The 57,671-nt window shown below is 61.4% G+C and carries 44 protein-coding genes (2 of these 44 running past the window's edge); 31 read left to right on the forward strand and 13 right to left on the reverse strand.

Annotated features, from left to right (window positions below):
• From ASB58_RS02190 to ettA, 3 genes are all read right to left on the reverse strand, one after another.
• On the reverse strand, positions 1-14 hold the beginning of the coding sequence (locus ASB58_RS02190; protein WP_118129193.1) for a PilZ domain-containing protein. The gene continues 343 nt to the left of window position 1, outside the view; 14 of the gene's 357 nt are visible here — the first part of the coding sequence; the start codon lies at positions 12-14; the stop codon falls past the left edge of the window.
• A gap of 159 nt (positions 15-173) precedes the next feature.
• Positions 174-1,511: an NADP-specific glutamate dehydrogenase gene (gdhA, locus tag ASB58_RS02195; RefSeq protein ID WP_118129194.1), complete on the reverse strand. Its 1,338-nt coding sequence runs from the start codon at positions 1,509-1,511 to the stop codon at positions 174-176.
• A gap of 161 nt (positions 1,512-1,672) precedes the next feature.
• On the reverse strand, positions 1,673-3,337 hold the full coding sequence (gene ettA, locus ASB58_RS02200) for an energy-dependent translational throttle protein EttA (protein WP_083725369.1): 1,665 nt from the start codon (positions 3,335-3,337) through the stop codon (positions 1,673-1,675).
• Between the two features lie 228 nt (positions 3,338-3,565).
• On the opposite strand from ettA, the gene ASB58_RS02205 reads away from it, so the two are divergent.
• From ASB58_RS02205 to ASB58_RS02225, 5 genes are all read left to right on the forward strand, one after another.
• Positions 3,566-7,369, forward strand: a complete 3,804-nt coding sequence (locus ASB58_RS02205) for an EAL domain-containing protein (protein WP_118129195.1) — start codon at positions 3,566-3,568, stop codon at positions 7,367-7,369.
• 124 nt (positions 7,370-7,493) lie between these two features.
• Positions 7,494-8,747: a serine hydroxymethyltransferase gene (glyA, locus tag ASB58_RS02210; protein WP_083725374.1), complete on the forward strand. Its 1,254-nt coding sequence runs from the start codon at positions 7,494-7,496 to the stop codon at positions 8,745-8,747.
• 134 nt (positions 8,748-8,881) lie between these two features.
• Positions 8,882-9,619: a substrate-binding periplasmic protein gene (locus ASB58_RS02215; protein WP_118129196.1), complete on the forward strand. Its 738-nt coding sequence runs from the start codon at positions 8,882-8,884 to the stop codon at positions 9,617-9,619.
• Between the two features lie 120 nt (positions 9,620-9,739).
• Complete coding sequence (locus ASB58_RS02220) at positions 9,740-11,023, forward strand: YjgN family protein (protein ID WP_181977848.1); 1,284 nt, start codon at positions 9,740-9,742, stop codon at positions 11,021-11,023.
• A complete protein-coding gene (locus ASB58_RS02225) occupies positions 11,001-12,059 on the forward strand; it encodes a M48 family metallopeptidase (protein ID WP_181977849.1) in 1,059 nt (352 codons plus the stop codon). Before ASB58_RS02220 ends, ASB58_RS02225 begins: the two co-directional genes overlap by 23 nt.
• A gap of 41 nt (positions 12,060-12,100) precedes the next feature.
• On the opposite strand, the gene mqo is transcribed toward ASB58_RS02225, so the two are convergent.
• Complete coding sequence (mqo, locus tag ASB58_RS02230) at positions 12,101-13,582, reverse strand: malate dehydrogenase (quinone) (protein WP_118129199.1); 1,482 nt, start codon at positions 13,580-13,582, stop codon at positions 12,101-12,103.
• A gap of 438 nt (positions 13,583-14,020) precedes the next feature.
• Between mqo and thiO the strand changes: the two genes are divergently transcribed.
• Positions 14,021-15,127 (forward strand): glycine oxidase ThiO, encoded by a 1,107-nt coding sequence (thiO, locus tag ASB58_RS02235; RefSeq protein WP_118129200.1) that lies wholly within the window; start codon positions 14,021-14,023, stop codon positions 15,125-15,127.
• A gap of 1 nt (position 15,128) precedes the next feature.
• Here thiO and ASB58_RS02240 read toward each other — a convergent pair whose 3' ends face one another.
• From ASB58_RS02240 to ASB58_RS02250, 3 genes are read right to left on the reverse strand one after another with little or no spacing between them, the layout of a single operon-like run.
• Positions 15,129-16,475 (reverse strand): sigma-54-dependent transcriptional regulator, encoded by a 1,347-nt coding sequence (locus ASB58_RS02240; RefSeq protein ID WP_096003376.1) that lies wholly within the window; start codon positions 16,473-16,475, stop codon positions 15,129-15,131.
• Positions 16,476-16,512: 37 nt separating this feature from the next.
• Positions 16,513-18,105, reverse strand: coding sequence for a two-component system sensor histidine kinase NtrB (locus ASB58_RS02245; protein ID WP_118129201.1), 1,593 nt, complete (start codon positions 18,103-18,105; stop codon positions 16,513-16,515).
• Entirely contained in the window at positions 18,086-18,328 is a 243-nt protein-coding gene (locus tag ASB58_RS02250; protein WP_118129202.1) for a PP0621 family protein, read from the reverse strand. The genes ASB58_RS02245 and ASB58_RS02250 overlap by 20 nt, the downstream gene beginning before the upstream one ends.
• 178 nt (positions 18,329-18,506) lie before the next feature.
• Between ASB58_RS02250 and ASB58_RS02255 the strand changes: the two genes are divergently transcribed.
• The gene (locus ASB58_RS02255) at positions 18,507-20,138 is read left to right on the forward strand and encodes an NAD+ synthase (RefSeq protein WP_118129203.1); all 1,632 of its coding nucleotides are present in this window, start codon (positions 18,507-18,509) and stop codon (positions 20,136-20,138) included.
• Positions 20,139-20,308: 170 nt separating this feature from the next.
• On the opposite strand, the gene ASB58_RS02260 is transcribed toward ASB58_RS02255, so the two are convergent.
• Positions 20,309-21,298: an outer membrane protein assembly factor BamD gene (locus tag ASB58_RS02260; RefSeq protein ID WP_118129204.1), complete on the reverse strand. Its 990-nt coding sequence runs from the start codon at positions 21,296-21,298 to the stop codon at positions 20,309-20,311.
• 180 nt (positions 21,299-21,478) lie between these two features.
• Between ASB58_RS02260 and rluD the strand changes: the two genes are divergently transcribed.
• The 3 genes from rluD (at position 21,479) to clpB (ending at position 25,883) form a co-directional block, all read left to right on the forward strand.
• Entirely contained in the window at positions 21,479-22,438 is a 960-nt protein-coding gene (gene rluD, locus ASB58_RS02265) for a 23S rRNA pseudouridine(1911/1915/1917) synthase RluD (RefSeq protein WP_118129205.1), read from the forward strand.
• Positions 22,435-23,178, forward strand: a complete 744-nt coding sequence (gene pgeF, locus ASB58_RS02270) for a peptidoglycan editing factor PgeF (protein WP_118129206.1) — start codon at positions 22,435-22,437, stop codon at positions 23,176-23,178. The genes rluD and pgeF overlap by 4 nt, the downstream gene beginning before the upstream one ends.
• A gap of 137 nt (positions 23,179-23,315) precedes the next feature.
• Complete coding sequence (gene clpB, locus ASB58_RS02275; protein WP_118129207.1) at positions 23,316-25,883, forward strand: ATP-dependent chaperone ClpB; 2,568 nt, start codon at positions 23,316-23,318, stop codon at positions 25,881-25,883.
• A gap of 264 nt (positions 25,884-26,147) precedes the next feature.
• On the opposite strand, the gene aceF is transcribed toward clpB, so the two are convergent.
• Together aceF and aceE are read right to left on the reverse strand one after the other, a co-directional pair.
• A complete protein-coding gene (aceF, locus tag ASB58_RS02280) occupies positions 26,148-27,785 on the reverse strand; it encodes a dihydrolipoyllysine-residue acetyltransferase (RefSeq protein WP_118129208.1) in 1,638 nt (545 codons plus the stop codon).
• Between the two features lie 10 nt (positions 27,786-27,795).
• Complete coding sequence (aceE, locus tag ASB58_RS02285) at positions 27,796-30,453, reverse strand: pyruvate dehydrogenase (acetyl-transferring), homodimeric type (protein WP_118129209.1); 2,658 nt, start codon at positions 30,451-30,453, stop codon at positions 27,796-27,798.
• 281 nt (positions 30,454-30,734) lie between these two features.
• Between aceE and glnE the strand changes: the two genes are divergently transcribed.
• The 19 genes from glnE (at position 30,735) to pseI (ending at position 52,921) form a co-directional block, all read left to right on the forward strand.
• On the forward strand, positions 30,735-33,689 hold the full coding sequence (gene glnE / locus ASB58_RS02290; protein ID WP_118129210.1) for a bifunctional [glutamate--ammonia ligase]-adenylyl-L-tyrosine phosphorylase/[glutamate--ammonia-ligase] adenylyltransferase: 2,955 nt from the start codon (positions 30,735-30,737) through the stop codon (positions 33,687-33,689).
• Between the two features lie 73 nt (positions 33,690-33,762).
• Positions 33,763-34,686, forward strand: a complete 924-nt coding sequence (locus ASB58_RS02295; RefSeq protein ID WP_096003733.1) for a branched-chain amino acid transaminase — start codon at positions 33,763-33,765, stop codon at positions 34,684-34,686.
• An 82-nt stretch (positions 34,687-34,768) separates the two neighbouring features.
• Entirely contained in the window at positions 34,769-35,815 is a 1,047-nt protein-coding gene (gene waaF, locus ASB58_RS02300; protein WP_118129211.1) for a lipopolysaccharide heptosyltransferase II, read from the forward strand.
• 5 nt (positions 35,816-35,820) lie between these two features.
• Positions 35,821-36,882: a lipopolysaccharide heptosyltransferase I gene (gene waaC, locus ASB58_RS02305; protein WP_096003388.1), complete on the forward strand. Its 1,062-nt coding sequence runs from the start codon at positions 35,821-35,823 to the stop codon at positions 36,880-36,882.
• Positions 36,882-38,003: a glycosyltransferase family 4 protein gene (locus ASB58_RS02310; RefSeq protein ID WP_118129212.1), complete on the forward strand. Its 1,122-nt coding sequence runs from the start codon at positions 36,882-36,884 to the stop codon at positions 38,001-38,003. Before waaC ends, ASB58_RS02310 begins: the two co-directional genes overlap by 1 nt.
• Positions 38,000-38,821 (forward strand): lipopolysaccharide core heptose(I) kinase RfaP, encoded by an 822-nt coding sequence (rfaP, locus tag ASB58_RS02315; RefSeq protein WP_118129213.1) that lies wholly within the window; start codon positions 38,000-38,002, stop codon positions 38,819-38,821. Before ASB58_RS02310 ends, rfaP begins: the two co-directional genes overlap by 4 nt.
• Positions 38,818-39,564 carry a lipopolysaccharide kinase InaA family protein gene (locus ASB58_RS02320; RefSeq protein WP_096003391.1) on the forward strand — a complete coding sequence of 249 codons (747 nt, stop codon included), beginning with the start codon at positions 38,818-38,820 and terminating at the stop codon, positions 39,562-39,564. Before rfaP ends, ASB58_RS02320 begins: the two co-directional genes overlap by 4 nt.
• Positions 39,561-40,337 (forward strand): lipopolysaccharide kinase InaA family protein, encoded by a 777-nt coding sequence (locus ASB58_RS02325; RefSeq protein WP_096003392.1) that lies wholly within the window; start codon positions 39,561-39,563, stop codon positions 40,335-40,337. The genes ASB58_RS02320 and ASB58_RS02325 overlap by 4 nt, the downstream gene beginning before the upstream one ends.
• The gene (locus ASB58_RS02330; RefSeq protein WP_118129214.1) at positions 40,334-41,755 is read left to right on the forward strand and encodes a lipopolysaccharide kinase InaA family protein; all 1,422 of its coding nucleotides are present in this window, start codon (positions 40,334-40,336) and stop codon (positions 41,753-41,755) included. Before ASB58_RS02325 ends, ASB58_RS02330 begins: the two co-directional genes overlap by 4 nt.
• A 35-nt stretch (positions 41,756-41,790) precedes the next feature.
• Positions 41,791-43,539, forward strand: a complete 1,749-nt coding sequence (locus ASB58_RS02335) for a carbamoyltransferase family protein (RefSeq protein ID WP_096003394.1) — start codon at positions 41,791-41,793, stop codon at positions 43,537-43,539.
• Between the two features lie 3 nt (positions 43,540-43,542).
• Positions 43,543-44,643, forward strand: coding sequence for a CDP-glycerol glycerophosphotransferase family protein (locus tag ASB58_RS02340; RefSeq protein ID WP_118129215.1), 1,101 nt, complete (start codon positions 43,543-43,545; stop codon positions 44,641-44,643).
• Positions 44,644-44,654: 11 nt separating this feature from the next.
• The gene (gene pseB / locus ASB58_RS02345; RefSeq protein WP_118129216.1) at positions 44,655-45,653 is read left to right on the forward strand and encodes a UDP-N-acetylglucosamine 4,6-dehydratase (inverting); all 999 of its coding nucleotides are present in this window, start codon (positions 44,655-44,657) and stop codon (positions 45,651-45,653) included.
• A 3-nt stretch (positions 45,654-45,656) separates the two neighbouring features.
• Positions 45,657-46,817 (forward strand): UDP-4-amino-4,6-dideoxy-N-acetyl-beta-L-altrosamine transaminase, encoded by a 1,161-nt coding sequence (pseC, locus tag ASB58_RS02350; protein WP_118129217.1) that lies wholly within the window; start codon positions 45,657-45,659, stop codon positions 46,815-46,817.
• Complete coding sequence (locus ASB58_RS02355; protein WP_118129218.1) at positions 46,810-47,343, forward strand: GNAT family N-acetyltransferase; 534 nt, start codon at positions 46,810-46,812, stop codon at positions 47,341-47,343. The genes pseC and ASB58_RS02355 overlap by 8 nt, the downstream gene beginning before the upstream one ends.
• On the forward strand, positions 47,330-48,217 hold the full coding sequence (locus ASB58_RS02360) for an aldo/keto reductase (RefSeq protein ID WP_118129219.1): 888 nt from the start codon (positions 47,330-47,332) through the stop codon (positions 48,215-48,217). Before ASB58_RS02355 ends, ASB58_RS02360 begins: the two co-directional genes overlap by 14 nt.
• A complete protein-coding gene (locus ASB58_RS02365) occupies positions 48,214-50,241 on the forward strand; it encodes an aminotransferase class III-fold pyridoxal phosphate-dependent enzyme (RefSeq protein WP_118129220.1) in 2,028 nt (675 codons plus the stop codon). The genes ASB58_RS02360 and ASB58_RS02365 overlap by 4 nt, the downstream gene beginning before the upstream one ends.
• Positions 50,211-51,341, forward strand: coding sequence for a UDP-2,4-diacetamido-2,4,6-trideoxy-beta-L-altropyranose hydrolase (pseG, locus tag ASB58_RS02370; protein WP_235827159.1), 1,131 nt, complete (start codon positions 50,211-50,213; stop codon positions 51,339-51,341). Before ASB58_RS02365 ends, pseG begins: the two co-directional genes overlap by 31 nt.
• On the forward strand, positions 51,338-51,853 hold the full coding sequence (gene pseH / locus ASB58_RS02375; protein ID WP_181977850.1) for a UDP-4-amino-4,6-dideoxy-N-acetyl-beta-L-altrosamine N-acetyltransferase: 516 nt from the start codon (positions 51,338-51,340) through the stop codon (positions 51,851-51,853). The genes pseG and pseH overlap by 4 nt, the downstream gene beginning before the upstream one ends.
• Positions 51,854-51,865: 12 nt before the next feature.
• Entirely contained in the window at positions 51,866-52,921 is a 1,056-nt protein-coding gene (gene pseI, locus ASB58_RS02380) for a pseudaminic acid synthase (protein WP_118129222.1), read from the forward strand.
• Between the two features lie 21 nt (positions 52,922-52,942).
• Here the strand turns inward: pseI and ASB58_RS02385 are convergent, their stop codons facing one another.
• A complete protein-coding gene (locus ASB58_RS02385) occupies positions 52,943-53,512 on the reverse strand; it encodes a serine acetyltransferase (RefSeq protein ID WP_147336783.1) in 570 nt (189 codons plus the stop codon).
• Positions 53,513-53,516: 4 nt separating this feature from the next.
• Entirely contained in the window at positions 53,517-54,119 is a 603-nt protein-coding gene (locus tag ASB58_RS02390; protein ID WP_118129223.1) for a BUD32 family EKC/KEOPS complex subunit, read from the reverse strand.
• Positions 54,120-54,229: 110 nt separating this feature from the next.
• Here ASB58_RS02390 and msbA point away from each other — a divergent pair, with 110 nt between their 5' ends.
• Both msbA and hldE read left to right on the forward strand, forming a co-directional pair.
• A complete protein-coding gene (gene msbA / locus ASB58_RS02395) occupies positions 54,230-56,017 on the forward strand; it encodes a lipid A export permease/ATP-binding protein MsbA (RefSeq protein WP_118129224.1) in 1,788 nt (595 codons plus the stop codon).
• Positions 56,018-56,059: 42 nt separating this feature from the next.
• Entirely contained in the window at positions 56,060-57,490 is a 1,431-nt protein-coding gene (gene hldE, locus ASB58_RS02400; protein WP_118129225.1) for a bifunctional D-glycero-beta-D-manno-heptose-7-phosphate kinase/D-glycero-beta-D-manno-heptose 1-phosphate adenylyltransferase HldE, read from the forward strand.
• A gap of 2 nt (positions 57,491-57,492) precedes the next feature.
• Here hldE and ASB58_RS02405 read toward each other — a convergent pair whose 3' ends face one another.
• On the reverse strand, positions 57,493-57,671 hold the final stretch of the coding sequence (locus tag ASB58_RS02405; protein WP_118129226.1) for a metal ABC transporter ATPase. 682 nt of this gene lie beyond the right edge of the window; 179 of the gene's 861 nt are visible here — the last part of the coding sequence; the start codon falls outside the window, past its right edge; the stop codon is at positions 57,493-57,495.

Raw genomic sequence — 57,671 nt, forward strand, 5'->3', positions numbered from 1 at the left:
CGATCATCGTGCATGGTCGGCTCCTGTCACTGGGACGGCTATTCGAAAGCGCGGATCAAGTCCACATGCGACCTGGCGGCCAGGCAGGCCGCGGACGTGTTGTGTTGGCCTGCTTGAGCTCGTCCGGAGGGCGTGCGGAATTGATTTGTGCTTTCCTTACTATAGCTGCTTTTTCAGACCACACCCTGTGCCAGCATGGCGTCGGCCACTTTGACGAAACCGGCAATATTGGCGCCGCGAACGTAATCGATATGGCCGTCCTCGTCCTTGCCGTAGTGCTCGCACGCGGCATGGATCGACTGCATGATGCCGTGCAGCTTCTCGTCTACCTCGCCCGCACTCCAATGCAGGCGCATGGCGTTCTGGCTCATCTCCAGGCCGCTGACCGCGACACCGCCCGCATTGGCTGCCTTGCCCGGCGCAAACAGCACGCGGTGTTCCTGCAGCAGGTCAACGGCTTCCAGTGTGCTGGGCATGTTGGCCCCTTCGGCCACGGCAATGCAGCCGTTGTCGATCAGGCTGCGCGCGTCGTCGGCGTCCAGCTCGTTCTGGGTGGCGCAGGGTAGCGCGATGTCGCAGGGCAGGTGCCAGGGGCGCTGGCCAGCGATAAACTCGCAGCGGTCACCGTGCAGGGCGTCGAGGCGGCCACGCTGCTCGTTCTTCAGAGTCATCAGCGCATCCCATTGCTCCAGCGTCATGCCGTCCGGGTAGTACAGGGTGCCGCCGGAGTCGGACACGGAGATGACCCTGCCGCCGAGTTCCAGCACTTTCTGCGCTGCGTACTGGGCGACATTGCCCGAGCCGGAAATCGCCACACGCTTGCCTTCTATCTGCTGGTCGCGTTGCTTGAGCATTTGCTCGGCAAAATAGACGCAGCCATAGCCGGTGGCTTCCGGGCGGATCAGGCTACCGCCGTAGGCAATGCCTTTGCCGGTCAGCACAGAGGTAAATTCGTTGCGCAGGCGCTTGTATTGGCCATACAGGTAGCCAATTTCACGGGCGCCAACACCGATATCGCCGGCGGGGATATCCAGGTCTGCACCAATATGGCGCGACAATTCGGTCATGAAGGCCTGGCAAAAACGCATGATCTCGCCGTCGCTTTTGCCCTTGGGGTCAAAGTCCGAGCCGCCCTTGCCACCGCCCAGCGGCAGGCTGGTCAGCGCATTCTTGAATACCTGTTCAAAGGCGAGGAACTTGAGGACCCCAAGGTTGACCGACGGGTGGAAGCGCAGGCCGCCCTTGTACGGGCCGATAGCGCTGTTCATCTGTACGCGATAGCCGCGGTTGACCCGGACCACGCCCTGGTCATCGACCCAGCAGACGCGAAACTGGATCACCCGCTCAGGCTCGATCAGGCGCTCGATGATACCGGCACGCAGGTACTTGGGGTTGGCTTCCAGGAAGGGCCACAGGGTGCTCAGCACCTCTTCGGCCGCTTGATGGAATTCTGGCTGGTAGGGATCGCGGAGCTTCAGTTCGGTCAGGCAGGCAGCCAGGGTCGGAGTCATGTCTGGGGTCACTTTTTTATACGTTCAGGGCGGAAAAGTGTAAACCTACCAGAGCACTGCGTGCACAGGAATGGTGCGCGCGGAAAATTATGTTGTGTAATTGTGTTTGTTTTTGGTGCGCCATGTCAGCGGCTCAGGCGAGCCGCTGACACTCAGCAGTCTCAGGCCAGCTTTTTGTAACGCACGCGGTGCGGCTGCGCGGCTGCATCACCCAGGCGCTTCTTGCGGTCCGCCTCGTACTCGGTGTAGTTGCCTTCGAAGAAGGTTACCTGCGAGTCGTCCTCGTACGCGAGGATGTGGGTGGCGATACGGTCGAGGAACCAGCGATCGTGCGAGATCACGATGGCTGCGCCCGGGAAGTCCAGCAGGGCTTCTTCCAGTGCGCGCAGGGTTTCAACGTCCAAGTCGTTGGACGGTTCGTCGAGCAGCAGTACGTTAGCGCCTTGCTTGAGGGTCAGGGCCAGGTGCAGACGGCCGCGCTCACCACCGGACAGGTCCTTGACGAACTTCTGCTGGTCGGAGCCCTTGAAGTTGAAGCGGCCCACGTAGCCACGTGATGGCATCTCGTAGTTGCCGACCTTGATCTGGTCGAAGCCGTCGGATACCTGCTCCCACACGGTCTTGTTGCCGTCCAGGTTGTCGCGGCTCTGGTCGACGCTGGCGATCTGCACGGTTTCACCAATGTCGATGGTGCCGCTGTCGGGTTGCTCTTTGCCGGTGATCATGCGGAACAGGGTCGATTTACCGGCGCCGTTACCACCGATCACGCCGACAATCGCACCCTTGGGTACGGCGAATGACAGGTTGTCGATCAGTACGCGATCGCCAAAGCCCTTGGTCACGCCATTGAACTCGATGACCTTGTCACCCAGACGCGGGCCGGCGGGAATGTAGATTTCGTTGGTCTCGCTGCGCTTCTGGAATTCCTGCGATTGCAGTTCTTCAAAGCGTTGCAGACGGGCCTTGGACTTGGCCTGACGGCCCTTGGCACCCTGGCGTACCCACTCCAGCTCGGCCTTCATGGCCTTGGCGTGGGAGGCTTCCTGCTTGGCTTCGGAGGCCAGACGAGCGGCCTTGGATTCCAGCCACTGGGAGTAGTTGCCTTCGAACGGGATGCCCTGGCCGCGATCCAGCTCGAGAATCCAGCCGGCGACGTTGTCGAGGAAGTAACGGTCGTGGGTAATGGCCACCACGGTGCCGGGGAAGTCGTGCAGGAACTGCTCCAGCCAGGCGACGGAGTCGGCGTCCAGGTGGTTGGTCGGTTCGTCCAGCAGCAGCATGTCGGGGGCCGACAGCAGCAGGCGGCACAGGGCTACACGGCGCTTTTCACCACCGGACAGATGTTCGATCTTGGCATCCCAGGCCGGCAGGCGCAGGGCGTCGGCGGCCACTTCCAGCTGGCGCTCCAGGTTGTGACCGTCGGCGGCTTGCAAAATGGCTTCCAGCTTGCCCTGCTCGGCGGCCAGTGCATCGAAATCAGCATCGGGCTCGGCATAGGCGGCATAGACTTCGTCCAAGCGGGCCTGGGCGTTCTTGATCTCGCTGACGGCTTCTTCAACAATGTCGCGCACGGTCTTGCTGTCGTCCAGCTGCGGCTCCTGCGGCAGGTAACCGACCTTGATGCCGGGCATGGGGCGAGCTTCGCCCTCGATTTCGGTGTCGACACCGGCCATGATGCGCAGCAGGGTGGATTTACCTGCGCCGTTGAGGCCTAGTACGCCGATCTTGGCGCCCGGGAAGAAGGACAATGAAATGTCCTTGAGAATCTGACGCTTCGGGGGGACGACTTTCCCGACCCGGTGCATGCTATAAACGTATTGAGCCATGGTGGCAGAACCTGTTGAATGGGAATGTGCGAAAGGCTTCGCCGGGGCTGGCGAAATGTGGTGGCAAGGCTAGCCTAACTGGCGTTTCAGGGCAAACCCTGAACCCCGCTCAGAGCCTGTCTGCAACGTGCAGCAGGCTGATCGATTGCGACCGGAAAAGTGACTACCTTGGATAACAACAAAAAAAACAGGTTGCCGCCTGCACGGGTAAAGGGCTCTGACGCTGTCATGCCTACCCACCTCGGCGTGGTGATGTTTGCGGTGGCGGCGCTGCTGCTGATGGCGCTGCTGGCCTGGCAGACGCGCACGGACTACCAGGGGCTGCAGCGTCAGCACCAGGTGCTGGTCGAGGAGTCGGTCTGGCTGATTGCCGATCAACTGGCGCTGAACCTGGCGACCAGCTCCAATGCCCTGATCTTTCTCCTTGATGCCCTTGATTCGCGCTCGGCCGATACGCGCCTGCAGGCGGTGCAGCAACTGCTGCCTGGCGTACACGGTGTTCATCTGGTGCATCCGGACCGGCTGCCTCGCGATGTTCGCGAGCCGTGGGTGCAAACCGCCCGCCGCTTGCAGTTGGGTGGCGAGACCTTTGGACTTGACTCCAGCGCCGAGCGTAATCGTCTGTTCTGGACGCTGGCCAGTCAGGAGCCGGGGCGCTTCTGGATCTTGAGCATGGACGAGCGTGTGCTCTCCTCACTGGTGGCCTCGCGTACCGGTCAGGGGTACATCTGGCTGCTCGAAGACACCGGACGAGCCCGGGTGCTGGTGCGCCAGCAACAGGAACGCGCGTCCTATCTGGGTAACACGGCCGTGACCGCTCAGGAGCGCTCGCAGGTGGCCTTCAGCGCGCCGGTCAGTGGCACCTTGTGGCAGGTGCGCGGTCTGGTCGAGCCGGATTATTACGCCCACCTGATGGCGCCCGTGTTGCTGGGCAAGGTCGGGCTGCTGTCGATTTGCCTGCTGGTGCTGATGAGTGCCTTGTGGTTGTTGGGGCGGCAGTCGCGTACCACCCGTCAGCTGCAGGAGCGCCAGGATCAATCGCTGCGCAGCATGCTCGATACCGAGCGGCGTTATCAGGATGTCTTTCAGAATGTGGATATGGCCCTGTGCGTGATCGACCTGGTCGCGCTCAAACAGATGCTGCTGCGCGAGGGCATATTCAATGTCGAACAACTGGATGCCTGGTTGGAAGCCAACCCGCAACGCCATGGGCAGCTGTTGGACGAGGTCCGGGTGGTGGAAGCCAACCAGGTCGCTTTGGATCTGCTGCACTTGCCGAGCATTGATGCGTTGCAGACGCTGCTGCGCGGCCAGAGTCGGTTGCGGCCCGGTGGAGCGCGCTATCAACTGGTGCTGGCGTTGGTCAACGGCGATGAACGCTTCGACGTGGAAACCCCGTTGCGCGCCCCCGACGGCAGTACTGCCTATGTCTGGATGGTCATGCGGCTGCCAGCTGATGTCGATTGCCTGCACGCCGTTACCCTCAGCATTACCGACCTCAGCCAGCGGCGCTCGGCCGAGCTGGTGCTGCGCCAAAGCCGCGAGTTCTGGGCGGGGGTGGTGCGTGCCTTGCCAGACCTTATCTATATTCGTGACACCAAATGGATGGGCACCGGCGACTTTGTCTTCAGCAACCGTACGCTGGCCAGCATGCTGGGCTACAGCAGCGAAGAAGAAGCAAAAATGGGGGCTGACTACCGCAATCTGCTGCTGCATCCGGATGACCGGGAATACATGGCTTTCAATCGTCGCCTGCAGCAGGTGATGGGTGATAGCCAGATGCTGGAGTGGAAGGTGCGCTGGCGCCACCGGGATCTTGGCTGGCGTTGGTTCAGTATCAGCTCCAAGGTGTTCAAGCGCGCGCCTGACGGCCGCGTGCAGCAGGTCATCGGTTTTGTCCGGGATATTCATCAGCAGACGTTGGCCAGTGAGGTCATTCAGCGCTCCGAAGCCCGTTACCGCCTGCTGACGGAAAATATTGCCGATATCGTCTGGTCCACCGACAGCGACTTCAAGCCAGACTATATCAGTCCGTCAGTGAAGCGCCTGCTGGGCTACAGCCCTGCCTTTATGCTCAGTCCGGCGTCCCGCGAGGTGCTGGCCGATGAGCGCTTTGACAACTTCATGGCGTCCATTCGGGCCGAGCTGCGCGAGCAGGTACACGCGCCGGAGCGTATCCAGGTCCTGCGGCGTCAGGGCTATCACCGCCAGATCACCTTTGATTGCATCAAGGCGGACGGCCTGAAGTGCCCGCTGGAGGTGCGTGTGTCGCTGATGTGGAGCGCGCAGGGCCGCTTTTTGGGCTTGCTTGGCCTGGCGCGGGACATCAGCGAGCAGCGGCGTACCGAGAACCGCCTGCGCATGGCGGCAACGGTATTCGAGAACACCACCGGCGCTATCGTTGTGACGGACCCGGCGGGGTACATTGCGCAGGTCAATGAAAACTTTAGCCGAATCACCGGGTACTCGGCGGAACAGGTTATTGATCAGTTGCCTGCGATGCTGGTCGGTCAGCAGCATGAGTCGGCGTTTTACGCCGAGATTCTCCGTACCTTGTACAGCGAGGGTCGCTGGGAAGGGGAGCTCTGGCAGCAACGCAGCAACGGTGAGGGCTTTCCGACCTGGGCGGGTATCTCCGCGGTACATGACAACGACGGTGACCTGGTCAGCTATGTCTGCTTTTTTGTCGACATCAGCGAGCGCAAGGCAACCGAGGCGCGTATTGAAAGCCTGGCTTACTACGACGTGCTGACCGGGCTGGCCAACCGCACCCTGTTTCAGGACCGGCTGCAGGCCGCCTTGCAGCTGGCCGCGCGACGTGACGAGTGGGTGGCAGTGCTGTTTCTGGATCTGGACAGGTTCAAACCGATCAACGACAGTCTCGGCCATGCTGCCGGTGACCAGGTGCTGATCGACGTAGCTCATCGCCTGCGTGGCTGTGTGCGTGAAAGCGACACCGTCGCTCGCATGGGGGGCGATGAATTCACGCTGCTGCTGACCGGTCTGGCGGACCGCGAAGTGGCGCTCTCGGCTGCCATGCATGTGGGCGAAAAGGTCCTGCGAGCATTGGCGCCGGCCTTTGTCCTGCAGGGACGGGACTTCTTTGTCAGTGCCAGTATCGGCATTGCCTTCTATCCGCAAGACGGTGAGCAGAGCAGCATCCTGCTGAAGAATGCAGACACCGCGATGTACCATGCCAAGGCGTCCGGCAAGGACACCTTCCAATTCTACCAGAGCGACATGAACGCCCGCGCGCTGGAGCGGCTGGCGCTGGAAAACGACCTGCGCCGTGCCGTCCAGGAGCAGGCATTCGAGCTGGCGTATCAACCCCAGTTCAGTTGTGCCGATGGCCGGCTGACCGGCGCCGAGGCGTTGCTGCGCTGGCAGCATCCCCAGCGAGGCCGGGTGTCGCCGGCGGAGTTTGTACCCATCGCTGAGGAACTGGGGCTGATTGGTACGCTGGGCGAGTGGGTGTTGGAGGAAGCGGCCCGGCAGACGGCTGCCTGGCAGGCTGAAGGGCTGCACCTGCCGCGTCTGGCGGTCAACCTGTCGTCGATGCAGTTCGATGATGGTGAGCTGGCCAGTCAGATCGTCACCATTCTCGAGCGTCACGGGCTGGCACCGTCGTTACTGGAACTGGAACTGACCGAAAGTATCCTGCTGCGTAACATCGACGCCACCATGCAGACGCTGGAGGCGCTCAAGCGCAAGGGTATGCACATCGCGATCGACGACTTTGGTACCGGCTACTCGGCGCTCAACTATCTGCGCGACTTCCCGATCGACACCTTGAAGATTGACCGCGGCTTTATCCACAGCATGCATCCGGGCAGCCGGGATGCGCGGCTGGCCGAAGCGATTGTTGCCATGGGCCGCAGCCTGGATTTGCGGGTGTTGGCAGAGGGGGTAGAAACCGCTGAACAATTCGCGTTGATCGGCCAGTTTGGCTGTGATGAGGTACAGGGCTACCATCTGGGGCGGCCGGTAAGCCCAGACGAGTTTCGCCAGCGCTGGTTGCAGCAGGCCCGCTGACTGTCTACGCCGCCGGTTGAGCGTAATTTGTTGGCAGCTGAGCGCTTTTCAAGTGCCAGCAGGCGGGGCTTGCGTTAAAATGCCGCCTCTTTTTCATCCGAACGACCTAGCAGGGGGCCGTTACATGTTTAGCCGTTCCAACGATATTGCCACATTCGATGCTGATCTCTGGGCTGCCATGGAGCAGGAAGCCGTGCGTCAGGAAGAGCACATTGAACTGATTGCCTCGGAGAACTACACCAGCCCGGCAGTCATGCAGGCTCAGGGCTCGGTACTGACCAACAAGTACGCCGAGGGCTACCCGGGCAAGCGCTACTACGGTGGCTGCGAGCATGTTGATGTTGTGGAACAGCTGGCCATTGACCGTGCCAAGGAGCTGTTCGGCGCCGACTACGCCAACGTGCAGCCGCATGCCGGTTCGCAAGCCAATGCGGCCGTTTACCTGGCGCTGCTGCAGGCGGGTGACACCATTCTGGGCATGAGCCTGGCGCACGGTGGCCACCTGACCCACGGTGCTTCCGTGTCGTCCTCGGGCAAGCTTTATAACGCTGTGCAGTACGGCATCAACGACCAGGGCCTGATCGACTACGACGAAGTCGAGCGTCTGGCGGTCGAACACAAGCCGAAGATGATCGTTGCCGGTTTCAGTGCCTATTCTCAGGTGCTGGATTTTGCCCGTTTCCGCGCCATTGCTGACAAGGTAGGTGCTTACCTGTTCGTTGACATGGCCCACGTTGCTGGTCTGGTTGCCGCCGGTGTCTACCCGAACCCGGTGCCCTTTGCGGACGTCGTCACCACCACCACCCACAAGACCCTGCGTGGCCCGCGTGGTGGCCTGATCCTGGCGCGCGCCAATGAAGAGATCGAAAAGAAACTGAACTCCGCTGTGTTCCCGGGCGCCCAGGGTGGCCCGCTGGAGCACGTGATTGCGGCCAAGGCGATCTGCTTCAAGGAAGCACTGCAGCCCGAGTTCAAGACCTACCAGCAGCAGGTGGTCAAGAACGCACAGACCATGGCCAAGGTATTTGTCGAACGCGGCTTTGACGTGGTGTCCGGCGGCACTCAGAACCACCTGTTCCTGCTGTCGCTGATCAAGCAGGACATCACCGGTAAGGACGCCGACGCTGCTCTGGGTCGCGCCTACATCACCGTCAACAAGAACAGCGTGCCGAATGACCCGCGCTCTCCGTTCGTGACGTCCGGTCTGCGTATCGGCACCCCTGCGGTAACCACGCGCGGCTTTGTTGAGGCCGACTGCGAAGCGCTGGCGGGCTGGATCTGCGATATTCTCGACAACATGGGCGACGAGTCCGTGGTTGATCGCGTACGTGAGCAGGTCAAGGCCATCTGTGCTCGCCTGCCGGTTTACGGCGCCTGAACCTACACAGGCTCTAGTAAAAACCCACGATCAAGATCGTGGGTTTTTTTATGTCTCAAAATGGGGCATTTGGTTATATGCTGGCAAAACCGCCGTGCGCTGATGGATGCCGGTGTAACAACAAGAGACTGGCCATGAAGTGTCTGGCAATGATGTTTTTGCTTGCGCTGTGCTGGCTGCCGCACGCTTGGGCAGAACCGCACGCGCCCCTGCGTGTGGCTATGCTGCCGTACCCCGACTATGCCGAATACGATGCTGACCAGCGTGCCGACGGCCACGCGGTGCGCGTGATTCGGCGTTTGCTGGAGCGTGCCGGCTATGCCAGCGAGATTCGGCTGCTGCCTGTGGCCCGGGTTCGCCTCGGACTGATGTCCGGCGAGCTGGATCTGTGGCTGGGGCTGAACAACCAGGTGGACCTGGAGGCTTATACGCTGCAGAGTCACTCCAGCTTTGGCGCCTTGCCGATCAATCTTTACTACCGCCCTGATGAGGCGACGCCCAACTGGCCGGAGAGCTTGCGTGGACGCACGCTGATCCTGATCACCAACTACAGCTATAGTCTGCCTGTTTCGCGCACCTTACAGGACCCTCGGCTGGCGCTGCAGACGCGTTCCAGCAGCTCGCATACCGGCGCCATTCGCATGTTGCTGCGTGGGCGCGGAGATTATTTGCTGGATTACCGCGGTCAGGTGGCCGCCGCACTGAACACGCTGGGTATGCAGGCGCTGCCGCATGTCGCGGTTGATCAGCCGGCTATGCGTTTGTTTGTGTCGCGCCAGCGAGCCGATGCCCGGGTACTGCTGAATCGGCTGGATCAAGCCTTCGACGCGCTGGTCGATGAGGGGGTTGATATGGATGTGACGCGGCAATAGTCGACATATAGGCCTCGGTAAGCTTGCGCCTGATCGCGCGGCTTGGTTGAATGGCCGCCCCGTCCGGCCATCGATTGGTGTTACCCGGACAGGATGATTAACGGCAAGGGACGGTCTGCGATGCAAGACACTTTCAAGGTACGTTGCAAGGGCGAGCGGGACTCCGCTATTGACGAACAGCAGCTTCGCGACAATCTGCTGCGCCTGGGGTTTGGCAGCAAGCAACTCGACCGGCTGCTTAACGGCACGCCAGTCACGATCAAATCCGGCCTGTCGCAGGCCATGGCCGAGCGCTACCAGCAACGCCTGGCAGACGCCGGTCTGATTACCGAAGTGTTGCCTGTCGGTGCTACGTCATCAGCGCCGCCGGTACCACCGGCGCCGCCGACGTCGCCAATTCAGCAGCCAGCGTCCGGCATGCCGCAGCGGCGTATGGCGCCATTCCAGTTTACCGGCAATGGCAGCGAGTACTTTGGTATCTGGATCGTCAACATCTTGCTGATGGTGGTGACGCTGGGCTTTTACGCCCCCTGGGCCAAGGTGCGTAACCTGCAGTATTTCTATGGCCACACCGTGCTAGAGAAGCAGAGCTTTCAGTATCTGGCCGACCCCTGGGTGATCTTTCGCGGGCGGCTGGTGGCGGTGGCAGCGTTTATTGTCTGGTCAATTGCCTCCAACTTCTTCCCGATTGCGGCCATGGCGCTGCTGGTGATCTTTATCCCGCTGGTGCCCTGGATCATTACTCGTTCGCTCAAATTTCATGCGATCAACAGCGCCTACCGCAATATTCGCTTCGACTTTGTCGGCACCTACTGGCAGGCGGTCAAGGTGGTTTATCTGTGGCCGCTGGCGGGTCTCCTTACGCTGGGCCTGCTATTGCCGCTGGCCGTGCAGCGCTGGCACCAGTTTCTCACCGATAGCGCTCGTTATGGTCGCAGCGCCTTTGCGCTGAACCTGAGCGTGGGGCAGGTGTATCTGTTCTTTCTCAAGGTGCTGGGCGTGTTTGCCGGCCTGCTGCTTATCGGTGGTGTGCTGTCGCTGGTGTATCAGCCGCTCATGGCGGTCTTTGCGATGGCTGCCTATCTGGCCTTGTTTGGCTACTTTATGGCGGGGCTGACCAACCTGGTGATCGACAGCATCAAGCTGGAGGACCACGGCTTTGCCTCCAGTCTGGGCAAGCGTCGGATAGTCTGGATTTTCTTCACCAACTCCCTGCTGATTCTGCTGACCATGGGCTTCTTCACTCCCTGGGCGAAGGTGCGCATGGCGCGTTATCGCGCGTCCTGTTCCGAGATGGAAGTGGCTGGCGATCTGGATGGCTTTATCGCCGGTGAGGCGCAGCACGCCGGTGCCGTCGGCATGGAGCTGGGGGACGCCTTTGATGTCGGCTTCGGCTTTGGCTGATGGGCTTGTGACTGGCCGCTACTTCGACGGCCAGTCCAGTCAGGCGCGTGCTGCCGAGGCCCGTGTCGATGCGGGTCAGCTGGAATTGCGTCTGGAAAGCGGCGAGCGTCTGCAGTTTGCAGCTGATCAGGTGCGTCTTGGTATGCAGGTTGGCAGCGCTGGCTGCTATCTGCATCTGGCTGATGGCGCTGTGCTGGAGTCGACCGATGTGGCGGGCGTGCAGGCACTGGTCCGGGCGCTGCGCTCTTCAACCTCTGGTACGCTGTGGTTGCATCGGCTGGAGATCAGCCCTCGGCTGATTGTGCTGTCCTTGCTGGTGACGGTGGCGTTGATGGTGGGCGGTGTGGTCTGGGGTGTGCCTTGGGCATCGGATCGAATCGCCCACATGCTGCCTGAGTCGCTGGAGGAGCTGGCCGGCAGTGAAGCGCTGGATGCCATTGACCGTACCTGGGCTGATCCAAGCGAGCTGACCGAGGCTAGGCAGCAGGCGCTGCTAGCCCATATGCAACCGAGCCTGCAATGGCTTACCGAGCAGTATCCTGAGCGTACCCTGAAGGTGCATTTTCGTTCGGCACCGGCGTTGGGCGCCAATGCCTTTGCCTTGCCGGGCGGTCATCTGGTCTTCACCGACGAGATGGTGGAGCTGGCGCAGCACGATGATGAGCTGGTAGCAGTGCTGGCGCACGAAGCGGGCCACGCGGTCCACCGCCATGGCATGCGCAATCTGGTGCAGGGCTCATTGCTGGTGTTTGTCATGGCCTCGATGACCGGTGATATCTCGGCTGCTTCTGATCTGGTGGCGGGTGTGCCGGCCTTGATGGCAACCCTGGCCTATCGGCGCGGTATGGAAGAGGAAGCAGACGACTTTGCGCTGGATATGTTGCGTGCCCGGCAGATTCCGCCGACGCGCTTTGTCGATATCATGCAGCGGCTGGATCCGCCGGGTGAGGGCGATGACGAGGATTCAGTGGCTCGCTTCCTGTCGACCCACCCGCCGACGCCTGAGCGGATTGAGCGCTTTCAGGCGGCCCAGTAGGGTCTGCTGACGTTGTATCGGCAGACCCTGCACGGCGCGCCTCAGCGCAGTTTGAGGGTGCTCAGCGTGCGCTCACGTACCTGCTTCAGCAGTGCGCCATCGTTGACCAGCGACTGGCCGTAGGAGGGCACCAGCTCGCGCATGCGCGCTTGCCACTCGGGGCTGGCAATACGATCCTTGAAGCAACGTTCGAGCACATCGATCATGGCCTGCACTGCAGTCGAGGCGCCAGGGGAGGCGCCCAGCAGCGCAGCCAGGGTGCCGTCTTTGGCGGCGACAATCTCGGTACCAAATTCCAGTTTGCCGTGGCCCTTGGCGTCCTTCTTGATGATCTGTACGCGCATGCCGGCGTTCTGCAGCTTCCAGTTCTTCTCCTGAGCATCCGGGAAGAAGTTGCGCAGCGAGGCAACGCGATCCTTGTGCGACTGGAACGACTCGGCAATCAGATACTTGGTCAGATCCATGTTGTCGCGACCAACCGCCATCATTGGTGCCACGTTGTAGGGCTTGACCGAGGAAAACAGGTCAAACACCGACCCTTTCTTCAGGAACTTGGTGGTAAAGCCGGCAAATGGCCCGAACAGCAGTGCCGGTTTGCCATTGATGATGCGCGTATCCAGGTGTGGAACCGACATCGGCGGAGCGCCGACCGGTGCCTTGCCGTAAACCTTGGAGCTGTGGCGTTTGACCACGTCCTGGTCCTGGCAGACCAGCCATTGGCCGCTGACCGGAAAGCCGCCGTAGCCCTGGCTTTCGTCGATGTTGGATTTTTGCAGCAGCGGCAGGGAGCCGCCGCCGGCGCCGAGGAAGACGAACTTGGCGTTGATCTCCAGATCCTTGCCGGTTTTCTCGTCCTCGACCACCACGCGCCAATGGCCGCGCTTGCTTTTGCGTAGTGACTTGACCGAGTGACTGAGGCGCAGGTCGAAGCCGTCCTGCTGCTCCAGGTGGGCGATCATGCGGCGGGTGAGTGAACCAAAGTCGACGTCGGAGCCATGTTCGACGCGGGTGGCGGCGAAGGGCACATTGGTGTCGCGACTGGACATGATCAGCGGCATCCACTCGCGCAGCTGTTCGGGGGACTGGCTGAACTTCATTTCGGCAAACAGGTGGTGATTGCTCAGTAGTTCGTGACGCTTGCGCAGGAAGGCAACGTCCTTTTCACCCCAGACGAAGCTCTGGTGCGCGGTGGCATTGATGAAGTCCGAGGGGTTCTGGATGATGCCCTGTTCTACCAGGTAGCTCCAGAACTGCAGGGTTACTTCAAAGGACGCGTTGATTGCCAGCGCGCGCTCAATGGTGACATTGCCATTCTGGTCTTCGGGAGTGTAGTTCAGCTCGCAGTAGCCGGCGTGCCCGGTGCCTGCGTTGTTCCAGCCGTCGGTGCTTTCATGGGCCACGTGATCCAGACGTTCGACCAGGGTAATGGTCATGGCGGGATCCAGCTGTTTGAGCAACATTCCCAGGGTGGCGCTCATGACACCACCACCGACCAGCAATACATCCACGTTCGTTGCCGTCATTTACCTGTCGCCTCTTTGCTAAAAATCAAGGAGCCTGAGCTCTCCAGTGATCATACTGGCCAATGTCGGGGCGGCTAGCAAACGGGCTTGTCCTCGGCTGACGCTTTTGGCTGCGCCGAGAGCACGTCAAGCAATGTGTGCTGTCAGCTCCGAACGCCCGGGCATGTGTTATCAGTGTTGGCTGATGATGTTGCGGTTGGCACTTCGTGTGGAATTGCCGGCCAGGGCTCAATGGACGGACGGTGATCTGCCATTGGAGTAGTTCAGAGAAGGCGTATCATACCGGTTTCTCTGTTCGGGTGACAGGCGCTGCAGCCCTGCATTGGGCCAAAGCGGCAGGCGCAATGACCGACTTTGGTCGCAAATGCCGGTAACAGGACAGACTTTGTGTTTTTTTGCGCGCTGCAATTGGCGCCAGTTTTACCTTGAAAAAAGGGGATGTGGATGCGAGATGTGGTGATCGTTGGTGGTGGTGTGATGGGCTGTCTGACGGCGCTGGAGTTGTTGCAGGCGGGGTGTCGCGTAACCCTGCTGGAGCGCGGCGAGCTGGGACGTGAGGCGTCCTGGGCCGGCGGCGGTATCGTGTCGCCGCTCTACCCCTGGCGCTACAGCGCACCCATCAGTGCACTGGCGCGCTGGTCGCAGGACTATTACGGCGCCCTGGCGCGGCACCTGCTGGCGGACACCGGCATTGATCCTGAGGTGCAGCCCTGCGGGTTGCTGTGGCTGGACCTGGATGAACAGGATCAGGCCGTGCAGTGGGCAGCGCAGCAGGACCGGCCGTTGCAGCATGTCGATGAGCAGTTCATCTATCGCCAGGTGCCGCCGCTGGCGACGGGGTTGGCCGGTGCGCTATGGCAGGCTGATCTGGCGAACGTGCGTAATCCTCGGCTGATGAAAGCCCTGCGCGCGCGGCTGCTGCAGTTTGACGGTTTTGTGCTGCGTGAGCACTGCGCCGCACTAGGGCTGCAGCGTGATGCCGGGCGGATTACCGGTGTGCAGATCGCCGGCGGTGTGGTGAGCGGCGATGCCGTGGTGCTCTGTGCTGGCGCCTGGGGCGGGGACTGGCTGGCCGCTGAGGGGCTGACGCTGCCGGTTGAGCCGGTGAAGGGGCAGATGCTGCTGTACCGCATGGAGCCCGGCTGGTTGCCGTCGATGGTGATGGCCGAGGGGCGCTATGCCATTCCCCGGCGTGATGGACACATTCTGATCGGCAGTACGCTGGAGCATGCGGGCTACGATAAAACCACCACCGAACAGGCGCTGACCTCCCTGCGCCAGAGCGCCGAAGCGCTGTTGCCTGCGCTGGCGCAGCAAACGCCTGTCGCCCAGTGGGCGGGCCTGCGACCGGGCTCGCCCGACGGCGTACCCTATATCGGGCCGCTCGCTGCGCGGCCGGGGCTATGGCTGAACCTGGGACACTATCGTAATGGTCTGGTGCTGGCGCCGGCGTCGTGCCGCCTGCTGGCTGATCTGCTGCTGGAGCGTGCGCCGGCCATCGATCCGGCGCCCTATCTGCCGGATGCGCGACTTTGCCACGGTTGATTCAGTCGTCGAGCCCGAGCTTTTTCAGGCGATAACGCAGCGAGCGGAAGGTCAGGCCCAGCCGCTTCGCTGCGGCGGTCTTGTTCCAGCGGGTTTCTTCCAGTGCCTGGGTGATCGCCTGGCGTTCGATGTTATCCAGATAGTCTTCCAGGTGATCAATCTGGCTGAGGTCCGGGCTATCGTCGCCCTGGCTCGCAGTGCAGGGGCTAAGGTAAAGATCACCGGCATCAATCTGCTGCTCGTCGCACAGGGTAAAGGCACGTTCCAGCGCGTTCTCCAGTTCGCGCACGTTACCCGGGAAGCGATAGCTCTGCAGGCGCTCCATGGCGCTGTCGGTCAGGCGTGGTGCGGGCGTACCGTTGCGCTGGGCAAGACGCGCAAGAATATGCCGGATCAGCAGTGGCAGGTCTTCGCGCCGCTCGCGTAGCGGTGGCACCTGCAGCTCGATCACGTTGATACGATAAAACAGATCCTGGCGAAAATGCCCCTGCGCCACTTCGGCGGCCAGATCCTTGTGCGTGGCGCACAGCAGGCGGACATCGATCGGTTCCTCGCGTTGGCTGCCCAGTGGCCGCACCGCTTTTTCCTGGATGGCGCGCAGCAGCTTGACCTGCATGGCCATCGGCAGGTCCGCCACCTCATCCAGAAACAGGGTGCCGTGATTGGCGGCCTGAAACAGGCCGGGCTTGTCGGCGACCGCGCCGGTGAAGCTGCCCTTGCGGTGGCCGAAAAACTCGCTTTCCATCAGCTCGGATGGGATGGCACCGCAGTTGACCGGCACAAAGGGCTGGTCTGCGCGCGGACTCAGTGCATGGATGCGCCGCGCGACCAGTTCCTTGCCGCTCCCTGACTCACCGCTGATATACAGCGGCGCCTGGCTGCGCGCCAGCTTGCCGATCTGCCTGCGCAGGCGCTCGATAGGCGGGGAGATACCCAGCAGCGGGTCGTCATCGCTGGCGGGGCCGTTGTCCGGCTTTGGCTGGTTGAGCCTGAGCGCAGTGGCGACCAGCTCGCGCAGTCTGGTCAGGTCGACCGGCTTGGTTAGAAAATCGAAGGCGCCGGCCTTGAGGGCATTGATGGCGGTGTCCAGGCTGCCGAAGGCGGTAATCATGGCCACGGGGGTGGCTGGGCAGTGCTGCTGAATATGCCGCACGATGGCCATGCCGTCGCCGTCAGGCAGGCGCATGTCGGTCAGGCACAGGGCAAACGTCTCGCCCTCGAGCAGTGCGAGCGCCTGTTCCAGCGTGCTGGCGCGGCGGGTCAACAGGTCCATGCGCCCCAGCGTCATCTCCAGCAGTTCGAGAATGTCCGGTTCATCGTCAATGATCAGCACCGTGGGTCGAGTCATGGGCTGCGCCTGTCTCCTGTCTGTCCGTGGACGCCCATCATACCAGTCGTTTGGGGTGCGCGAAGGTGATGCGCATGCAGCAGCCATGTGGTTCCACACTGTCGCACTCCAGGCGAGCCTGGTTGCTTTCGCACAGTTCTCGGGAGATATACAGGCCAAGGCCGGTACCGCTGTTCTCGGTTGTGTAGAAGGGCTCGAAGATGTGTCCGACATGCTCACTGGCAACGCCGGGGCCGTGATCGATGACCTCCAGTGTGGGCAGCTGCGTGTCAGCGTGCAGGTACAGGCGCAGGTAAATGGTCCGGGGCGTGCCGGGTTCGCCGCTGTAGCGCAGGGCGTTATGGCACAGGTTGTTGACCACTTGGGTCAGCTGATTGGGGTCGATACGGGTCAGAATGCCTTCTTTTTCGATCTCGCAATCGATGCTGTCCGTGGCCGGGTGTGCGGCGCGAAAGTCCTGCAGAAAGGCGGAGGTCCAGAGCGCCAGGTCCAGCAGTTGCGGCTCGCTGGGGCGGCGTCGGGACAGCTCTAGCACGGTCTCGATGACCCGGTTCATGCGCTGAGAGTGCTGCTGGATGATCTCGGTCAGGCGCAGGTCCTGACGCGACAACAGGTCGGACTCGTTGAGCAACTGGGCTGCGTGGCTGATGGCACCCAGCGGATTGCGGATTTCATGGGCGATGCTGGCGGTGAGGCGGCCAAGGGATGCCAGTTTCAGCTGCTGAGCTTGCTGCGCCACCTGGGTGTTGTCGTCCAGAAAGACCAGAATACTGCCCTTGCTGCTGTCGCCGAGCGGCTTGAAGTTGGCCATCAGCTCGGCCCCGCCGCTGTGGCTGTGGAAGGAGGTGCCGCGCACCGAGGGGTTGCGCTGCCATTGACGCAGCCGCTGCTCCAGCTCTGGTGCAATGCGTTCGAGTTTGGCGCCGGTGGGCAACTCGCGACCGAGCATCTGGGCACAGGCCTCGTTGCTGGTAACCACGCGCTGGTCGTCCGAGACCACCAGAATGCCGGTGCGCATGCGCTGGATGATCAGTTGGTTGAGCTGCTCCATGCTGGCCAGGCTGGCGGCCTGTTCGCGCGCGAGTATCTCGGACAGGTGCAGGCGGCGGCTGACTCGCTGTACGAACATGGCAACGGCGAAGTAGATGGCGCCGAGCACGCCGGCCTGCAGGTAGCTTTGGCCGATGTACGGATGGGTCAGGCTGAGGAAGAAGGTCAGGTAGATCAGCACCAGACTGGCCAGAGCCGGCAGCAACAGGCCAATTCGCCCGTGCAGCAGGACGTTGCCGATGGCGACCGGAATGATCAGCAGGTTGCCGAAGCCGCTGCCGATGCCGCCGGCCGCGTAAAAGATCACGCCCAGCAGGCCGATATCCAGTACCGCGAGGATGAACAGGTGCAGATCGCGTCGACCGCGATGCAGCGACAGTGCGATCAGTACGTTGATAAACAGATAGATCCAGCTGGCCTTGGCGTAGACGTCGGCGTCGCTCACCGACAGTACCCCTTCGCGCAGCGCCGAGCTGGTCAGCAGCGTCAGGCCGAAGCCCAGAATAACCCGATACAGGTTGTACAGACGCAGTATGCGTGGGCGCTGGGAATCTATGCGTTCAGTGCTGGCTGTGCTCATCCCGGTGTTCCGCGCAGCAGTACCAGTGGTCGTTGGCGCGCAGGGCGCTGTCCTGTGGCAGGTGTACATGGCACTGCGCACAGCGCACCATCAGCGGCGGCTCCTGCTGCGCTCGCGCGCTCTGCTGTTGGCGTTGAGTTGCCTGCTGTCGCTGCAGGCCGCGCCACAGGCGCAGGGCGAACCACACCAGCAGGGCAAGAAAGATGAGTTTGATTAGTCCCATGAAACAGGCTTGTGTCGAGAGTGGAGTCGGGCGTTACCTTTGCATGCGGCAACGCGTGTGCAATTGAGCAGCGGGCTCCAGTGTATCCCATGGCCCGCCCTCGCCAAAGCCATCTTGCGATTGCGGGTGCGCAGCGCTTGCCGGACAATAGGCCGCATCTTGAGTCAGGAGAAGCAACATGACGGCGACATTGCGCATCGTGATGGCCCAGCTGAACATGCGGGTGGGTGATATTCCGGGGAATCTGGCGCGCATTATCGAGGCTGCCCGGCACGCCCGCGACGAGCTGGGTGCCCGGGTCATCGTGTTTCCCGAGCTGTCGCTGTGTGGTTATCCACCGGAAGATCTGCTGCTGCGCTCCAGCATGCAGGCGCGCATCAGTCGTGCGTTGGATAGCCTGTGCGAAGAGGTTTCGGGCATTTACATGGTGGTTGGCTACCCCTGGCAGGAGGGTGATGTCTGCTACAACAAGGCCGCAGTGATTGCCGATGGGCGCATGCTGGCGTCCTACGCCAAGCAGCAACTACCCAACTACCGCGTGTTTGATGAAAAGCGTTACTTCACCGAGGGTGAGGAATGCTGTTTGCTGGAGATCGATGGCCTGCCCGTGGCTGTCACGGTCTGCGAGGATATCTGGCATCCGCAGCCAATGGCTCAGGCCAGGGACGCCGGTGCCCGGCTGATGCTCAACCTCAATGCCTCGCCGTTCCATATGGACAAGCAGCGTGAGCGCGAGGTCATGCTCGCCGGCCGCGCTGCGGAGGGCGGTATGCCCATCGTCTACGTGAACCAGGTGGGTGCCCAGGATGAGTTGGTGTTTGATGGCGGCTCGGTAGCGGTCACCGCCGACGGACAGATCGCCTGTCGGGTCGAAGCGTTTACCGAGGGGCTGTATCCGGTGGATGTGCACTTTGACCAGAACCAGGTAAGGCTGCGCCAAGGCGCCGTGGCCGCCATGCCGGAGGTGGAGGCCAGTGTTTATCAGGCGCTGGTGACCGGTGTCCGCGACTACGTCAACAAGAACGGCTTCAAGGGCGTGGTGCTGGGGCTGTCTGGCGGCATCGACTCGGCCTTGACTCTGGCAGTTGCTGTGGATGCGCTGGGCGCGGAGCGGGTAGAGGCGGTGATGATGCCCTACCACTACACCTCGGGCATGAGCCTGGAGGACGCCGAAGCCCAGGCGCGCACCATGCACGTACACTACCGGGTGCTGCCCATTGCCCCCATGGTTGAAGCATTTATGCAAACGCTGGAGCCGGTGTTTGAAGGGCTGCCGCGCGATACCACCGAGGAAAACCTGCAGGCACGCTGCCGAGGCACTTTGTTGATGGCGCTGTCCAACAAGACCGGCGCGCTGGTGTTGACCACCGGTAACAAGAGTGAGATGGCCGTGGGTTACGCCACACTCTACGGCGACATGGCTGGCGGCTTTGATGTGCTCAAGGATGTGCCCAAAACGCTGGTATTCCGGCTGGCCGAGTACCGCAATACGTTGGGCCCGGCGATCCCGCAGCGCGTCATTGATCGCCCGCCATCCGCCGAGCTGGCGCCCGACCAGAAAGACGAAGACTCGCTGCCGCCTTATCCGGTGCTGGACGAGATTCTGCGTCTGTATATCGAGCATGACCTGTCCGCCAGCGCCATTGTCGCTGCCGGTTTTGATGAAGATGTGGTCAAACGCGTAGTGCGGCTGGTCGATCTGAACGAATACAAGCGCAGGCAGGCCGCCGTGGGCGCGCGCATAACCCAGCGCGGCTTCGGTCGCGATCGTCGCTATCCGATCACTTCGGGGTGGGGGATGGAGGATTAGCCGGCCAGCCGGCCGTTGGCCGGCAGCTACAAGCCACAAGCCACAAGCCGCAAGCTAAAAACCAAGAGCTACACCGCACTGCTTTTACTTGCCGCTTGAGGCTTGCAGCTGCCCCACAAAAAAAGCCCGCCAAGGCAAACGCCGTGGCGGGCTTTTTTGTGGGGTGTAGCTTAGTCGATCAGGCCGAAGGTGATCTTGTTCCAGAAGGTGCGGCCGGCTTCCTGGCCACCGACGCGAATTTCGCGGGGCAGGGCGTCAACGGCGTCTTGGTATTGGCGTTCCATCTCGCGCTCCATCTGGGTTTTGGCCATGCGGGGCGGCGGAGCAGTCACGGCGTCGATCACCCCAACCGAGGTCGCCTCCAGCCAGTCCAGATCGGCTTCGGCCGGCTCGACGTGGTGCTTGAACTTGCCGTCGACCAGGGCGGGATGCTCGGGGTAATTGAGCTGCAGGGTCTGCAATGCGCTGTCGGCCAGGTCATACATGGCCAGGCGGTCGTAGCCTGCCACCATCAGCGCCAGGCCATCGCCCACGGCCGGTGTCTGCTGGAAATTCTCGACAATGTAGCGACCGCGGTTGGCGGCGGCCAGATAGGCGCCACGCTTGAGGTAGTAGTGGCCAACGTTGACGTCATAGGCCGCCAGCAGGTTGCGCAGATAGACCATGCGCGCACGGGCGTCCGGGGCGTATTGGCTGTTGGGGTAGCGATTGATCAGCTGAGCGAAGTCGTTGAACGAGTCGCGCGCAGCACCCGGGTCGCGACGGGTCATGTCCAGCGGCAGGAAGCGTTCGATAATCCCGCGGTCACGGTTGAATGACGCCAGGCCGCGGATGTAGTAGGCGTAGTCGACGTTCGGGTGAGTCGGATGCAGACGGATGAAGCGGTCAGCCGATGCGGTGGCGGCTTCGGCCTCGACGTTCTGATAGTAGGCGTAAATCAGTTCGAGCTGAGCCTGGTCGGCGTAGCGGCCGAAGGGATAGCGAGCTTCCAGCGCGCGCAGGGTCTCGATGGCGGCGCCGTAGTTTTTGGCGTCCAGGTCTACCTGTGCCTTGCGGTACAGCTCAGACTCGCTGAGCGACTCGTCAATGACTGGGGCGTTAGAGGAGCACGCGGCCAGCAGTGCCAGTGCGCCGACCAGCAGCAGATGTTTCAGCGACATATCATGACATCCGAATGGGCGGGTCGCGCTGTTTCCAGTGCGGCCGTCCTGTTATAGTTTGGGGCTTCTACAGCCTCGTCCGGACTCTCCGGACAGGCCGTATTTAACCACAGCGCCCGGTTGAATCCAAAAAGCGATTGCGGCCATTGCCAGCGCCTTCTGTCCCCAGCGAGTTCCCTCATGTCAGATCGTATTCGTTTGTCCGCACAGGTCAGCCCGGAGTCGGGTGGTCAACGCCTTGACCAGGTCGCGGCGCAATTGTTCCCGGACTTTTCGCGCTCACGCCTGCAGGGCTGGATCAAGGACGGCAGCCTGCTGGTTGATGGTGAACGCAAGCGTACTCGCGATAGCGTTTACGGTGGCGAGGAGCTGACCCTGGATGCCGAGCGGGAAGTGCAGGGCGAGTGGCAGCCCGAGGCGATCGAGCTGGACATTTTGTATGAAGACAGCGCCCTGCTGGTGATCAACAAGCCGGCGGGTCTGGTGGTGCACCCGGCGGCGGGACACCAGGACGGTACGCTGCTTAATGCACTGCTGCACCATTGCCCGGAGCTGGCCAAGGTCCCGCGTGCGGGCATCGTGCACCGCCTGGATAAAGACACTACCGGCCTGATGGTGGTCGCCAAGACCATCGAGTCGCAGACCGATCTGGTGGCCCAGCTGCAGGCGCGCACGGTCAGTCGCGAGTATGAGTGCGTGGTGACCGGTGTGATGACGGCTGGGGGCAAGGTGGATCAGCCGATTGCTCGGCACGGCACCCAGCGCCAGAAGATGGCGGTGGTCGCCGGCGGCAAGCAGGCGATCAGTCACTACCGCGTGATCAACCGCTTCCGCGCCCATACCCACGTCAAGGTCAAGCTGGAAACCGGGCGCACGCACCAGATTCGCGTGCATATGAGCTATATCCACTTTCCGCTGGTCGGCGATCCGGTGTACGGCGGGCGTCTGCGCATCCCGCCGGGTGCCAGCCCTGAACTGATCAAGGAGCTGCGCGAGTTTCCGCGTCAGGCGCTGCACGCTCGCCGTCTTGAGCTGGAGCATCCCGACGATGGCCGTCACATGAGCTGGCAGGTGCCGCTACCTGCGGACATGCAGTATCTGCTGGCGCTGCTGCGCGAGGATGGTGAGATCGGCGAATGAGCATGCTGTGGATGAGCGCCGAGTGGCCTGCGCCAGCGCACGTGCGCACCTGTATCACCACGCGCCGTGGCGGCTGCAGCCAGGGCGTGTGGAAAGGATTCAACCTGGGTGACCATGTGGGCGATGTCCCCGCCCATGTTGCTGCCAACCGCGCCGAGCTGGAGCGGGTGCTGGGGTGTCAGCCCGCCTGGTTGACCCAGGTGCATGGCACTGAGGTATGCAAGGCCGACCCGACGCAGGTGCTTGAGGCAGACGCCAGTTGGACCGACCAGCCGGGTATCGCTTGCACCATCATGACCGCCGATTGTTTGCCGGTGCTGTTCACTGATCGCGAGGGCAGTCGCGTCGCGGCTGCTCATGCGGGCTGGCGCGGACTGCTCGACGGTGTGCTGGAGCAGACCGTGCGCCGGCTCGGTGGCTCGGCCAGTGAGCTGCTGGTATGGCTTGGGCCCGCCATCGGTCCTGCTGCCTTTGAGGTAGGGCCAGAGGTGCGTGACGCCTTCATCAAGGCCGATGCCCGGGCCGCGAGCGCCTTTGCTCCGGCCGAGCGCGAAGGGCACTGGTTTGCCGATCTGTATCAACTTGCCCGTCAGCGTCTGGCTGATGTCGGTGTCCGCCAGGTATATGGCGGTGAAGAGTGCACCTGGTCCGATGCGGCGCGGTTCTTTTCCTACCGCCGCGATGGCCAGACCGGACGCTTCGCCTCCCTTATCTGGCTGGAGTCGCCAGTCGCCGGCTAAAAGGCGACAAAAAATTGACCCTAATCATCATGGGGTCACTTGAAAGCGCAATAATCGACCTCATAACTGTGTCATCGTAGATGAATACGCCCGCTTCGAACTGTTCGGTCGGGCTTCAGATTAGAGGACTTTTACTCATGCGCATTGACCGTATGACCAGCAAGCTCCAAGTCGCCCTGTCCGACGCCCAGTCTATGGCGGTCGGCCGCGATCACGCTCAGATTGACCCACTGCACCTGTTGCTGGCGCTGATTGAGCAGCAGCACGGCTCGGTCAAGCCGCTGCTGATGCAGGTGGGCTTTGACATTGCCGCCCTGCGCGCCTCCTTGGGCGAGGCGCTGGAGCGCTTGCCCACTGTCAGCAACCCGACCGGCGACGTCAGCCTGTCGCAGGAGCTGGCGCGCCTGCTGAATCAGGCCGACCGCCTGGCACAGAAGCAGGGCGACCAGTTTATTTCCAGTGAGCTGGTGCTGCTCGCGGCGATGGATGACAACACCACCGCCGGCAAGCTGCTGCTGGGGCAGGGCGTGTCCAAAAAAGCGCTGGAAAACGCCATCAACAACCTGCGCGGCGGTGAGTCGGTCAACGACCCGAACGCCGAGGAATCCCGTCAGGCGCTGGACAAGTACACCGTGGATCTGACCAAGCGCGCCGAAGAGGGCAAGCTGGATCCGGTGATCGGCCGTGACGATGAAATTCGCCGCACCGTACAGGTGCTGCAGCGTCGTACCAAGAACAACCCGGTGTTGATCGGTGAGCCCGGCGTCGGCAAGACCGCCATCGTTGAAGGTCTGGCCCAGCGCATCGTCAACGGTGAAGTGCCGGATGGCCTGAAAGACAAGCGCCTGCTGTCACTGGATATGGGGTCGCTGATTGCCGGTGCCAAGTTCCGTGGCGAGTTTGAAGAGCGCCTGAAGGCGGTGCTGAACGAACTGTCCAAGCAGGAAGGCCGCGTCATTCTGTTTATCGACGAGCTGCATACCATGGTTGGCGCCGGCAAGGCCGAAGGCTCCATGGATGCGGGTAACATGCTCAAGCCGGCGTTGGCGCGCGGTGAGCTGCACTGCGTCGGCGCAACCACGCTGGACGAATACCGTCAGTACATTGAAAAGGATGCCGCGCTGGAGCGCCGCTTCCAGAAGGTGCTGGTCGACGAGCCCTCTGAAGAAGATACCATCGCCATTCTGCGTGGGCTGAAAGAGCGCTACGAGGTGCACCACAAGATCACCATTACCGACGGCGCGATTATTGCTGCCGCCAAGCTGTCGCATCGCTACATCACCGACCGTCAGTTGCCGGATAAGGCGATTGACCTGATCGACGAGGCGGCCAGCCGTATCCGCATGGAGATCGATTCCAAGCCTGAGGCGCTGGATCGCCTGGAGCGTCGCCTGATTCAGCTCAAGGTGGAGCGTGAAGCACTGAAAAAAGAAGACGACGACGCGGCGCTCAAGCGGCTGGAGAAATTGAAGGAAGAAATTGCCCGGGTTGAGCGCGAATACGCCGATCTGGAGGAAATCTGGAAGGCGGAAAAGGCCGACGTGCAGGGCTCGGCGCAGATTCAGGAGAAGATCGAGCAGGCCAAGGCGGAGCTGGAGCAAGCCCGCCGCAAGGGTGACCTGAACCGCATGGCCGAGTTGCAGTATGGCGTTATTCCGGACCTGGAGCGCAGTCAGCAGATGGCCGAGCAGCACACCAAGCCGGAGAACCAGTTGTTGCGCAACAAGGTGACCGACGAGGAAATCGCCGAGGTGGTCTCCAAGTGGACCGGGATTCCTGTGTCCAAGATGCTCGAAGGTGAGCGCGACAAGCTGCTGCGTATGGAAGACGCGCTGCACAAGCGCGTGATCGGCCAGCATGAGGCCGTGGTAGCGGTCTCCAACGCGGTGCGTCGCTCCCGTGCGGGACTGGCGGACCCGAACCGCCCCAGTGGCTCGTTCATGTTTCTTGGTCCGACCGGTGTCGGTAAAACCGAATTGTGCAAGGCGCTGGCCGAGTTCCTGTTCGATACCGAAGAGGCCATGGTGCGGATCGACATGTCCGAGTTCATGGAGAAGCATTCGGTCGCTCGTCTGATCGGCGCGCCTCCGGGCTACGTTGGCTACGAGGAGGGTGGTTATCTGACCGAGGCGGTACGCCGTAAGCCGTATTCGGTGATCCTGATGGATGAGGTCGAAAAGGCGCATCCGGATGTGTTCAACGTGCTGCTGCAGGTGCTGGAAGACGGCCGTCTGACCGACAGCCAGGGCCGCACTGTTGACTTCCGCAACACCGTGGTGGTGATGACCTCCAACCTGGGCTCAGCGCAGATTCAGGAGCTGGTCGGCGATCGCGAAGCGCAGCATGCGGCGGTCATGGATGCTCTGACCCAGCACTTCCGTCCGGAGTTTATCAACCGGGTCGATGAGGTGGTGGTGTTCGAGCCACTCGGCAGGGACCAGATCGCCGGTATCGCCGAGATCCAGCTCAGCCGCCTGCGTCAGCGTCTGGCCGAGCGCGATCTGGATCTGCAGCTCAGTGACGAGGCGCTGGAGAAACTGGTCGCGGTCGGTTACGACCCGGTCTACGGTGCACGGCCGCTCAAGCGGGCACTGCAGCGCTGGATCGAAAACCCGCTGGCCCAGCGTATTCTGGCTGGTGACTTTGCCCCGGGCGTGACCATTCACGCGAAGGTCGAGAGCGACGAGTTTGTGTTTACGGCCTGATTGATATTGCGGCGATGAGAACCCCGCACGGGAAACCGTGCGGGGTTTTTTGTTGGTGTGCGGATGTCGGCAGGTTGGGGTGGAGGACGGGAGGGTTATCCCTCGCCGTAGGGCCACGACATGTCGTGGCCGGAACGCATGTCCCACGCCCGGCCACAGTTCGCTTCCCCGCGGACAAGCCTACGGCATTCTCCGCCCTGCGGTGTGCCGCTGATGTTGAGGTGATGTAGGGCGGAGAAGCGCGCAGCGTTCTCCGCCGGGGTGTTACAGCAACATCGTCCGAATATCCCCCAGCAACTCGCCCAGACGCCTGGTGAACTGCGCGGCCGCTGCGCCGTTGATGGCGCGGTGGTCGTAGGAGAGGGACAACGGCAGCATTAGCTGTGGCTGGAAGCTCGCACCATCCCAGACCGGCTGCATGGTCGCCTTGGAGACCCCAAGAATCGCCACTTCCGGGCTGTTGACGATCGGCGTGAAGTAGGTGCCGCCGATGTGGCCCAGGCTGGAGATGGTGAAGCAGGCCCCCTGCATGGCGTCGGCTCCGAGCTTCTTGTTGCGCGCCTTGTCGGCCAGTTCGGCCGCTTCCGCTGCCAGCTGCAGCAGGCTCTTCTTGTCGACATCACGGATCACCGGCACCAGCAGGCCGTCCGGGGTGTCGACGGCAAAGCCGATATGCACGTATTTCTTCTGGATCAGTTGCTTGCCGTTGCCGGCCAGCGCGACGTTGAAGTTCGGCTGCTCACGCAGCAGATGAGCACAGGCCTTGAGCAGGAAGGGCAGCACGGTCAGCTTGACGCCAGCCTTCTCGGCAGCCGCCTTCTGGTCCTTGCGGAAGGCTTCCAGCGCGCTGATGTCGGCCAGGTCGAACTGGGTGACATGCGGCACGTTGAGCCAGCTGCGGTGCAGGTTGCTGGCGCCGACCTGCTGCAGGCGGGTCATGTCGACGGTTTCGATATCGCCAAACCGCGAGAAGTCGACCTCCGGCACCGGCGGGATACCGCTGCCACCGGTGGCGCCGGCGGGCGCTGCCTTGCGTTGCTGCATGACGGCTTGCACGTGTTTCTGCACGTCTTCCTTGAGGATGCGATCACGCGGGCCGGTGGGCTTGACGTCGGTCAGGTCGATACCAAACTCGCGAGCCAGCATCCGTACCGCCGGACCGGCGTGTACCTCGGCGCCTTCGCGGCTGGGGCCACCGACGGGCGGCGGGCTGGCCGGCTCTTCGCTGGCCTTGCTGCTGGTTGCAGCGGGCGCCTCGCTTTTGGCTTCTGCGCTCGGAGCGGCCTGCGGCTGAGCATCCTGCTTGGCCGAGCTGTCGCCGCCCTTGACCTGCATGTGCATGATCACGTCGCCGGTCTTGACGTCCTGCTCCAGCTTGATGTCGATCGACTCGATCACGCCGGAGAAGGGTGCGGGCAGCTCCATGCTGGCTTTGTCCGACTCCAGCACCAGCAGCGACTGATCGGCTGCGACCTGATCGCCCTTGCTGACCAGAATTTCGATCACGCGTGCACTGTCGGTACCCAGATCCGGGACCTTGACGGCTTCGCTGCGGCTGCTGGCGCTGGCGGCAGGCTTGCTGTCTTCGGCTTTCGGCTCGGGCTTCTGCTCAGCCTTGGGCGCGGTTTCGGCAGGTTTTTCATTGCTGTCTGCCTGCTTGGGTTGTGCGTCGCCCTCGACTTCCAGTTCGATCAGCGGGTCGCCCTCTTTCAGGCTGTCGCCCAGCTTGAATTTGATCGACGTGACCTTGCCTGCCTTGGGCGAGGGGATTTCCATGCTGGCCTTGTCGGACTCGACAACAGCCAGCGATTGTTCAGCTTCGACCTGATCGCCTTCCTTGACCAGAATTTCAATGACCTCGCCTTCACCGCCGAGGTCGGGCACCTTGATGAGTTCACTCATGGGGTTCTCCTCAGCAGTCCAGCGGGTTGGTTTTGGCGGGGTCGATACCGAATGCCTTGAGTGCGTCGGTCAGCACCTTGGGCTTCAGCTTGCCTTGCTCCACCAACGCGCTGAGCGCGGTATAGGCAACCCAATGGCGGTCCACCTCGAAGAACTGACGCAGCTTGCGACGGCTGTCGCTGCGACCGAAGCCGTCGGTGCCCAGCACCTTGTATGGTGCAGGAACCCACTGGCGAATCTGGTCGGCGTACAGCTTCATGTAGTCGGTCGCGGCGATGACCGGACCCTGCCGCTTGTCCAGGCACTGCTCGACGAAGCTGGCCTTGGGCTTGCGGGTCGGGTGCAGGCGGTTGTCGCGCTCGACTGCCAGACCGTCGCGGCGCAGTTCGTTGAAGCTGGTAACGCTCCAGATGTCGGCGCTGACGCCAAAGTCTTCCTTGAGAATGGCGGCGGCTTCGCGCACTTCGCGCAAAATGGTGCCGGAACCCATTAGTTGCACGTGCAGCTCGCCCGGCTTGCCGGTGGAGTCCAGCAGATACATGCCGCGCATGATGCCGTCTTCCACGTCCTTACCTTTAGGCATGGCCGGTTGGGCGTAGGCTTCGTTCATGACGGTCAGGTAGTAGTAGACGTTCTCCTGCTCTTCCATCATGCGGCGTGAGCCTTCGCGGATGATCACCGCCAGCTCGTAGCCGTAGGTCGGGTCGTAGCTGCGGCAGTTCGGAATGGTTGACGCCAGCAGGTGGCTGTGACCGTCCTCGTGCTGCAGGCCTTCACCGTTCAGGGTGGTGCGGCCGGCGGTGCCGCCGATCAAGAAGCCCTTGGCGCGGCTGTCGCCGGCGGCCCAGGCCAGATCGCCGATACGCTGGAAGCCGAACATCGAATAGAAGATGTAGAACGGCAGCATCGGCTGGTTGTGCGTGCTGTAGGCCGTGCCGGCCGCAATCCAGCTGGACATGGCGCCAGCCTCGTTGATGCCTTCCTCGAGGATCTGGCCTTTCTTGTCCTCGCGGTAGAACATCACCTGGTCCTTGTCGACCGGCTCGTACAGCTGGCCGACTGAGGAGTAGATGCCGAGCTGGCGGAACATGCCTTCCATACCAAAGGTGCGGGCTTCGTCCGGCACGATCGGTACGATGCGCGGGCCGAGTTCCTTGTCCTTGACCATCTGCGACAGGATGCGCACGAAGGCCATGGTGGTGGAGATCTCGCGGTCGCCGGTACCGTCCAGAATGGCTTTCAGGGTGTCCAGCGGTGGCACCGGAACCCGGGCGCTCTCGACGCGGCGCTGGGGCATGTAACCTCCCAGTGCTTCGCGGCGCGCGTGCAGATATTTGTACTCGGCGCTGCCTTCTTCGGGTTTGTAGAAGGGCAGTTTCTCCAGCTCGTCATCGTTGACCGGAATGTCGAAGCGATCGCGGAATTTCTTCAGGCTGTCGATATCGACTTTCTTGGTGTTGTGCGCGGTGTTTTGGCCTTGGCCGGCGCCGGTGCCGTACCCTTTGATGGTCTTGGCCAGAATGACCGACGGCTGGCCTTGGTGATTGACCGCGTCGTGATAGGCCGCGTAGACCTTGTATGGGTCGTGGCCGCCTCGGTTGAGCTTCCAGATTTCCTCGTCGGAGAGATCCTTGACCATCTCCTGCAGCTCCGGACGGGTGCCGAAGAAGTGCTCGCGCACGAATGCACCGTCTTTGGCCTTGTAGTTCTGGTAGTCGCCGTCCACGGCTTCTTCCATGCGCTGTTGCAGCAGGCCGTTGTCGTCTTTGGCAAACAGCGGGTCCCACATGCGGCCCCAGATCACCTTGATGACGTTCCAGTCGGCACCGCGGAAGCTGCCTTCCAGCTCCTGAATGATCTTGCCGTTGCCGCGCACCGGGCCGTCGAGACGCTGCAGGTTGCAGTTGATCACGAAGATCAGGTTGTCCAGCTTCTCGCGACCGGCCAGCGAGATGGCGCCCAGGGTTTCCGGCTCGTCGGTTTCACCGTCGCCAACGAAACACCAGACCTTCTGCTTGCCCGGCTCGATAAAGCCGCGGTGCTCCAGGTACTTCATGAAGCGCGCCTGGTAGATGGCCTGAATCGGGCCCAGGCCCATGGAGACGGTCGGGAACTGCCAGAAGTCGGGCATCAGCCAGGGGTGCGGGTAGGACGACAGGCCCTTACCGTCGACCTCCTGGCGGAAGTTTTCCATCTGCTCTTCGCTGATGCGACCTTCGAGGAAGGCGCGGGCGTAGATGCCGGGCGAAGCGTGCCCCTGGAAGAACACCAGGTCACCGCCGTGCTCGTCGGTTGGTGCCTTGAAGAAGTAGTTGAAGCCGATGTCGTACAGGGTGGCGCTGGAGGCAAAAGTCGAAATGTGGCCACCCAGGTCCGGGTCCTGCTGGTTGGTACGCATGACCATGGCCAGCGCATTCCAGCGCACCATCGAGCGGATGCGGCGTTCCATGAACAGGTCGCCGGGCATGCGTGCTTCGTGGGTGACGGGGATGGTATTGCGATACGGCGTGGTGATGGCGTAGGGCAGCGGGGTGCCGGTGCGGCTGGCCAGTTCACTCAGGCGGGTCATCAGGTAGTGCGCGCGGTCTTCGCCTTCGTTGTCGAGTACGGACTCCAGCGCGTCGAGCCATTCCTGCGTTTCAAGCGGATCAATATCGTCTTGCTTCATTATGGTCTCCAGACCTTGTGGGCCTTGCAGATGCTGGAAGCTGCCATGTGCGTGCGGTCTGCAACGCGCCACAGCCTGCGCTTGCCAAACACCTGTGGGTGTTGTGACACATCGGGGTAAGATTGGTTCTGTAGTTTTACTACATAAAGGCATCTTAATCTAGTCCGTCCAAGGTCTAATATGTAGCAACACTACATTTAGACCGATCAGTCAGGGTTCTTGCTTTTCCCTTTCCGGTCAGCATGGCAAGCTGCGGTTTCGGTTCATGAACAGGATAGACCATGCCCTCCACACTGCCTCCGTTGCCCGCATTACTCGAAACGCTCCGTGATCACCATCTTGAGCAGTGGACTGCGGCGCTGGAGCAGGCCGCCTTGTCCATGCGGCGCGCCGAATTGGGCGAGCGTTTCGAGCAGGAGCTGGCGCTGGTGCTGGCTGCCAGCGACTACGTTGCCGAGCAGTTGCGCCGTGACCCGGAGCTGGCTTGGCGGCTGCTCGCCGATGAGCGGCTTTGGCGTCCGCTGGCTGACGGCGAGTTGCGCAGTCTGCTGCAGCAGGCATTGGGTGACGTGGCCACTGAGGAGCAGTTGGCGCAGGTGCTGCGTCGGTTCCGCCAATGGCAGCAGGTGCGGATCATTTGGCGCGACGTACTCAAGCTGGCGCCGTTGCAGGAAACCACCCGTGACCTGTCGGATATGGCAGACGCCTGCATCGATGAGGCCTATCAGTGGCTGTATGGCCAGTGCTGCAGCAGTCTCGGCGAGCCGCGCAGTCGGGACGGCGTGCCGCAGCATATGGTGGTGCTGGGTATGGGCAAGCTGGGTGCGGTGGAGTTGAATCTGTCCTCGGACATCGACCTGATCTTCGCCTATCCAGAGGCCGGTGAGACCGGGGGCGGGCGCCGCAGCCTGTCGAATCAGGAATTTTTCATTCGCCTCGGGCAAAAGCTGATCAAGGCGCTGGATGCGCCGACGGTCGATGGCTTTGTGTTTCGCGTTGACATGCGCCTGCGCCCTTACGGTGACAGCGGTGCACTGGTGTTCAGCTTTGATGCGCTGGAGCAGTACTACCAGAGCCAGGGGCGCGACTGGGAACGCTACGCCATGATCAAGGCGCGCGTGGTGGCCGGCGATCAGCAGGCGGGGGCCGAGCTGCTGGCGATGCTGCGGCCCTTCGTTTATCGCCGTTACCTGGATTTTGCTGCCATTGATGCGTTGCGCAATCTCAAGCAGATGATTCAGCGTGAGGTGCAGCGCAAGGGCCTGCAGGACAACGTCAAGCTGGGCTCAGGCGGGATTCGCGAGGTTGAGTTTATCGGCCAGGCCTTCCAGCTGATTCACGGCGGGCGTGACCGTAGCTTGCAGCAGCGCCCCATCCTGGGGGTGCTGCACACCTTGGGTGCGAACGGGTACTTGCCGGAGGCGGCGGTACAGGAGTTGGCACAGGCCTATTGCTTCTTGCGCGATACCGAACACGCGCTGCAGGCAGTGGATGACCGGCAAACGCAAATGCTGCCGATTGATGCCCAAGGGCAGGCGCGTATTGCCTGGATGCTTGGGTTTGCCGACTGGGATGCGTTCCGTGCTCGCCTGGATGCCGAGCGTACCTGTGTAGCTGGCCACTTTGCCGGCGTGATCGCCGACCCGGATGAAGATGAGGCGGACCTGCAGTCGCCCCAGGCGGACTGGGTGCCGCTGTGGGATGGCACGCTGGAGGCCGCGCAGGCGCTTGAACAGCTGGTTGCCGGCGGTTTTGCCGATCCGACGTCGGCCTGGCAGCGGCTGCAGGGGCTGCACGCGTCGCCGCGCCTGAAGGCCATGCAGCGGGCTGGTCGCGAACGACTGGATATCTTCATGCCGCGCCTGCTGGCGATGGCGGCGGAGCAGGACAATCCCGACCTGGCGCTGGAGCGCGTGCTGCCTCTGGTCGAGGCGGTAGCGCGGCGCTCGGCCTATCTGGTGCTGCTGACGGAAAATCCGGGTGCTTTGCGCGAGCTGCTGGTGCTCTGCGCCGCGAGCCCCTGGATTGCCGAACAGATCGCTCGCTACCCGGTGGTGCTGGATGAACTGCTCAATGCCGGGCGTCTGTACCGCCCGCCGGAGGCCAATGAGCTGGCTGATGAGCTACGTCAGCATCTGCTGCGCATTCCGGAGGATGATCTTGAGCAGCAAATGGAAACGCTGCGTTACTTCAAACGTGCCCATGTGCTGCGTATCGCCGCCTCCGAGATTGCGGGTACGCTACCGTTGATGAAGGTGAGTGATTATCTGACCTGGGTCGCTGAAGCGATTCTGCAGCAAGTGTTGCTGTTGGCCTGGCGCGAAATGGTCGCCCGCCACGGTCGACCGGCCCGGGCTGACGGCTCGCGCTGCGAGCTGGATTTCATTGTGGTGGGCTACGGCAAGGTGGGCGGCATCGAGCTGGGCCACGGTTCGGATCTGGATCTGGTGTTCATTCACGACGGTGATCCGCAGCGTGATACCGACGGCGACAAGCCGATCGAGGGCAGCAAGTTCTTCACGCGTCTGGGGCAGCGCATTATTCACATGCTTAACACGCAGACCGTTTCGGGCGCGCTGTACGAGGTTGATATGCGGCTGCGTCCCTCGGGCGACTCGGGCTTGCTGGTCAGTTCGCTGGCGTCCTTCTCGCGCTATCAACGTGAAGAGGCCTGGACCTGGGAGCATCAGGCACTGGTGCGCGCCCGGGCGCTGGTGGGGTGCGAGCAGCTGGCGGCGCGTTTTGATGCGTTGCGCGCCCAGGTACTGGGGCGGGAGCGCGATGAACAGGCGCTGGCCCGTGAGGTGTGTGATATGCGCCAGAAGATGCGCGACAACCTGGGCACGGCGGCGACGCGCGCCGGCAGCACCGAGCAGGCTTATACTGCTGCTCAGCTGTTTGATCTCAAGCAGGACCTAGGTGGTATCGTCGACATCGAATTTATGGTGCAATATGCGGTTCTGGCCTGGTCGTGCCGGTACCCCGAATTACTGCGCTTTACCGATAACATCAGGATTCTTGATGAGCTGCAAAACGCCGGTTTGATCGCCGGTGAGGATGTCATCAGCCTGCAGGAGGCTTACAAGGCCTACCGGGCTGCAGCTCATCGCCTGGCTCTACAGAATCAGCCGGGCAAAGTAAGCGGCGACCAGTTTCATGACTTCCGGCACGGGGTCATCAAGCTCTGGCAGCAAGTGTTGCCTCCCCAGCAGTCAACCACCGGATCTCAGGTGTAGTTGGCGCGGGCGCGCTCAGGCAGAAACCAAGAACGCAAGACTGATTGAATAGATACGTATGGAGCTGGCTGCTATGTCGATGGCCGATCGTGATGGTCTAATCTGGTTTGATGGTGAAATGATTCCCTGGCGTGAAGCCAATGTTCATGTGCTCACGCACTCCCTGCACTACGGTATGGGCGTATTCGAAGGCGTGCGCGCCTACAAGACGCCGGATGGCACAGCCATCTTCCGTCTGGATGCGCACACCGACCGCCTGTTCGACTCTGCCCATATCATGGGGATGAAGATTCCCTTTACCAAAGAGCAGCTGAACGAAGCGCAGCGCGCCGTGGTCCGCGAAAACAAGCTGGAAACCGCCTACATCCGCCCGCTGGTGTTCTACGGATCCGAGGGCATGGGTATCCGCGCCGACAATCTGAAAGTGCACGTGGTCATCGCGGCCTGGCATTGGGGCGCCTACATGGGTGAAGAAGCGCTGGAGCGCGGCATCAAGATCCGCACCAGCTCCTTCACCCGTCACCACGTCAACATCACCATGACCCGCGCCAAGGCCAGCGGTGCCTACATGAACTCCATGCTGGCGCTGCAGGAAGCGGTCTCCGCCGGTGCTGACGAAGCGCTGTTGCTGGACCCGGAGGGCTACGTTGCCGAGGGTTCTGGCGAGAACGTCTTTATCGTCAAAAATGGCACCATCTATACCCCGGAAGTGACTGCCTGCCTGAACGGTATCACCCGCGCGACCGTGCTGGCGCTGGCGTCCCAGTTCAACATCCCGGTGGTCGAGAAGCGCATCACCCGTGATGAAGTCTACATCGCCGACGAGGCCTTCTTCACTGGCACTGCCGCCGAAGTCACGCCGATTCGCGAACTGGATAGCCGCCAGATCGGTGCCGGCCGTCGCGGTCCGATCACTGAAAAACTGCAGAAGGCGTACTTCGATCTGGTCACCGGCCAGACCGCAGAGCACGCCGAATGGCGGACGCTGGTGGGTTGATAGCCGCAAGCGGCAAGCCTCACGCGGCAAGCAGTTGTGCGCCGTTCGGGGTTTGTCGCTTGAAGCTTGAAGCTTGAAGCTTATGAATATCCTGATTATCGGTCCCAGCTGGGTCGGCGACATGGTGATGGCGCAGACGCTGTTCATCTGCCTGAAGCAGCGACACGGTGCTGACTGCATGATCGATGTGCTGGCGCCCGACTGGAGCCGGCCAATTCTGGAACGCATGCCTGAGGTACGTCAGGCGCTTAGCTTCCCCCTGGGACATGGCGCGCTTGAGCTGCGTACCCGGCGCAGTATCGGTCAGGGCCTGCGTGGTCAGTATGACCAGGCGATTCTGCTGCCCAATTCCTTGAAGTCTGCACTGGTTCCCTTTTTTGCTGATATTCCGCTGCGCACCGGCTGGCGTGGCGAAATGCGCTACGGCTTGCTGAACGATGTGCGCAAGCTGGACAAGGACGCCTACCCGCTGATGATCGAGCGCTTTATGGCGCTGGCCTATGAGCCGAATATCGAGTTGCCCAAACCCTATCCGCGCCCCGCGCTGCAGATCGATCCTGCGTCGCGTGAGCAGGCCTTGCAGCATTTTGGTCTGGAACGGGATCGGCCGGTGCTGGCGCTGTGTCCCGGCGCCGAGTTTGGCGAGGCCAAGCGCTGGCCGTCCGAGCATTACGCTGCGGTGGCCGATGCGCATATCCGCCAGGGCTGGCAGGTCTGGCTGTTTGGGTCGAAGAAGGATCACGCGGTGGCCGAGCAGATTCGCGGTCGTCTGATTCCGGGCTTGCGCGAGGAGGCGACCAACCTGTGCGGGGACACCAGCCTGGCCCAGGCCATTGATCTGCTGTCCTGCGCCGATGCGGTGGTCAGCAATGATTCCGGGTTGATGCATGTGGCCTCTGCGCTCAATCGTCCGCTGGTCGCCGTATATGGTTCGACCTCGCCCGGTTTTACCCCGCCGCTGGCTGATCGGGTAGAGACCCTGCAGCTGGGACTCGAGTGCAGTCCCTGTTTCGACCGGACCTGCCGCTTTGGCCACTACAACTGCCTGCGTGATCTGATGCCTGCGCAGGTCAACGCGGCGCTGGAACGCCTGGTCGGCAACCCGTTGTCTGATCCTCAGGACGGCTGAAGCGCATGCGCGTTCTGTTGATCAAGACGTCCTCGCTGGGGGACGTCATTCATACTCTTCCGGCGCTGACCGATGCGGCACGTGCCATCCCCGGTATCCGTTTTGACTGGGTGGTGGAGGAGGGCTTTGCCGAGATCCCGGCCTGGCACCCTGCGGTGGATGCCGTTATTCCTGTTGCTATCCGGCGCTGGCGCAAGAAGCCGCTGCAGGCGGTGCGCAGCGGTGAGTGGAGCAACTTCAAGCGCCGCCTGCGCGAGACCCAATACGATCTGGTGATTGATGCCCAGGGGCTGCTCAAGAGTGCCTGGCTGACGCGGTACGCGCGCGCGGAGGTGGTCGGACTGGACAAAAGCTCGGCGCGTGAACCCCTGGCCGCGCGCTTTTATCAGCGCCGCCTCGCGGTTGCCTGGGGCCAGCATGCGGTGGAGCGCACGCGTCAGCTGTTCGGCCAGGCACTGGGTTATACGCCGGCCGAGGGATTGGGCGATTACGGGTTGGATCGCGGTGCGCTGGGCGCTGAGGTCGCAACCACACCCTATGTGGTGCTGCTGCACGGCACCACCTGGGTCACCAAACACTGGCCGGAGCTGTACTGGCGTCAGTTGGCTGAGCAGCTGGTTGCTGCGGGTGTCGAGGTGCGATTGCCCTGGGGCAGTCTGGACGAGCAAGCCCGCGCCTTGCGCATCGCTGAAGGTCTGCAGGGCGCTGTGGTGTTGCCGCGCCTGCCTTTGCGTGACGTCGCCCGGCAACTGGCTGGTGCCAGTGCCTGCGTGGCGGTAGACACGGGGCTCGGGCATCTGGCTGCGGCGCTCGACGTGCCCACCTTGTCGTTGTTCGGTCCGACCAATCCTGGCTTTACCGGTGCCTACGGCGCGGTGCAGCAGCATCTGGCCAGTGACTTTGCTTGTGCACCCTGTTTGCGCAAGCAGTGCAGCTACCAGCCCACACCCGAGGATGCGCGTCGGTTCGACCTGACGCGCGAGCAGCCGCTATGCTTTACCCGTCTGAACCCGGATCGGGTCATGCAGCAATTGCAGCCGTTGCTGCCCAACAAGAGAGTCCTCTGATGCAGCTGGCTTTTGTGCTTTACAAGTATTTTCCCTTTGGCGGGTTGCAGCGAGACTTCATGCGCATCGCCAAGGTCTGCCAAGCGCGCGGCCACGCGATTCGGGTCTACACGCTGATCTGGGAAGGCGATATTCCCGAGGGGTTTGAGGTGCTGGTAGCGCCGGTCAAGGCGCTCAGCAATCACCGCCGTAATGAAAAGTTTACCGCCTGGGTCAAGGCGGATCTGGCCAAGCGCCCGGTTGATCGGCTGGTTGGCTTCAACAAGATGCCGGGGCTGGACGTCTACTACGCCGCCGACCCCTGTTTTGAAGACAAGGCGCAGACTCTGCGCAATCCGCTGTACCGCTTTTCCAGCCGTTATCGTCATTTTGCTGCGTATGAGAAGGCGGTGTTCTCGCCGGCGGTGAATACCCAGATTCTGATGATCTCCGAGGTGCAGCAACCGCTGTTCACCAAGCATTACAAAACCCCGCTGGACCGCTTTCATCTGCTGCCGCCGGGCATTGCACCGGATCGCCGGGCACCTGCTAACGCGGCCGAGATTCGCGCCGAGTTTCGTGCCGAGTTCGGGCTGGCGGACGATGAGTTGCTGTTGGTGCAGATCGGCTCGGGCTTTATCACCAAGGGGGTTGATCGCTCGATTCGTGCGGTAGCGGGCTTGCCGGCCGAGCTGCGGCAGCGCACCAAGTTGATGGTGATTGGTCAGGACGATCCGGGCAGCTTTCAACGGATTGCCCGCTCGCTGGCAGTGGATGATCGCGTGATCTTTATGAAGGGGCGCAGCGACGTGCCCCGGTTTCTGCTTGGCGCTGACCTGCTGATTCACCCCGCTTATAACGAAAATACCGGCACAGTGCTGCTCGAAGCGCTGGTGGCCGGACTACCGGTATTGGTGACGGATGTGTGTGGTTACGCCCACTACATCAGCGAGGCGGACTGCGGTCTGGTGGTTCCCACGCCGTTCAAGCAGAGCCAGCTTGATCAGATGCTGGCGGATATGCTGAACGACGGTGCGCTGCGCAAGGAGTGGCACCTCAATGCCCTGCGCTTTGCTGATCAGGCCGATCTTTACAGCCTGCCGGAGCGCGCTGCTGATGTGATTCTGGGGGAGAGTGCGTGAGTGACACCCTGATTTTGCGTGAACCTTTCCGTAGCCTGTGGGCTGATCGTGATGCATTTGCTGCGGTGGAAGCGCTGCAAGGTGAGGTGTTTCGCGAGCTGGAAGCGCGTCGCACACTGCGCACGGAAGTGTCAGGCAACGGCTATTTCGTCAAGATTCACCGGGGCGTCGGCTGGGGCGAGATTTTCAAGAACTGGTCCACGCTCAAACGCCCGGTGCTGGGCGCAGGCCAGGAGTGGCAAGCCATTCAGGCGCTGACCGCTGCCGGCATCAATACCATGACTGCGGTCGCCTTTGGTGAGCGCGGCAGCAACCCGGCAGCGCAGCACTCGTTCATCATCACCGAAGAATTGGCGCCGACCATCAGCCTGGAGGATTACAGCCGTGACTGGCTGGATAAACCGCCGGCGCCGACCAGCAAATGGGCGCTGATTCGCCGGGTCGCCGAGATGACGGCTGCCATGCACCGGGCGGGGGTCAATCACCGCGACTGCTATATCTGCCACTTTCTGCTGCACACCGACAAGCCGATGAGCGCGCACGACTTCAAGCTGTCGATCATTGATCTGCACCGGGCGCAAGTGCGTGCTCAGGTACCACGCCGCTGGCGCGACAAGGACCTTGCCGGTCTGTACTTTTCTGCGCTTGAAATTGGCCTGACCCGGCGCGACAAACTGCGCTTTTTGAAAGCCTATTTTGCCTCCCCGCTGCGCGACACCTTGCGCCTGGAAGCGCCACTGCTGGCGTTGCTGGAGCGCAAGGCGCAGAAACTGCAGGCGCGTTTCGAGCGTAAGTACGCACCGGGGGCCGGTGAATGAAGCGTTGGACCCTGAACCCCGAGTATGCTACCGGGGAGAGCGGTCGGCTGTTTGCCGATCTGGACACGGTGTTTGGGCTGGAGGGCGAGCTGATCACCTATAGCCCAATCAGCAGTGTGCATAAGGTGTGGGCGGGTGATCGTCATTACTACGTCAAGCGCTACACCGGGAACGGCAAGGGGCTCAAGCAGTATCTGGGCCGTTGGCGAGTGCAGGCGGAGTGGGAGAACCTGTTGCGCTTCCACGCCTGGGGCATACCTTCAGTCCAGGTGGTCGCCTTCGGTCTGGAGCGTCGGTCAGGGCGCTTCGTTCGTGGCGCTCTGGTTACCGAGGACCTGCCTGCTACGCGAGACCTTGCAGACCTTGCCGCGCACGCGGATCTGCGTTTGCGTAAGCTTGACTGGGTAAGGCACGTTTCGCTTCAGGTCGCACGAGCGACGCGCATGATGCACGATCAGGGCTTCACTCATAACGACCTCAAATGGCGTAACCTGCTGGTGGATGACCAGGCGCTGGCTAATGTCTACCTGATCGACTGCCCCGCTGGCAGTTTCTGGTGGGGCCCCATGTTGCGTTATCGCATCATCAAGGACCTGGCCTGCCTGGACAAGCTGGCCAAGCATCACCTCAGTCGTGCTCGACGGCTGGCTTTCTACAAGATGTATCTGGGCAAAGCTCGCCTGGACAGCGAGGACCGCAAGCAACTGCGTGCGATTCTCGCGTTTTTCGAGGGACGAGAATGACCCGCAAGCCCTTTATTGCTGTCAATGCTCACGAAGTACTGCAGCGCCATGGACTCGACTCAATGGACGCATTGTGGGCGCTGCAGCTCGAGGCTGTCGATGCGCCGAACACTGGCAGGGGAGGCTGGAGCAGCGTGCACCGGCTAGAGCTTGAAGACGCCAATGGCACGTTGCAGCCTTTCTACCTGAAACGTCAGGACAACCACTGTACTCGCACGCTGCACAAGCCGTTTGGAGAGCCGACCTTTGCGCGTGAGTTTCGTGCCATTCAGCAATATGCCCGAGAGGGTATACCGGCGCTGGAAGCCGCGTTTTTCGCCGAGCGGCGCGTTGAGGGGCGTGCGCAGGCGGTGCTGCTGACGCGTGCGCTGGACGACTATGCACCGCTGGATGAGTGGTTTGAACGCTGGTGGCAGTTGGCTGCGGCGGACATTCGTATGCTGATCCTGTCAGCCGCCGCGCTGGTGCGTGCGCTGCACAACGCTGATCGCATTCACAACTGCCTGTATCCCAAGCATGTGTTTTTGAAGTTGCACACCGACGGCGCAGGTGCGCGCTTCATTGATCTGGAGAAAACCCGCCGCGCGCTTTTTGGTGAGCGTGACCGGGTTCGCGACCTGGAAACGCTGCACCGTCGCAGCGAAGTGCCTAGCCGCACCCAGCGATTGCGCTTTGTGTTGGCTTACCTGGGCAGGACGCGAGTGGACGCACAGGCCCGTGACCTGATTGCCCGCGTACTGCAGCGCAGTGCCGGCAAAGGGCCTCGCCCATGACGCTGTTGGCCGAGCTGCAGAACGCCGGCCGGGAGCCGCCGCTGCCCTGTCAGGTCGAGCTGCCGCAAGGACCTGCACAGGTACTGCGCTGGCTGCGCGTGCTACCTGGCAAACGGTTGGTGGCCGAGGTCGAGTGCGGCGGACAGCATCGCCTGCTGAAGTTGTACATCGCCTCGGGCGCTGAACGGCATTGCCAGCGCGAGGTGGACGGCTTGCAAGCACTGCAGGCGCAGAGCGTGGCCACGCCGACGCTGCTGGGGCACGGTCAGTTGGGTGGCGGAGGCTGCTACGTCCTGCTCGACTTTCTGGTCGAGGCGCAGAGTCTGCAGCAACGATGGGACGCCCTCGACAGTCGCGCCCCCGGTGATGCCGTCGCCATGGGCTTGCTTGCTCAGGCGCTGGCGCTGGTCGCGTCCATGCATCGGGCAGGTCTGGTTCAGACGGATCTTCATCTGGGTAACTTTTTGCTGCATGAGCAGCAGCTTTACGTCATCGATGGTGATGCCGTAGAGGCGTTGTCGTCGGGCCAGCCGCTGAGTGATGTGCAGGTCGAAGATAACCTGGCGATCCTGCTGGCGCAGCTGGACCCCGAGTGGGACGCGTTGGCCGAGCTGCTGCTGGTGGAGTATCTGCAGCACAACCCGGTAGCGCTTAACCCTGATCGCCTTGCGCGTCAGATGCGAAAGGTGCGTGAGCGCCGGCTTCAGGCCTATCTCGGCAAGACGCTTAGAGACTGTACCGCCTTTGCCGTGCGGCGCAGCTGGCGTCGTTTCTGCGCCGTGGTGCGCGCGGAGCTGGAGAGTATCGGCGCGCTGCTGGCTAACCCTGACGCGGCGTTGGCGGCGCAGCCTTTGCTCAAGGATGGCGGCAGCAGTACGGTTGGGCGTACGGCCGTTCAGGGGCGCGAGCTGGTTATCAAGCGCTACAATATCAAAGGCATTGGCCATTGGCTGAAGCGCTTCTGGCGCCCCTCCCGTGCGTGGCATTCCTGGTTGGCGGCGCATCGCCTGCAGTTTCTGGGTATTGCTACTCCAGCGCCGTTGGCCATGATCGAGCAGCGGTTTGGTCCTTTGCGGCACCGGGCCTGGTTGATTACTGAGTATTGCGCCGGGGTCGACCTGCTGCAGCAACTGGGTGAGGATGGACAGCAGCTGCCTGAGCCGGAGATAGAAAAGGCCTTGTTGGCGTTGTTTGAGCAACTGGTGCAGGCCCGCATCAGCCACGGCGACTTCAAGGCAACCAACCTGCTGTGGTTTGAGGGGCAGGTTTGGCTGATTGATCTGGACGCCATGCAGGCGCATGGCAATGAGCGCAGCTGGCAGCCGGCCTGGCAGCGTGATCGCCAGCGCTTTATTCGCAACTGGCCAGTGGGCAGCCCCTTGGCCTGCTGGCTGGATGAGCGCCTGCCGCACTGTTGATTTTCATTTTTCGTATTGAATAGAAGAGGACTACCGTGGGACTTACCGTATTGGGCCTTTCTGGCGCCCTGAGTCACGACCCCTCCGCCGCGCTTTATATTGACGGCAAGCTGATTGCGGCCGTTGAGGAAGAGCGTTTTGTACGCGATAAGCACGCCAAGAATCGCATGCCCTACGAGTCGGCCAAGTTTTGCCTGGAGCAGGCCGGTATCCAGCCAGCGGATGTCGACATCGTCTGTATTCCCTTCGCTCCAATCAGCCTGTTTAGCAGCAAGGCCCGCTGGCATTACGCCAAGCGTTACTGGTATGCGCCGGATCGTTCGCTGGACGCGATTCTGACCGGTAATCGTCGCTTCAAGCGCTACCGCAAGAAGATTCTCTGGTGCCTGGAGCAGCTCGGCTTCGACGCCAAGAAGGTCCGCCTGGAGCCGGTTGAGCACCACTTGGCGCACGCTTCGAGCGCCTACCACTGCTCGGGTTTCACCGAGAAGACGGCGATCCTGGGGATCGACGGCAAAGGCGAATACGCCACCACCTTCTTCGGCTGGGGGGAAAACGGCAAGATCCACAAGATCAAGGAATTCTACGATCCGGATTCGCTGGGTGGCCTGTACGGCGCGATCACCGAATACCTCGGCTTTGAGATGCTCGACGGCGAGTTCAAGGTCATGGGTATGGCACCCTACGGTGACGCCGCCAAGTACGACTTCTCCCGGCTGGCCAAGTTTGAAAATGGTGAGCTGATCATCAACACCGATTACGCCAACGTTATCGGCTTCCGTCGCTACAAGGAGAAGGGCAAGGGTTACTACTTCTCGCCCAAGCTGATCGAATGGCTGGGGCCCAAGCGTGAGGGTGACATCGCCGACGACCCCTATATTCACTACGCGGCAGCGATGCAGTCGCTGTTCGAGAAGCTGGCGCTGGAGATGATCGATTACTATCTCGGCGATATTCTCAAGGAAACCGGGCGCTTGGCCTTTGCCGGTGGCTGTGCGCTGAACGTCAAACTCAACCAGCGCATCATCGCGCGTCCGGACGTGAAGGAGCTGTTTGTTCAACCGGCCTCTGGCGATGCCGGCACGGCGGTAGGTGCGGCATCTTTCGTCTCGGTCAAGAACGGTGTGCCCGTCGAGAAGATGGAGCATGTCTATCTCGGCCCCTCCTACAGCAATGAAGACATCATTGCCGCCTGTGCGCGTCACCCGAACCAGCCGCAGTGGCAGAAGATCGACGACGTGCCCCAGGAAATCGCCAAGGTACTGGTTGAAGGTAACCCGGTTGCCTGGTTCCAGGGCCGCATGGAGTTCGGTCCGCGCGCCCTGGGTGGCCGTTCGATTATCGGCTGCCCGAGCGTTGCCGGCGTAGCCGACCGTATCAACGAGCAGATCAAGTTCCGCGAGCGCTGGCGTCCGTTCTGCCCGTCCATGCTCGATACCGTGGCGCCGCAGATGCTCAGCGTCGACCATCCGTCGCCGTTCATGACCTTTACCTTTGACGTCAAGGAAGGGTGGGCGGAGCGCGTGCCAGAGGTGGTGCATGAAGACGGCACCGCCCGCGCCCAGGTGCTCAAACGCGACTACAACCCGCGCTACTACGACCTGATGAAAGAACTGGAAGCCATGACGGGTAATGGTGTTGTGCTGAACACCTCGCTCAACCGTCGTGGCGAGCCGATGGTCTGTTCGCCCACCGACGCGCTGAACATGTTTTATGGCTCTGATCTGCAGTTCTTGATCATGGAAGATATTTTGGTGATGAAGGCTAAGGGCGGCGGGCACTGATCAATGGCAGCCGACGGCGTTGTCTACTTTTCCAAAATGTTTCAGGCGGTGCCGCATCTGGCTCAGGTAGCGCGTGCACTGCCCGGCACCTTCGTTTCCAGTCGTACTTCTACGCTCCGTGCCTTCCAGCGCCTGTATCCGGAATTGGAGGTAGCACGGTACTCCAAGCGATTCGGGTTTCTGGTGCGTGGCAACCGCCTGCTAAAGGACGCTGGAGCGATTGTTACCGGTTCGCCCTATGGCAGCTTCCTGAAGCCTTATGCGGCCAAGAAAGGCACCGTATTCCACGGGACCTACATGATGCTCAGCAAGGAGGCGTTGCTGCGTAACAGCCACTTTGACCTGCTGTGCGTCATTGGCCCGCGGATGAAGGGGATGCTCGAGCGCTTCCCCGAGGCCGATCGGCTGAATATTGTCGACACGGGGTTCCTGCCGTTCTGTGAGTATCCAGAGCGGTCGGCGCAACAGCGTGCTGCAGTATTGCAGCGCCTGGGCCTGGATCCGCAGCGACAGACAGTGCTCTACACGTCCAGTCGGCGAGGTTTCGGTTCCTGGCAGCGCGCAGCGGAGCAATTGGTAAACTCTGCTGCGCCGCATTTCAATTTGATCCTGCGTCCCCATCCGAGCCAGTCGCTGACCTCTCGTCGCGTCGACAGGGACAGCTTCAAACGGGTGCGCGCGCTGATTCAGGCGCGAGGCAATGCCTTTCTGGATTTGAGTGAGTGTGCGCTATCCGAAGTGCTGTCAGTCTCGGATCTGGTGGTCTCGGATGCCAACTCGCCCAGCGAGGAGGCGCTGTTCTATGATATTCCGCAACTGATGATAGAAACGCCGGAGTGCTCGCGAGACGTCATACGCCAGATTGGCGAGCGTGAAGCCATGCATCCCGACGACCTGTCGCAGTTGCTGACCCTGTATGATTGCGGACCTAGTCTGTATATCGGTGATCAGACACCGGATTTTTCAACTGTACTGGACAGGGCCCTGTCCGATCAGACTGCCTATGCCGCCCAGCGGGAGCGTTATTTCTCCTGGGTGTTTGGCTCTCGTGATCGCATGGCCAACGAGCGGGTCGCTCGTGCCATCCAAACGCATCTGCTCTGAAGGGGATTCCCATGCTGACCAACAAGACCATTCTCATTACCGGCGGCACTGGCTCGTTCGGCAATACCTTTGTCCCCATGACGCTGGAGCGCTTCAATCCGAAGAAGATCATCATTTTCTCCCGTGACGAAATGAAACAGTGGGACATGGCCAAGAAGTACGAAGGCGATCCACGCCTGCGTTTCTTTATCGGCGATGTACGCGACAAGGACCGTCTATATCGCGCACTGGACGGCGTCGATTACGTGGTCCACGCTGCCGCAACCAAGATTGTGCCCACTGCTGAGTACAACCCCTTCGAGTGCGTGAAGACCAACATCAATGGCGCCATGAACCTGATCGACGCCTGTATCGACAAGGGCGTCAAGGGTGTCGTTGCCCTGTCCACCGACAAGGCCAGCTCGCCGATCAACCTGTACGGTGCAACCAAGCTCGCCTCTGACAAGATGTTCGTGGCGGGTAACTCCTACTCCGGTGAACATGGCACCCGTTTTTCTGTGGTGCGTTACGGCAATGTCATGGGCTCACGCGGCTCGGTTATTCCGTTCTTCATGTCGATCAAGGACAAAGGCGTATTGCCGATCACTGATGAGCGCATGACCCGCTTCATGATCTCCCTGGAAGAGGGTGTCGAGCTGGTGTGGCATGCCTTCGCAGATATGGAGGGTGGCGAAATTTACGTCAAGAAGATCCCTTCCATGAAAGTAACGGATCTGGCGCGCGTAGTTGCTCCCGATGCCCGGCAGGAGGTTATTGGTATTCGTCCCGGCGAGAAGCTGCATGAGCAGATGATCAGTGCCGAAGACGCCTATTACACCTATGAGTACCCCGAGCACTTCAAGATTCTGCCGACCATTCACGAGTGGGCTACCTGTGCCAAGCGGATCAAGGATGGCAAGAAGGTTCCCGAGGGCTTTGTCTACGCCAGTGACAACAACAGCGAGTGGATGAGCGACGCTCAGCTGCAGGAATGGATCGACGCAAACCGCGAAAAGATCGGGAGTATCTGATAGATGATCCCCTACGGACGTCAGGAGATCAGCGAGGAGGATATCGAGGCGGTGGTTGCCGTGCTGCGCTCGGATTTTCTGACGCAGGGCCCTATGGTGCCGCGATTTGAGCAGGCGCTTGCCAGCAAGGTAGGAGCAAGTCATGCCGTCGCGGTAAACAGTGCAACGTCGGCGCTGCATATCGCCTGTCTGGCGTTGGAGCTGGGGCAGGGGGACTGGCTATGGACCAGCCCTGTAACCTTCGTGGCATCGGCTAACTGCGCGCTGTATTGTGGCGCTCAAGTCGATTTTGTCGATATTGACCCGCGCACCTACAACCTCTGTCCGGTCGCGCTTGAGCGCAAGCTGGTAGAGGCCGAGCAACAGGGGCGGTTGCCCAAGGTGGTGGTAGCGGTGCATCTGTGCGGCCAGCCCTGTGACATGCAGGCCATTGGCGCGCTGGCAAAACGCTTTGGCTTTGCCGTGATCGAGGATGCCTCACACGCCATCGGTGGGCGCTATCAGGGTGATTATGTAGGTAGCGGTCGCTTCAGCGACATCACTATTTTCAGTTTTCATCCGGTGAAGATCATTACCACCGCCGAAGGCGGCATGGCGGTCACCAACAATGCGACGCTGGCGGCGCGCATGGCGCTATACCGCAGCCACGGTATTACCCGTGATCCGGCGCTGATGGTCGGTGAGTCTGACGGCCCCTGGTATTACCAGCAGATCGAGCTGGGCTTCAACTATCGTATGACTGAGTTACAAGCGGCGCTGGGTGTCAGCCAGCTGGCCCGGCTGGATGACTTTGTTGCTCGTCGCCACGCGCTGGCTCGTCGCTATGATCAGTTGCTGGCGGAGCTGCCTGTCACCTGTCCGTGGCAACACGCCGACAGTTACTCCGGTCTACACCTCTACCCAGTTCGATTGCAGTTGGAGAAGATTGCCTTGAGCCACCGTGAGGTGTTCGAGCAATTGCGAGAGCGTGGCATCGGCGTGAATCTGCACTACATCCCGGTACACACTCAACCGTATTATGCGGCCATGGGGTTCTCTGCCGAGGATTTTCCGCAATCCATGGCGTATTACCGTGAAGCTATCAGCCTGCCGATGTACCACACGCTGAGTGAGGCGCAGCAGGACGAGGTGGTCGCTACCCTGGCTGAGATCTGCCATGGTTGAACTCGCCACCGACCGTCTGTACCTGCGTCCGTTGAGCGCGCAAGATGCTACCCAGACCTATGCGGACTGGATGAATGACCCGCAGGTCAATCAATACCTTGAGACCCGCCACAGTCCCCAGAGCGTTGAAAGCTGCCGCGCCTTTATCGAACACTGCAACGCCGACCCTGCAAGCCATTTGTTAGGTATCTTCCTGCGGCAGGGTGATCGGCATCTGGGCAACGTCAAGCTCGGTTTCATCAATAACCACTATCAGCGTGGTCAGATTAGCCTCTTTATCGGCGACAAGGCGTTCTGGGGCCAGGGCCTGTCCAGCGAGGTTGTGCGCCTGATTACGGTTTATGGTTTCGAGTCGTTAGGGCTGCACCGGCTTGAGGCTGGCTGCTACGAGGATAACCTGGCGTCGCTGCGCATATTTCTCAAGGCTGGCTATACGGTCGAGGGTTTCATGCGTGAACATGTGACCTTGAACGGTCGGCGTATGGGCTGCTTCTGGCTCGGGAAATTGCACAATGAGCATGCGTGAAGTGACTGGAAAGCTGGCGCTGGGCACTGTTCAGTTTGGCCTGCCCTATGGCATCGCCAACCAGCAGGGTCAGGTGGGTGTCGACGAGGTGGGGCGGATTCTCGACCGTGCGCGTGAGTCTGGGGTGGATACCCTGGATACCGCAATCGCGTACGGTGAGAGCGAACGTGTACTGGGCGAGTTTGATCTGAGCGGCTTTAAGGTGGTGACCAAGCTGTCGGCCATCCCTGATGCCTGCGACGACGTGTCCGGCTGGGTGGAGCGCCAATTGGCTGAGTCGCTTGCTCGGCTCGGGCTGCAGCGCGTTGATGCGGTGTTGCTGCACCGTCCGGCGCAGCTGCTGGAGCCGCAGGGTGATGCTCTGTACGCTGCGCTGGCGGGGCTGCGCGAGCAGGGCCTGGCGGGGCGTATCGGGGCGTCGGTCTATGATGCCGAAGAGCTGGAGCGTCTGTGCCAGCGTTTTGCGCTGGATCTGGTGCAGGCCCCCTACAACATTATTGATCACCGTCTTGATGAGTCCGGTTGGTTGCAGCGTTTGTCACGGCAGGGGACCGCACTGCATGTGCGGTCGGTGTTTCTGCAGGGGCTGCTGTTAATGAGCCGCGAGCAGCGTCCTGCCCATTTTGAGCACTGGCAGTCACTCTGGGACTGCTGGGACAGCTGGCTGGAAGAACACCAGCTGTCGCCGCTGCAAGTCACCCTGCGTTACGCGCTCAACCAGCCGCTAATCGAGCGTGTGGTGGTGGGTGTGGATAGCGCGCAGCAGTGGCAGCAGATACTTCAGGCGGCTGCAGGCGACTGCCCGCCGGTGCCCGCCGAGCTCGGCACTACCGACCCGGCATTGCTTAACCCCGCACTGTGGAAAACAGCATGAAAACCGTTGCAATCGTTCAGGCTCGCATGGGCTCGACCCGCTTGCCTGACAAGGTAATGAAGCCCATCGGCGGTGTACCCATGATTGAGGTGCTGCTGACGCGCCTGGCGCGTGCCCGCGAGCTCGATCAGATTGTGGTGGCGACCTCGGTGGATGCGCGTAACGAGCCGCTGGCTGATTGTGTACGCCAGCTCGGTTTTGCCTGTGTTCAGGGCGACGAACAAGATGTCATGGCGCGTTATCTGCAGGCTGCCAGAGCACATCAGGCCGACGTCATCGTGCGGATCACGGGTGATTGCCCGCTGGTTGATCCCGAATTGGTCGATCAAATGATCAGGGGCTACCGCGCTGCTGGTGTGGATTATTTCAGTAACGTCGTTCCGCCGAGCTATCCGGACGGGCTGGATATCGAAGTGTTCAGCTTGCGTGCGCTGGAGCAGGCCAGCGAGCAAACGGACGCGGCCTTCGATCACGAGCATGTCACACCTTACCTGCGTGAGTCAGGTCACTTCCGCGTAGGCGCAGAGCAGAACGAACAAGACCTGTCAGGCTGGCGCTGGACAGTGGATGAGCCGGCGGACCTAGAGGTGATTCGCCGCGTGTTTGCGCACTTTGCGCCGGACATTCACTTCAGCTGGCAGCAGGTCAAGGCATTGCAGGAGAACAGCCCGGCGCTGTTCACAGACAACCAAACGCTGATACGTAACGAGGGGGCTACTATGGGCACCGGTCAAAAGTTGTGGAAACGGGCCAAACAGGTCATTCCCGGCGGCAATATGCTGCTGTCCAAGCGCGCAGAGATGTTCCTGCCTGAGCAGTGGCCGGCTTATTTCAGCAAGGCCAAGGGGTGCACCGTCTGGGATATGGACGGCAAGGCCTACACCGATATGTGCATCATGGGCGTGGGCACCAATATTCTTGGCTACGGTCACCCTGAGGTCGACGATGCGGTGCGCGGTACCATCGACAACGGCAATATGTCGACGCTCAACTGCCCCGAGGAAGTCTGGCTGGCAGAAAAGCTGATCGAGCTGCACCCCTGGGCAGACATGGTGCGCTTTGCCCGCTCCGGCGGTGAAGCCAACGCGCTGGCCATTCGCATCGCCCGGGCTGCCACCGGCAAGGACAAGGTGGCGGTCTGTGGCTACCACGGTTGGCACGACTGGTATCTGTCAGCCAACCTGGGCGACGACGAGAACCTGGCTGGTCATCTGTTGCCGGGGCTCGAGCCCAAGGGTGTGCCGGGTAACCTCAGGGGCACCGTGTTCCCCTTCAACTACAACAACTACGCTGAGCTGGAGGCCTTGGTCAATCGCCACGATATTGGTGTGATCAAGATGGAAGTGGTGCGCAACATGGGGCCTGAGGATGACTTCCTGCACAAAGTGCGCAAGCTGGCCACTGATCGTGGCATCGTGCTGATCTTTGACGAGTGTACCTCCGGCTTCCGGCAGACCTTTGGCGGTCTGCACAAGATGTACGGCGTTGAGCCGGATATGGCCATGTTCGGCAAGGCGCTGGGTAACGGTTACGCCATCACCGCCACCATTGGACGGCGCGAGATTATGGAGGCAGCGCAAACAACCTTCATCAGCAGCACCTTCTGGACTGAGCGTGTCGGCCCGACTGCGGCGCTGAAGACCCTCGAAGTGATGGAGCGCGAGCGCTCTTGGGAGTACATCACCCAGACCGGCCTGTCGATCCGCGATGGTTGGCAGAAACTGGCGGATCGCCATGGAATCGAAATAGATCACTGGGGCCTCCCGGCGCTGACCGGTTTCTCGTTCCGCAGCCCTAACGTGCTGCAGTACAAGACGCTTGTCAGTCAGGAAATGTTGGCAAAGGGCTACCTCGCCAGCAATGCTGTCTACGTCTGCATGGAGCATAGTCAGGAGGTGATTGATGGCTACTTCGACGCGCTGGATCCGGTTTTTGCCCTGATCAGCGAGTGTGAGCAGGGCCGCGATGTCGGCGCGTTGCTCAAGGGGCCGGTGTGCCATGGTGGGTTCAAGCGGCTGAACTGATGGGCCTGCAGATCTGTTTTCGTGCCGATGCCGCCCTGTGGATCGGTACGGGACACGTCATGCGCTGCCTGACCCTCGCCGATGCGCTCAGCGCCGCCGGGCATGACTGTCATTTCATCTGCCGCAGCCATCGCGGCCACCTGCTGGAGGTCATCCACGGACGCGGTTATACAACCACCGCCTTGCCTGCAGCTGTGCAGCAGCCTGAGTCGGTGTCCGGCTCGCATGCTCACTGGCTCGGTGTGAGTGCTGAGCAGGATGCGGCTGATACGGCTGCAGTCTTGCAGTCGGTGGGCTGTGACTGGCTGGTGGTCGATCATTACGCGCTGGATACGCAGTGGGAATCGCGTATGCGAGCATGCTGTCGTCACGTCCTAGTGATCGATGACCTAGCTGATCGCGCGCACGACTGCGACCTGTTGCTGGATCAGACCTATAGCAGGCGCCCCGAGGACTATCGTTCGCTGGTCCCGGCCGCTGCCCAGCTGCTTTGCGGCAGTGCCAACGCCCTGCTGCGTGCGGATTTTGCCGCGCAGCGTGAGACGTCATTGACCAGGCGCGCGGCGCAGCCGTATCCGCTCAAGCACATCTTGGTCTCCATGGGAGGGGTAGATGCGGACAATGCCACTGCCCAGGTGCTGTGTGGTTTGGCTGCGACGCCCGGCGCTGGCGCCTTGGCGGTGACGGTTATCATGGGCGGACAGGCCCCCTGGCTGGCCGAGGTGCAGCAGTTGAGCCAGGCCTTGACGCTTGACGTGACGGTGCGCGTGGACGTGAGTGACATGGCGTCTGTGATGGCACAGGCTGACCTTGCCATTGGCGCCGCAGGCGCGACCGCGTGGGAGCGCTGCTGTCTGGGCCTGCCCACCTTGATGGTTGTGTTGGCGGATAACCAGCGACTGGTCGCCGGGGGGCTGCGTGCTGCTGGCGCGGTGCACTTATTGCCATCGGTGAACAGTCTGGCCAAGTCTCTGCCTGGGCTGCTTGGGGCGCTAATTGCCGACCCAGGGCAGCTTCAGCAGATGAGTCAGCGTGCTGCGGCGCTGGTTGATGGCGCTGGGGTGAGGCGCGTTCTGGGTGCGATGGAGGCATTGGCATGACGGACAACGAGACGGATTGCCTGCGCCCGCTGGCCGAGCCTGATCTCGCACTGGTGCGCAGTTGGCGTAACCATGAATCCGTGCGACGTTACATGTATACCCAGCACGAAATTGGCGAAAAGGAGCACCGAGACTGGTTCGCCCGTTGCGAGCTTGATCCGTTGCGGCACCTGCTGGTTTATGACGTTGACGATCAGCCTCGAGGTTTCGTGCATTTCACTGTGCAAGGTGCTGGACGGGTGGCTGACTGGGGATTCTATATCGCTCCGGAGGCGCCGCGCGGCACCGGCACGGGGTTGGGACGTCGTGCGCTGGAGTTCGCTTTCCAGCGTTTACAGTTACATAAGATTTGTGGTCAGACGCTGGGTTTTAACCAGCGTTCAATCGATTTTCATCGCAAGATGGGCTTCTGCCAGGAGGGGGTGCTGCGAGATCAGCATTTCGATGGGCAGCAGTTTCATGATGTCATTTGCTTTGGCCTGCTCGATTCCGAGTGGCAGGTACGAGGCTGAAGGAGGCTTTCCATGTCTGGTACACCCAGTATCTCCATCGCAGGGCGACGCATTGCGCTCGACGCTGAGCCCTACATCATTGCCGAGCTGTCGGCCAATCATAATGGGAGTCTGGAGACTGCTCTGCAGATTATCGAGCAAGCCAAGCACGCCGGTGCCGATGCGATCAAGCTGCAGACCTATACCGCTGACACCATTACCCTGAACTGTGACGCCGAGGATTTCCAGATCCGTGGCGGGTTGTGGGATGGCCAGTCCCTGTATGAGCTATACCAGCAGGCGCATATGCCCTGGGACTGGCACAAGCCGCTGTTCGAACACGCACGCAAGCACGACATCACCATCTTCAGCTCTCCCTTCGACTTTACTGCGGTGGACTTGCTGGAGGATCTGAATGCGCCGGCTTACAAGATCGCCTCATTCGAGGCTATCGACTTGCCGCTGATCCGTTATGTTGCGGCAACGGGCAAGCCGATGATCATTTCCACCGGCATGGCAGATGGCGATGAGATTGCCGAGGCGGTGGAGGCTGCGCGCGAGGGGGGGTGTCGCGAGCTTGCCATTCTCCACTGCGTCAGTGGCTATCCGGCCCCCGCCGAAGACTACAATCTGCGCACATTGGCAGACATGCGTGAGCGCTTTGGCTTGGTGACTGGTTTGTCAGATCATACGCTGGACAACACCACGGCGATTGCCAGCGTGGTTCTGGGTGCATCGATTATTGAAAAGCACTTCACCCTGGACCGCAGTGGCGGCGGCCCTGACGACAGCTTCTCGCTGGAGCCGGCTGAGCTGCAGGCGTTGTGCCGAGACAGCAAGACCGCCTGGCGAGCCCTGGGGCAGGTGGATTACGGTCGAAAGTCCAGCGAGCAGGGCAATGCGCGCTTCCGGCGTTCGCTATACGTTACGCGCGATATGAAGGCTGGGGAGCTGTTCAGTGCCGATAACGTGCGCAGCGTGCGCCCGGGGTTCGGCCTGCCACCCAAAATGCTGGATCAGGTGATGGGTCGTCGCGCCAGTCGCGATATTGCTTTTGGTACTGCGCTAAGCCAGGAATTGCTGGACTGAACCCTGCAGACACCGCAGGTCTCAGTCCACGCGGGCGTCGTGTTGAGTGCGATTGGGGTAGATGTGATTGTCCTTGCGGGTGATGTAGGTGACATCATCCGGCACATCCTTGTTGATGAAGCTCATGGCGCCGATGCGCACGTTATTGCCGATGCGAATGCCGCTGCCGATGATGCAGCAGTGCGCACCGATATCAACGTTGTGTCCGAGCTCGATGGGTTTGTTATTGGCCTCCACCGAGCCGATGGTGGTGCACTGGCGCAAGTTGCAGTCACGCCCGATCCGAACGCCGGAATAGACTGTAATCGCAGTGGGGTGGCCCAGCCATAGCCCCTTGTCTATCTGGGCGCCCAGCATGATTTCGACGCCATATTTGCGCGCCAGCCCTTTGTTGATGCGCTTGGCCATTGAAAGCGTAGTGCGGCCAGGGCGACTGTGCAGGTATTGCGACAGTCGTAGCCAGAACAGACAGTTGTACGAGTTGTTTCGCGCGACCCGGCGCCGCAGTTTGCGCCAGGAAAACCGCTTGTCCTCACCCAGAATCTCGTAGTGCCAGAAAGCTTTCAGTTCGGCAAAGGTGGTCAGCATCACTCGCTCAGCTCCTTGAGGAAAACAGCGGAAACAGCGCCCGGGCGGACTTGTCGACTAACGCCCAGTCCTGTTCGTAGCGCAGCAAATGCCGGTAATTGCGGTTGCGCATGCTGCGTGACAGCGGTCGGCCCAGGCAGCGCAGGTCGGAGATGTCGATCAACCCCAGCTGGCTATCGGGCGTCAGCACGATATTACCCAGATGCAGTGAGCGAAAGTAGACGCCTTTGTCGTGCAGGCTGGTAATGAATTCGGCCAGTTGTGCAAACAGCTCCAGTTGCTCCAGCGACTGCTCCGCGTTGAGCAGGCCGCGTAAGGTTTCGCCTGCCAACGGGTGATAGTGCACAACGCTGCGGTAGGGGTTGAGCAGTTTGTAGGTGGCGATGACCTGTGGGCAGGGAATGCCGAGCTTGCTCAAGGCTAAGGCGTTGTCGGCAAAACGCTGGGCCGGCGGAAAGAACACCGTCTTGGAGAACCAGCTTTTGCGGCGGAACAGTTTCAGCATGGTGCCGTCGGCCAGCAGCAGCACCTTCTCTCCGTGGTGGTCCTGTTCCAGAACGTTGGCGTCTGCGCGCCATTGTTGAAATTGTGTGTCGCTGAGGCGTTGCATCAAGGCAGTCCGGGGCAAAAGGCGCAGTTTATCCTACTTTGTGCTGCCGGGCTGTTGTGCCAAGCGCTTGTGTTAGACTTCAGCGCTACTGTCTCAGCTTTGAAGGCCCCATGACTGATACGCCCCAAGAGAGCTTTGCCCGCTCCAGCGTGCGCATTTACCTGCGTCTGCTGACCTATGTGAAACCCTATTGGAAAGCCTTTGCCATCAGCATTATCGGCTTTGCCATTTTCGCGTCGGCGCAGCCCGCCATGGCGTGGATGTTGAAGTACTTTGTCGATGGATTGCAGAGCGGCGAGAACGCCCTGTTCTTTGGCGTTCCGCTGATCTGGGGCTTTCCGGCCTTCATCATTGCCATTGCTTTCTATCAAGGTGTTGGCTCGTACCTGGGTAACTACTTTATTGCCAAGGTCTCGCTTGGCGTCGTGCACGACCTGCGTACCGCGCTATTCAATAACCTGCTCACCCTGCCCAATCGCTACTTTGATCTGCACAACTCGGGTCACTTGGTCTCGCGCATTACCTTCAACGTCACCATGGTCACCGGCGCGGCGACTGATGCGATCAAGGTCGTGTTCCGCGAGGGCATGACCGTGATCTTCCTGTTTGCCTACCTGCTGTGGATGAACTGGATGCTGACACTGGTGCTGATTGCGATTTTGCCGGTAATCGGTTTGATGGTGACCAGCGCGAGCAAGAAATTTCGCAAGCAAAGCAAGAAGATTCAGACCGCCATGGGCGATGTTACCCATGTCACCTCCGAGACCATTTCCGGCTTTCGGGTGGTGCGCAGTTTTGGCGGCGAGCGCTACGAGTCTGAACGCTTCCTCAAGGCCAGTACCGAAAACCGCGAGCGCGGCTTGAAGATGGTACGCACCGGCTCGGTATTCACGCCGTCATTGCAGCTGGTGACCTATAGCGCCATGGCGATCGTGATGTTCCTGGTGCTGTTTCTGCGCGGCGATGCGACCGCCGGTGACCTGGTCGCCTACATCACTGCCGCAGGCCTGTTGCCCAAGCCGATCCGTCAGTTGTCTGAGGTGAGTGCGAATATCCAGAAGGGCATTGCCGCCGCCGAGAGTGTGTTCGAGCAGTTGGATGAAGAGCCCGAGAACGATACCGGAACCCTGGAAAGCGACCGGGTTGGCGGGCGCCTTGAGGTGAGCCACCTGACTTTCTGCTACCCCGGTACTAGCAAGCGCGTGCTTAATGATGTCAGCTTCAGCGTTGAGCCGGGGCAGATGGTTGCGCTGGTTGGCCGCTCCGGTAGTGGCAAGTCCACACTGGCTAACCTGATTCCTCGTTTCTATCAGCACGAACAGGGTGAGATTCTGCTCGATGGCACGCCGCTGCAGAATTTTACCCTGCGCAGCCTGCGCCAGCAGATTGCCCTGGTCAGCCAGAATGTCACCCTGTTCAATGACACCGTGGCCAACAACATTGCCTACGGTGATCTGGCCGATGCCCCGCGTGACGCTATCGTTGCGGCGGCTGAGGCGGCTTATGCCAAGGAATTTATCGATCTGCTGCCCGAAGGTTTTGACACGCTGGTTGGTGAAAACGGGGTGTTGTTGTCCGGTGGTCAGCGTCAGCGTCTGGCGATTGCTCGCGCGCTGCTCAAGGATGCACCGCTGCTGATTCTGGACGAGGCGACTTCGGCGCTGGATACCGAGTCCGAGCGGCATATCCAGGCGGCGCTGGATAGAGTGATGCAGGGCCGGACCACACTGGTGATTGCGCACCGTCTGTCCACCATCGAGAAGGCGGACGTGATCATGGTCATGGACCAGGGCCAGATTGTCGAGCGTGGCAGCCACAAGGAGCTGCTGGCGCTGAACGGCTATTACGCCAGACTGCACAGCATGCAGTTTGAGGAAGAGCAGACTCCACAGGCTTAATGCGCGGTGGCCGGGAGGCCGCCGCTACAGGTGATGAAGACAATGAAACTGAGCATGCCCCGATTCGACTCCGCCCCGGTGCTGGTGGTTGGCGACGTAATGCTGGACCGCTATTGGCATGGCCCGACCAACCGTATTTCGCCGGAAGCGCCGGTGCCTGTCGTCAAGGTTGACCAGATCGAGGATCGCCCAGGCGGTGCTGGCAACGTGGCGCTGAATATTGCGGCGCTGGGCGCACCGGCCTGGCTGGTCGGGGTAACCGGCAAGGACGAGGCGGCGCACAGCCTGCAGCAGCGCTTGAACGCAGCCGGTGTGTACTGCGACTTCCAGCAGCATGAAAGCCAGCCGACCATCACCAAGCTGCGGGTCATGAGCCGCCACCAGCAGTTGATCCGGCTGGATTTTGAAGAGCGCTTCGAGACCGATGCCGAGGCGTTGCTGGCTTCGGTTGGCGGACTGCTGGACAAGGTCAAGGTGATGATCCTGTCGGACTACGGCAAGGGGGCGCTGCTCAATCACCAGGCGTTGATTGCCTTGGCCCGTGAGCACGGCGTGCCGGTGCTGGCGGACCCCAAGGGCAGTGACTTTTCCATTTATCGCGGCGCCAGCCTGATTACGCCCAACCTGTCCGAGTTCGAGGCGGTGGTTGGTCGCTGTGACACCGAGCAGGCGCTGGTCGACAAGGGCATGGCACTGATTGATGAACTGTCGCTGGATGCGTTGCTGGTGACCCGTAGCGAGCAGGGCATGACGCTGCTGCGCCGGGGCGAGGGCGCGCTGCATCTTCCGGCGCGCGCGCGCGAGGTGTTTGATGTGACGGGGGCGGGGGACACCGTTATCTCCACCCTGGCGGCGGCGCTGGCTGCCGGTGAAGCCCTGCCGCAGGCTGTGGCTCTGGCCAATCTGGCGGCCAGCATCGTGGTTGGCAAGCTGGGTACGGCGGCTATCAGCGCGCCGGAGCTGCGCCGGGCGGTGCAGCAGGAGCAGGGCAGTGGCCGCGGTGTGCTGGGTGTTGAGCAGTTGCTGCAGGCGCTGGACGATGCGCGCGCCCATGGCGAGCGTATTGTCTTCACTAACGGCTGTTTCGACATCATCCATGCCGGACACGTCGGCTACCTGGAAGAGGCGCGTGCTCAGGGTGATCGCCTGATCGTCGCGATTAACGATGATGCGTCGGTCACCCGCCTGAAAGGCCCGGGCCGACCAATCAACAGCGTTGAGCGGCGCATGACGGTGCTGGCTGGATTGGGGGCTGTGGACTGGGTAATCAGCTTCAGCGAAGACACCCCCGAGCGACTGCTTGAACAGGTCAAACCGGATGTGCTGGTCAAGGGCGGCGACTACAGCGTCGACCAGGTGGTGGGTGGGCCGATCGTGCAGGCTTACGGTGGCGAGGTGAAGGTGCTCAACTTTGTTGAAAGCTGCTCAACCACCGCGATTGTCGAAAAAATCCGCGAGCGCGGTGACGACTGATCTCAGCTGCGCAGCGGGCAGTTGCACGCTGCGACCAGCCAGCCCTGGCGCGGGGCGAAGGCTTCACTGAGCAACTGATCTTCCGTCGGCTGTGCAATCAGCTCGCCTTGCTGCAGGCAGAACAGCTCACCCGTTGGCTGGCCGTCGCGGTACTCGGCGAGAAACAGCTCGGGGCGCTGGG

The sequence above is a fragment of the Pseudomonas abyssi genome (assembly GCF_003444685.1).
GTDB lineage: Bacteria > Pseudomonadota > Gammaproteobacteria > Pseudomonadales > Pseudomonadaceae > Halopseudomonas > Halopseudomonas abyssi.

Excerpts from the sequence above, each read along its gene's own strand:
- ASB58_RS02260 (WP_118129204.1), bottom strand. The coding sequence starts at position 21,298 with ATGTCGCTGAAACATCTGCTGCTGGTCGGCGCACTGGCACTGCTGGCC.
- ASB58_RS02365 (WP_118129220.1), top strand. The coding sequence starts at position 48,214 with ATGAAAACCGTTGCAATCGTTCAGGCTCGCATGGGCTCGACCCGCTTG.
- gdhA (WP_118129194.1), bottom strand. The coding sequence starts at position 1,511 with ATGACTCCGACCCTGGCTGCCTGCCTGACCGAACTGAAGCTCCGCGAT.
- ettA (WP_083725369.1), bottom strand. The coding sequence starts at position 3,337 with ATGGCTCAATACGTTTATAGCATGCACCGGGTCGGGAAAGTCGTCCCC.
- pseH (WP_181977850.1), top strand. The coding sequence starts at position 51,338 with ATGACGGACAACGAGACGGATTGCCTGCGCCCGCTGGCCGAGCCTGAT.
- ASB58_RS02225 (WP_181977849.1), top strand. The coding sequence starts at position 11,001 with ATGTCGGCTTCGGCTTTGGCTGATGGGCTTGTGACTGGCCGCTACTTC.
- ASB58_RS02240 (WP_096003376.1), bottom strand. The coding sequence starts at position 16,475 with ATGACTCGACCCACGGTGCTGATCATTGACGATGAACCGGACATTCTC.
- ASB58_RS02340 (WP_118129215.1), top strand. The coding sequence starts at position 43,543 with ATGGCAGCCGACGGCGTTGTCTACTTTTCCAAAATGTTTCAGGCGGTG.
- pseI (WP_118129222.1), top strand. The coding sequence starts at position 51,866 with ATGTCTGGTACACCCAGTATCTCCATCGCAGGGCGACGCATTGCGCTC.
- ASB58_RS02390 (WP_118129223.1), bottom strand. The coding sequence starts at position 54,119 with ATGCAACGCCTCAGCGACACACAATTTCAACAATGGCGCGCAGACGCC.
- ASB58_RS02220 (WP_181977848.1), top strand. The coding sequence starts at position 9,740 with ATGCAAGACACTTTCAAGGTACGTTGCAAGGGCGAGCGGGACTCCGCT.
- mqo (WP_118129199.1), bottom strand. The coding sequence starts at position 13,582 with ATGACGGCAACGAACGTGGATGTATTGCTGGTCGGTGGTGGTGTCATG.
- thiO (WP_118129200.1), top strand. The coding sequence starts at position 14,021 with ATGTGGATGCGAGATGTGGTGATCGTTGGTGGTGGTGTGATGGGCTGT.
- aceF (WP_118129208.1), bottom strand. The coding sequence starts at position 27,785 with ATGAGTGAACTCATCAAGGTGCCCGACCTCGGCGGTGAAGGCGAGGTC.
- ASB58_RS02325 (WP_096003392.1), top strand. The coding sequence starts at position 39,561 with ATGACCCGCAAGCCCTTTATTGCTGTCAATGCTCACGAAGTACTGCAG.
- pseB (WP_118129216.1), top strand. The coding sequence starts at position 44,655 with ATGCTGACCAACAAGACCATTCTCATTACCGGCGGCACTGGCTCGTTC.
- waaC (WP_096003388.1), top strand. The coding sequence starts at position 35,821 with ATGCGCGTTCTGTTGATCAAGACGTCCTCGCTGGGGGACGTCATTCAT.
- rluD (WP_118129205.1), top strand. The coding sequence starts at position 21,479 with ATGTCAGATCGTATTCGTTTGTCCGCACAGGTCAGCCCGGAGTCGGGT.
- ASB58_RS02330 (WP_118129214.1), top strand. The coding sequence starts at position 40,334 with ATGACGCTGTTGGCCGAGCTGCAGAACGCCGGCCGGGAGCCGCCGCTG.
- ASB58_RS02245 (WP_118129201.1), bottom strand. The coding sequence starts at position 18,105 with ATGAGCACAGCCAGCACTGAACGCATAGATTCCCAGCGCCCACGCATA.
- ASB58_RS02355 (WP_118129218.1), top strand. The coding sequence starts at position 46,810 with ATGGTTGAACTCGCCACCGACCGTCTGTACCTGCGTCCGTTGAGCGCG.
- ASB58_RS02360 (WP_118129219.1), top strand. The coding sequence starts at position 47,330 with ATGAGCATGCGTGAAGTGACTGGAAAGCTGGCGCTGGGCACTGTTCAG.
- ASB58_RS02255 (WP_118129203.1), top strand. The coding sequence starts at position 18,507 with ATGACGGCGACATTGCGCATCGTGATGGCCCAGCTGAACATGCGGGTG.
- ASB58_RS02310 (WP_118129212.1), top strand. The coding sequence starts at position 36,882 with ATGCAGCTGGCTTTTGTGCTTTACAAGTATTTTCCCTTTGGCGGGTTG.
- hldE (WP_118129225.1), top strand. The coding sequence starts at position 56,060 with ATGAAACTGAGCATGCCCCGATTCGACTCCGCCCCGGTGCTGGTGGTT.
- glyA (WP_083725374.1), top strand. The coding sequence starts at position 7,494 with ATGTTTAGCCGTTCCAACGATATTGCCACATTCGATGCTGATCTCTGG.
- ASB58_RS02320 (WP_096003391.1), top strand. The coding sequence starts at position 38,818 with ATGAAGCGTTGGACCCTGAACCCCGAGTATGCTACCGGGGAGAGCGGT.
- ASB58_RS02295 (WP_096003733.1), top strand. The coding sequence starts at position 33,763 with ATGTCGATGGCCGATCGTGATGGTCTAATCTGGTTTGATGGTGAAATG.
- ASB58_RS02215 (WP_118129196.1), top strand. The coding sequence starts at position 8,882 with ATGAAGTGTCTGGCAATGATGTTTTTGCTTGCGCTGTGCTGGCTGCCG.
- msbA (WP_118129224.1), top strand. The coding sequence starts at position 54,230 with ATGACTGATACGCCCCAAGAGAGCTTTGCCCGCTCCAGCGTGCGCATT.
- glnE (WP_118129210.1), top strand. The coding sequence starts at position 30,735 with ATGCCCTCCACACTGCCTCCGTTGCCCGCATTACTCGAAACGCTCCGT.
- aceE (WP_118129209.1), bottom strand. The coding sequence starts at position 30,453 with ATGAAGCAAGACGATATTGATCCGCTTGAAACGCAGGAATGGCTCGAC.
- waaF (WP_118129211.1), top strand. The coding sequence starts at position 34,769 with ATGAATATCCTGATTATCGGTCCCAGCTGGGTCGGCGACATGGTGATG.
- pgeF (WP_118129206.1), top strand. The coding sequence starts at position 22,435 with ATGAGCATGCTGTGGATGAGCGCCGAGTGGCCTGCGCCAGCGCACGTG.
- pseC (WP_118129217.1), top strand. The coding sequence starts at position 45,657 with ATGATCCCCTACGGACGTCAGGAGATCAGCGAGGAGGATATCGAGGCG.
- ASB58_RS02250 (WP_118129202.1), bottom strand. The coding sequence starts at position 18,328 with ATGGGACTAATCAAACTCATCTTTCTTGCCCTGCTGGTGTGGTTCGCC.
- clpB (WP_118129207.1), top strand. The coding sequence starts at position 23,316 with ATGCGCATTGACCGTATGACCAGCAAGCTCCAAGTCGCCCTGTCCGAC.
- ASB58_RS02205 (WP_118129195.1), top strand. The coding sequence starts at position 3,566 with ATGCCTACCCACCTCGGCGTGGTGATGTTTGCGGTGGCGGCGCTGCTG.